General features: G+C 59.5%; 46 protein-coding genes and 3 pseudogenes (1 of these 49 only partly in view). 23 read left to right on the plus strand and 26 right to left on the minus strand.

The annotated features are described in order from the left end of the window. Together QZ613_RS11450 and QZ613_RS11455 are read right to left on the minus strand one after the other, a co-directional pair. Window positions 1-564, minus strand: the 5' portion of a protein-coding gene (locus QZ613_RS11450; RefSeq protein ID WP_291982514.1) for a HAMP domain-containing sensor histidine kinase. Its footprint begins 1,512 nt before the window's first position; only the first 564 of its 2,076 coding nucleotides appear in the window; it begins with the start codon at window positions 562-564; its stop codon lies off the left edge, out of view. Window positions 565-639: 75 nt separating this feature from the next. Further along, the gene (locus tag QZ613_RS11455) at window positions 640-1,359 is read right to left on the minus strand and encodes a response regulator (protein ID WP_291982516.1); all 720 of its coding nucleotides are present in this window, start codon (window positions 1,357-1,359) and stop codon (window positions 640-642) included. Between the two features lie 888 nt (window positions 1,360-2,247). Here QZ613_RS11455 and mobI point away from each other — a divergent pair. The 6 genes from mobI (at window position 2,248) to QZ613_RS11485 (ending at window position 8,750) form a co-directional block, all read left to right on the plus strand. After that, window positions 2,248-2,739: a conjugative transfer protein MobI(A/C) gene (mobI, locus tag QZ613_RS11460; protein ID WP_291982518.1), complete on the plus strand. Its 492-nt coding sequence runs from the start codon at window positions 2,248-2,250 to the stop codon at window positions 2,737-2,739. Continuing rightward, window positions 2,736-3,026 carry a hypothetical protein gene (locus QZ613_RS11465; protein ID WP_291982520.1) on the plus strand — a complete coding sequence of 97 codons (291 nt, stop codon included), beginning with the start codon at window positions 2,736-2,738 and terminating at the stop codon, window positions 3,024-3,026. Before mobI ends, QZ613_RS11465 begins: the two co-directional genes overlap by 4 nt. A gap of 281 nt (window positions 3,027-3,307) precedes the next feature. Further along, window positions 3,308-3,619 (plus strand): H-NS histone family protein, encoded by a 312-nt coding sequence (locus QZ613_RS11470; protein ID WP_291982523.1) that lies wholly within the window; start codon window positions 3,308-3,310, stop codon window positions 3,617-3,619. 616 nt (window positions 3,620-4,235) lie between these two features. Further along, window positions 4,236-5,456: a saccharopine dehydrogenase NADP-binding domain-containing protein gene (locus tag QZ613_RS11475; RefSeq protein WP_291982525.1), complete on the plus strand. Its 1,221-nt coding sequence runs from the start codon at window positions 4,236-4,238 to the stop codon at window positions 5,454-5,456. A gap of 713 nt (window positions 5,457-6,169) precedes the next feature. Then, window positions 6,170-6,481 (plus strand): integration host factor subunit beta, encoded by a 312-nt coding sequence (locus QZ613_RS11480; RefSeq protein WP_291982526.1) that lies wholly within the window; start codon window positions 6,170-6,172, stop codon window positions 6,479-6,481. A 91-nt stretch (window positions 6,482-6,572) separates the two neighbouring features. Beyond that, entirely contained in the window at window positions 6,573-8,750 is a 2,178-nt protein-coding gene (locus QZ613_RS11485) for an ATP-dependent RecD-like DNA helicase (protein ID WP_291982528.1), read from the plus strand. 302 nt (window positions 8,751-9,052) lie between these two features. Here QZ613_RS11485 and QZ613_RS11490 read toward each other — a convergent pair whose 3' ends face one another. The 6 genes and pseudogenes from QZ613_RS11490 to QZ613_RS11520 all read right to left on the minus strand — a co-directional run bounded on the left by QZ613_RS11490 (window position 9,053) and on the right by QZ613_RS11520 (window position 12,575). Then, complete coding sequence (locus QZ613_RS11490; protein ID WP_291982530.1) at window positions 9,053-9,232, minus strand: hypothetical protein; 180 nt, start codon at window positions 9,230-9,232, stop codon at window positions 9,053-9,055. A gap of 105 nt (window positions 9,233-9,337) precedes the next feature. Next, window positions 9,338-9,891, minus strand: a pseudogene (locus tag QZ613_RS11495) (terminase small subunit). Between the two features lie 208 nt (window positions 9,892-10,099). Then, window positions 10,100-10,366: a hypothetical protein gene (locus QZ613_RS11505; RefSeq protein ID WP_291982534.1), complete on the minus strand. Its 267-nt coding sequence runs from the start codon at window positions 10,364-10,366 to the stop codon at window positions 10,100-10,102. Further along, a complete protein-coding gene (locus QZ613_RS11510) occupies window positions 10,363-10,569 on the minus strand; it encodes a hypothetical protein (RefSeq protein WP_291982536.1) in 207 nt (68 codons plus the stop codon). The genes QZ613_RS11505 and QZ613_RS11510 overlap by 4 nt, the downstream gene beginning before the upstream one ends. Next, the gene (locus QZ613_RS11515; protein WP_291982537.1) at window positions 10,566-11,000 is read right to left on the minus strand and encodes a DUF5681 domain-containing protein; all 435 of its coding nucleotides are present in this window, start codon (window positions 10,998-11,000) and stop codon (window positions 10,566-10,568) included. The genes QZ613_RS11510 and QZ613_RS11515 overlap by 4 nt, the downstream gene beginning before the upstream one ends. Window positions 11,001-11,567: 567 nt before the next feature. Then, window positions 11,568-12,575 carry a DUF4365 domain-containing protein gene (locus QZ613_RS11520; RefSeq protein ID WP_291982539.1) on the minus strand — a complete coding sequence of 336 codons (1,008 nt, stop codon included), beginning with the start codon at window positions 12,573-12,575 and terminating at the stop codon, window positions 11,568-11,570. Window positions 12,576-12,917: 342 nt separating this feature from the next. Here QZ613_RS11520 and QZ613_RS11525 point away from each other — a divergent pair, with 342 nt between their 5' ends. The 9 genes from QZ613_RS11525 (at window position 12,918) to QZ613_RS11565 (ending at window position 29,948) form a co-directional block, all read left to right on the plus strand. Further along, complete coding sequence (locus QZ613_RS11525; protein WP_291982542.1) at window positions 12,918-13,727, plus strand: hypothetical protein; 810 nt, start codon at window positions 12,918-12,920, stop codon at window positions 13,725-13,727. 62 nt (window positions 13,728-13,789) lie between these two features. After that, entirely contained in the window at window positions 13,790-14,281 is a 492-nt protein-coding gene (locus QZ613_RS11530; protein WP_291982544.1) for a BREX protein BrxB domain-containing protein, read from the plus strand. Beyond that, window positions 14,278-17,715: a BREX system P-loop protein BrxC gene (gene brxC / locus QZ613_RS11535; RefSeq protein ID WP_291982546.1), complete on the plus strand. Its 3,438-nt coding sequence runs from the start codon at window positions 14,278-14,280 to the stop codon at window positions 17,713-17,715. Before QZ613_RS11530 ends, brxC begins: the two co-directional genes overlap by 4 nt. Next, window positions 17,712-21,122 (plus strand): SAM-dependent DNA methyltransferase, encoded by a 3,411-nt coding sequence (locus QZ613_RS11540; protein ID WP_291982548.1) that lies wholly within the window; start codon window positions 17,712-17,714, stop codon window positions 21,120-21,122. The genes brxC and QZ613_RS11540 overlap by 4 nt, the downstream gene beginning before the upstream one ends. 129 nt (window positions 21,123-21,251) lie before the next feature. After that, window positions 21,252-22,676, plus strand: coding sequence for a hypothetical protein (locus tag QZ613_RS11545; protein ID WP_291982550.1), 1,425 nt, complete (start codon window positions 21,252-21,254; stop codon window positions 22,674-22,676). Between the two features lie 45 nt (window positions 22,677-22,721). Then, window positions 22,722-24,401: a hypothetical protein gene (locus QZ613_RS11550; RefSeq protein WP_291982553.1), complete on the plus strand. Its 1,680-nt coding sequence runs from the start codon at window positions 22,722-22,724 to the stop codon at window positions 24,399-24,401. Between the two features lie 101 nt (window positions 24,402-24,502). Continuing rightward, window positions 24,503-26,836, plus strand: coding sequence for a BREX-1 system phosphatase PglZ type B (pglZ, locus tag QZ613_RS11555; RefSeq protein ID WP_291982555.1), 2,334 nt, complete (start codon window positions 24,503-24,505; stop codon window positions 26,834-26,836). Between the two features lie 4 nt (window positions 26,837-26,840). After that, window positions 26,841-28,892 carry a BREX system Lon protease-like protein BrxL gene (gene brxL, locus QZ613_RS11560; protein ID WP_291982557.1) on the plus strand — a complete coding sequence of 684 codons (2,052 nt, stop codon included), beginning with the start codon at window positions 26,841-26,843 and terminating at the stop codon, window positions 28,890-28,892. 60 nt (window positions 28,893-28,952) lie between these two features. Next, entirely contained in the window at window positions 28,953-29,948 is a 996-nt protein-coding gene (locus tag QZ613_RS11565; RefSeq protein ID WP_291982559.1) for an SIR2 family protein, read from the plus strand. A gap of 253 nt (window positions 29,949-30,201) precedes the next feature. Here QZ613_RS11565 and QZ613_RS11570 read toward each other — a convergent pair whose 3' ends face one another. The 10 genes from QZ613_RS11570 to QZ613_RS21155 all read right to left on the minus strand — a co-directional run bounded on the left by QZ613_RS11570 (window position 30,202) and on the right by QZ613_RS21155 (window position 38,527). Then, window positions 30,202-30,864 carry a hypothetical protein gene (locus QZ613_RS11570; protein WP_291982561.1) on the minus strand — a complete coding sequence of 221 codons (663 nt, stop codon included), beginning with the start codon at window positions 30,862-30,864 and terminating at the stop codon, window positions 30,202-30,204. Window positions 30,865-30,887: 23 nt separating this feature from the next. Next, entirely contained in the window at window positions 30,888-31,499 is a 612-nt protein-coding gene (locus QZ613_RS11575) for a hypothetical protein (RefSeq protein WP_291982563.1), read from the minus strand. Beyond that, the gene (locus QZ613_RS11580; protein WP_291982565.1) at window positions 31,496-34,024 is read right to left on the minus strand and encodes a DUF3987 domain-containing protein; all 2,529 of its coding nucleotides are present in this window, start codon (window positions 34,022-34,024) and stop codon (window positions 31,496-31,498) included. The genes QZ613_RS11575 and QZ613_RS11580 overlap by 4 nt, the downstream gene beginning before the upstream one ends. 142 nt (window positions 34,025-34,166) lie before the next feature. Next, on the minus strand, window positions 34,167-34,505 hold the full coding sequence (locus QZ613_RS11585; RefSeq protein WP_291982567.1) for a hypothetical protein: 339 nt from the start codon (window positions 34,503-34,505) through the stop codon (window positions 34,167-34,169). Window positions 34,506-34,667: 162 nt separating this feature from the next. Then, window positions 34,668-36,491, minus strand: a complete 1,824-nt coding sequence (locus QZ613_RS11590) for a hypothetical protein (protein ID WP_291982569.1) — start codon at window positions 36,489-36,491, stop codon at window positions 34,668-34,670. Between the two features lie 96 nt (window positions 36,492-36,587). Then, on the minus strand, window positions 36,588-36,905 hold the full coding sequence (locus tag QZ613_RS11595; RefSeq protein ID WP_169066655.1) for an addiction module antidote protein: 318 nt from the start codon (window positions 36,903-36,905) through the stop codon (window positions 36,588-36,590). Next, window positions 36,902-37,228 carry a type II toxin-antitoxin system RelE/ParE family toxin gene (locus tag QZ613_RS11600; RefSeq protein WP_169066656.1) on the minus strand — a complete coding sequence of 109 codons (327 nt, stop codon included), beginning with the start codon at window positions 37,226-37,228 and terminating at the stop codon, window positions 36,902-36,904. The genes QZ613_RS11595 and QZ613_RS11600 overlap by 4 nt, the downstream gene beginning before the upstream one ends. A 50-nt stretch (window positions 37,229-37,278) precedes the next feature. Next, window positions 37,279-37,563, minus strand: coding sequence for a HigA family addiction module antitoxin (locus QZ613_RS11605; protein ID WP_291982575.1), 285 nt, complete (start codon window positions 37,561-37,563; stop codon window positions 37,279-37,281). A 10-nt stretch (window positions 37,564-37,573) separates the two neighbouring features. Next, the gene (locus tag QZ613_RS11610) at window positions 37,574-37,852 is read right to left on the minus strand and encodes a type II toxin-antitoxin system RelE/ParE family toxin (protein WP_291982577.1); all 279 of its coding nucleotides are present in this window, start codon (window positions 37,850-37,852) and stop codon (window positions 37,574-37,576) included. Window positions 37,853-37,870: 18 nt separating this feature from the next. Continuing rightward, the gene (locus QZ613_RS21155) at window positions 37,871-38,527 is read right to left on the minus strand and encodes a site-specific integrase (protein ID WP_366144462.1); all 657 of its coding nucleotides are present in this window, start codon (window positions 38,525-38,527) and stop codon (window positions 37,871-37,873) included. Between QZ613_RS21155 and QZ613_RS21160 the strand changes: the two genes are divergently transcribed. Continuing rightward, window positions 38,528-39,007: a hypothetical protein gene (locus tag QZ613_RS21160; protein ID WP_366144463.1), complete on the plus strand. Its 480-nt coding sequence runs from the start codon at window positions 38,528-38,530 to the stop codon at window positions 39,005-39,007. It begins immediately after the preceding gene. Here QZ613_RS21160 and QZ613_RS21165 read toward each other — a convergent pair. Further along, a pseudogene (locus QZ613_RS21165) lies at window positions 38,990-39,217 on the minus strand (preprotein translocase); the annotation flags it as partial. The gene QZ613_RS21160 and the pseudogene QZ613_RS21165 sit on opposite strands and share 18 nt — an antisense overlap. A 630-nt stretch (window positions 39,218-39,847) precedes the next feature. On the opposite strand from QZ613_RS21165, the gene QZ613_RS11620 reads away from it, so the two are divergent. The 3 genes from QZ613_RS11620 to QZ613_RS11630 all read left to right on the plus strand — a co-directional run bounded on the left by QZ613_RS11620 (window position 39,848) and on the right by QZ613_RS11630 (window position 46,156). Continuing rightward, on the plus strand, window positions 39,848-40,447 hold the full coding sequence (locus QZ613_RS11620) for a hypothetical protein (protein ID WP_291982581.1): 600 nt from the start codon (window positions 39,848-39,850) through the stop codon (window positions 40,445-40,447). A 381-nt stretch (window positions 40,448-40,828) separates the two neighbouring features. Next, complete coding sequence (locus QZ613_RS11625; RefSeq protein ID WP_291982583.1) at window positions 40,829-45,283, plus strand: hypothetical protein; 4,455 nt, start codon at window positions 40,829-40,831, stop codon at window positions 45,281-45,283. 267 nt (window positions 45,284-45,550) lie between these two features. Continuing rightward, window positions 45,551-46,156: a hypothetical protein gene (locus QZ613_RS11630; protein WP_291982585.1), complete on the plus strand. Its 606-nt coding sequence runs from the start codon at window positions 45,551-45,553 to the stop codon at window positions 46,154-46,156. A gap of 261 nt (window positions 46,157-46,417) precedes the next feature. Here the strand turns inward: QZ613_RS11630 and QZ613_RS11635 are convergent, their stop codons facing one another. The 7 genes and pseudogenes from QZ613_RS11635 to QZ613_RS11660 form a co-directional block, all read right to left on the minus strand. Then, complete coding sequence (locus tag QZ613_RS11635; protein WP_291982586.1) at window positions 46,418-47,032, minus strand: hypothetical protein; 615 nt, start codon at window positions 47,030-47,032, stop codon at window positions 46,418-46,420. 276 nt (window positions 47,033-47,308) lie between these two features. Then, window positions 47,309-47,425: pseudogene (locus QZ613_RS11640) on the minus strand (transposase domain-containing protein); the annotation flags it as partial. Window positions 47,426-47,675: 250 nt separating this feature from the next. Beyond that, the gene (locus QZ613_RS11645; protein WP_291982588.1) at window positions 47,676-48,047 is read right to left on the minus strand and encodes a hypothetical protein; all 372 of its coding nucleotides are present in this window, start codon (window positions 48,045-48,047) and stop codon (window positions 47,676-47,678) included. A gap of 240 nt (window positions 48,048-48,287) precedes the next feature. Further along, window positions 48,288-49,031: a toll/interleukin-1 receptor domain-containing protein gene (locus QZ613_RS11650; RefSeq protein WP_291982590.1), complete on the minus strand. Its 744-nt coding sequence runs from the start codon at window positions 49,029-49,031 to the stop codon at window positions 48,288-48,290. 806 nt (window positions 49,032-49,837) lie between these two features. Beyond that, complete coding sequence (locus QZ613_RS11655) at window positions 49,838-50,083, minus strand: hypothetical protein (RefSeq protein WP_291982592.1); 246 nt, start codon at window positions 50,081-50,083, stop codon at window positions 49,838-49,840. 109 nt (window positions 50,084-50,192) lie between these two features. After that, window positions 50,193-50,645, minus strand: a complete 453-nt coding sequence (locus tag QZ613_RS21170; protein WP_366144458.1) for a sigma factor-like helix-turn-helix DNA-binding protein — start codon at window positions 50,643-50,645, stop codon at window positions 50,193-50,195. Window positions 50,646-50,954: 309 nt separating this feature from the next. Continuing rightward, window positions 50,955-51,842: a replication protein RepA gene (locus tag QZ613_RS11660; RefSeq protein ID WP_291982594.1), complete on the minus strand. Its 888-nt coding sequence runs from the start codon at window positions 51,840-51,842 to the stop codon at window positions 50,955-50,957. A gap of 1,012 nt (window positions 51,843-52,854) precedes the next feature. Here QZ613_RS11660 and QZ613_RS11665 point away from each other — a divergent pair. The 4 genes from QZ613_RS11665 to QZ613_RS11680 are packed head-to-tail and all read left to right on the plus strand — an operon-like array spanning window position 52,855 to window position 55,992. Beyond that, the gene (locus QZ613_RS11665; protein ID WP_291982596.1) at window positions 52,855-53,271 is read left to right on the plus strand and encodes a hypothetical protein; all 417 of its coding nucleotides are present in this window, start codon (window positions 52,855-52,857) and stop codon (window positions 53,269-53,271) included. 23 nt (window positions 53,272-53,294) lie between these two features. Next, window positions 53,295-53,561, plus strand: a complete 267-nt coding sequence (locus QZ613_RS11670; protein ID WP_291982599.1) for a hypothetical protein — start codon at window positions 53,295-53,297, stop codon at window positions 53,559-53,561. After that, window positions 53,558-55,378 carry a conjugative transfer system coupling protein TraD gene (gene traD, locus QZ613_RS11675; RefSeq protein ID WP_291982601.1) on the plus strand — a complete coding sequence of 607 codons (1,821 nt, stop codon included), beginning with the start codon at window positions 53,558-53,560 and terminating at the stop codon, window positions 55,376-55,378. The genes QZ613_RS11670 and traD overlap by 4 nt, the downstream gene beginning before the upstream one ends. 59 nt (window positions 55,379-55,437) lie before the next feature. After that, window positions 55,438-55,992, plus strand: a complete 555-nt coding sequence (locus QZ613_RS11680; protein WP_291982603.1) for a hypothetical protein — start codon at window positions 55,438-55,440, stop codon at window positions 55,990-55,992. The last annotated feature ends 1,005 nt before the right edge of the window (window positions 55,993-56,997 follow it).

Raw genomic sequence — 56,997 nt, forward strand, 5'->3', positions numbered from 1 at the left:
CGATCGCCGACGCTCGTGGCTCGGGACTTCGAAGGGCGCGATCCAGCGGTACGTGTCTCCGCGCAGGCTGACCACCACTCGCAGGCGGTGAGCGCCATCCAGGAACTCGTTGCCGATGCGGTGAGGCACCAGCTTGCTGCTGACGAAAGTGCCTGCCGCATAGATGAAGCCGCCGGCCCAGGGGTTGTTGGCAATCGCCACGCACAGGCTGCCGTAGTTCTTGTACTGGACCAGGCAACCGGCCATTTCTACAGCATGGCGGACCTTGCCCTGATCGTCGAAGTCGATGGCCGAGAAGGGCAGCATCACCGGGCGTAGCGGTGTCACGGGACCGTCGCCGCGCGGCGGGTTGAGCAGTGCCAACTGCCCAGCTGGGTGGCGCAGGCGGGCGACGATCTGTTCCTTGGTCTTGGCGAAGCTCGTTTGATAGTTGTCGTAACTGCGCTGCTTTTCCTCCTGCAAGACCGCAACCGCCATGGCCACTACGGCCAGCGCAAGCAGCAGGAAGGAAGTCCGAAAGAGGATGCGCAGCCGGAACGACGCCAGCCAGGCCAGCGGTTTCATTCCGGCGACCTCACCGAAGAGGCGTAGCGATGCGCCAGGTTGCTGCCGAAGAATATCCTGCTGTCCATCGCCCGCTTACCGGTCGCTTGCGCCGGTGGAGATCGGGTCGGACCATCGGAAGCCGCGCATGGGGATGTTCTCGATACGGTCGAACGCCTCGTCCAGTTCGCGGAAAGCCTCGCGGATGCTGCTGATGTGTTTACGGATGTTGTCCCGACTTCGGCCGCTCTTGACCACCTGAGACAGTTCTTCGTAAGAGACCACTTCGCCCCGTTTCTCGTAGAGCGCAGCGAGGATGCGCTGGGCGGTCAGTGGCAGGTTGATTCGTTGTCCCCGCCACAGGGGCGTGCTTTGCCGCAGGGGATCCATAGAGAGTTCGTCGCTGGCAGCCAAGGGCGGCTTGACGCTTTCACGCTGTCGGACCGCGCGCAGGATTTCCAGGAAGGTATCGATGAACTCGGCTTCCTCGAAGGTGGCCTTCTGCAAATAATCCCAGGCATCCAGTGCCTTCATGATGCCGCGGTAAATGGTGGCGGGCATCGCCGATACCACCAGCACTGGTGTACCGCTGGCGCGCTTGTTGATGGCGTTGATGATCGCAACACCCGCGTGACGATCCCGCCCCAGTTCGATATCCAGCACCACCAAGCCGTATAGCTCGCGGGCCAGGGCCGCTTCCGCATCGTCGCGGGTTAACCACTGCTCCACGGTGATGTCCGCGTGCGCGGAGAGAATCCATTCCCTGAGTTTATTACTGGTGGGAATGTCGTCTTCGATGACGGCCACTTTGAACATGGGGCGCTCCGATCCTGTTTTCCAGAAGTATCGCTATTTTTGATGGAGAAAGCACCGCCGTCGTGTGAAGGTTTCTTCACACGTGTGACGGTTTGTTCACGCGTCGGAAGAAACGCGAATGTTGCGGAAGAAACGGGTTGGGCTGACGACCGAAGTCGCCCGGTGGCGGCATGGAATCCTCCATCGCATGTCCGGCACCATGGGGGCCATGAGCAAACGGCGGGCAGCTGGATCATGGCGCCGCAAGAGGGTCAAGAACCCACGCCACGGAAACGCATGACAGGGAAGGGAGCCACCATGTCGGATCGTCTGAGGAATCTCGTCTTCATCCCGCTTTACATCCCGGCAACGCCGGCCGTTACCGAGTCTCTGACCGGCAGAGGGCCCCTATCGTTGATCAGCGCGTTCGGGATGGGGCAGGAAAACTTGGCAGTGGTACCGCAGGAACCCTGCAGCGATACGTCGGGGGTTTTGAGCATTTTTTACCACGATCTGTGCACCGCCAGAGCACCTGGCCGCATGCGAAGCGAGCGTGTTTACTGTCAGGTTCGAAATGCGACCGGGAAGGACGCATCTCGGCCGCAAGGGGAGGCGGCTGGTGCCTACGATTGCACCCACCATGCCCTATTACATAAGGATTGGTTGGGCTGCAGCCTTATGGAAGAAAAAGCCTGCTCACTGGCCTGGAATTATCCCTCGGGGGACGTCCTGAGAGGCCTGGAAGCCGGCCAAATAGGCGAAATGGCCGTCCTTGGTGACCGGGAAGGGCGCTTGGCTTCGGTCACAACGAGGATTTTGCGCTATCCGGGTGTCGGCGTTTTGGCCGATTTCTCATAAGGATTGGTGGGGTGACGAATCCTTATCTTTAAGAGGGGGCACGGACTACCGATGGAAGACCGGATCAGGGACGTACGAGCACTGCTGCAAGCTCAGCTGAAGGACGTGTTCGAGCAGGCCAGAGACCTGGGTAATCGCTACCTGCAGGAAGTCATGGAGGCGAACACCGGCAAGGACTGGAGTCAGAAGAACACGTTGCAGTTCCGGGTTCGGCAGCGGGGCAATGCGCTCTCCATCGAGTGGTACCTGGTCAATTGGTACGGCAGGAAGGCGCAAGGTCGCGAGGCACGCCGAACGTACATTCCGAAGCGCAACAGCAGTCGGCGTCGGGATGCACAAGTATTCGGCTACCGCCTGGAGGACCTGCTTCGACACACCTCGGGGTGGGACGATGACCTGGTCACTGCCGTAGAGAGCGAGGCCAGCGAGTATCGTCGTCAAGCGCATTACCTTGCCGACCTGCTCGTGACGCTGGGGCGCCTGGAGCGGTTTGCGAAGGTGCCGACGCAGTCGCAGGACGAGCGGAAGGAGTACGCGTCATGAACAAGCCCCCTCGCTATCTGGTGACCGACCAGTTCGATCTCGAGATGCTGGCCTCGCTGCCCGCGGACATCACGCTAACGGAGATTTCCCTCGCCGACGTTTGCCAACGCATCGAGGATGCCGAGCGCGAGCAAGGGCAGGGGCTTCATGGCGGATGGGCCGCTGCCGTGAAAAACAAGGAGGCGGTCACGCTGGTGCCCAACGGGCCGATCTTGCTGGTCGCCCGGTGCGTGGAAAGCGACCAGGGGCTGATCTTCAAATGGGTGCAGGTCGAAGTTGTCAACTGACTTTCTTGCGGTGCGGACGGCGATAGTGAGCGACCGGTTTGTGGTCCAGTGGCGCAATCAGCGCGAGGTGGGAGCGGCGAAGCCGGGCCAAGGTCGTCAATGCAATATCCTTGGGGGTGTGATCCATCGAATTTCGTCCGGGTCAATTCATTGAACTGACCTGGGCTATTTGGTTCAGATAGGTGTCTATCGTATCGAATCAGCCCGCACTCGATTAAAATCCTATAAGTGGCGCCTTCTCGGCGTTTTACTTCAACCAGCAAAACCTCTCAGGAGATTCCATGCCGAACTACCAGGAACTGATTGCCCAACGCGACGAACTTAATCAACGGATCGACGAAGCCCGTAGAACTGAAGTGGCAGAAGCGATTCATCGGGTGAAGGGCATTATCCAGGATTATGACTTGACTGCGGCCCAGTGTGGTTTTGGTGCAGGCGCTGCAGGGACCAAGAAAACTCGCACCCCCGTCAAAGCCAAATACATCACGCCCGACAGAACAGTGACCTGGAGCGGTCGCGGGAAGCTTCCGAATGTGTTCAAGGCGCTGGTTGAAGCAGGTCACCGGATGGAGCACTTTTTGCTGAATAAGTAGTTCAATGGATTCGTGTGATCGCTTCGTGGATAGCGTTTCGTCGTTTGCTGCGCAGAAGCCTCCATGGTGAGAATCCTCACTTTCGCGCAGCAGCCACGAACGGCTCGGTAGAACGTCGATCGTATTGCGTGGCATGGGGGGCAGCATTTCAACCGAACTGCCGGCGGTCGTCAATAAGTACAAAACCAAATCTCGACTTCTCAAGCGAACCAGGATCATCTGAGTAAGGCTCGGGGAGCATTTCTGACAGCACAGTAGCGAGACGCACTCGGCGAGAACGCTGACGATTTCGAAGACGTCATGGCACGGAAACGGACGAAGAACACCTCGCCGGAACGTAGGAAGCGTCCCGCTTGCCACCAAAGGCTCGCAATGCATCATCCTACTCGCTGGGAAGCCGAACGGCGGAGAGCCTTCGCTACCGGTGCTGTATCAGCATCGCATACCGGGCCCCCCGAGAATGCCGTGCTGAAGCGCGCCGGACTTGTCGTCGTGGCCCTGTTGGCGGCCTGAGCTTGTTCCCACTTGTCGCCGTTGCGCCCTCCCAAGCTGCCTGAACGACGGCTACGCAGCAGTTCCGGCAGTTGGCGGCGCAGGCTTTGTGCGAGGATACTGAATGGAACGAAGCTTCGATCTCATTGTTTTCGGCGCCACCGGCTTCACTGGGCACCTAGTGGCCGAGTATCTGCAAGCGACCTACGGTGCTGCAGGTGAGCTGCGTTGGGCCCTCGCCGGGCGAGATGCCGCCAAGCTCGCGAGGGTGCGCGATGCCATCGGGGCGCGCGCCACTCTGCCTCTGCTCACCGCGGATGCTTCGGATGTCGACGCGCTGGCCGCCCTGGCGGCGCGCACCCGTGTGATCCTGACCACCGTCGGCCCGTACCAACTCCATGGCGAAACGCTGGTGCTCGCTTGCGCGCGGGCTGGCACTGACTATGTCGACCTGTGTGGCGAGCCGGCCTGGATGGCGAAGATGATCCCCCGTCTGCAGCCGATGGCCGCTCAGAGCGGCGCCCGTATCGTCTTCTCCTGCGGCTTCGATTCGATCCCCTTCGATCTCGGTGTGCTGTTCCTGCAAGACGAGGCACTGCGCCGCTTCGGCCGTCCCCTGTCGCGCGTGCGAGGACGCGTGCGGGTGCTCAAGGGTGGGCCGTCAGGTGGCACCATCGCTAGCCTGCTTGCCACCATCGAGCAGATGCGACGTGACCCTTCTGTGGCGCGCACGATGGCCGACCCCTTTGCGCTGACGCCCGGGTTCAGCGGCCCGGCGCAGCCGGAAGGCGAATCGGCGAGCTACGACGAGCGCGCGCAATCCTGGACCGGACCCTTCGTGATGGCGCCGATCAACACCAAGAACGTGCACCGCACGAACGCATTGCTCGGCCATCCCTGGGGGCGCGACTTCGTGTACGACGAACGCATGCTGACCGGCGATGGCGCCAAGGGCGATGCGCGCGCCCGCCGCCTGGTGCGCCTGTCGCGGGTGCAGAACCTGCTGCTCGCGATGGCGCCGACCCGCGCCCTGCTGCGCCGCTTTGCGCTGCCCAAGCCTGGCGAAGGCCCAGATGCGCAGGCACGCGAGAACGGCCGCTACGAGATCCTCTTCATCGGCGAGACGACGGAAGGCGCCCTGTTGCGCGCCCACGTAATCGGCGACCGCGACCCCGGCTATGGTTCGACCTCGAAGATGATCAGCGAGAGTGCACTCTGCCTCGTGCAGGATGTCGACGGGGCGATGACGGGCGGTGGCGTCTGGACGTCCGGTGCGGCAATGGGCATGGCCCTCGTACGCCGCCTGCAGGCGAGCGCCGGGCTCCAGTTTACGATTGAGGACTGAGGGCGCATTGCGCGCGATGGTTGCACTGGTCGAGCTTCAGCATGTGCATGCCGTGCCGGGCAGCCGAGGCTGCCGGGTAACATGAACGCAATGCAGAAATCCCCACGCAATGCGCGATGGCATCGCAGCCTGATCAGCGATCGAGCCAGGTCGCCCGAGACCGCAACGAGCCCTAAACCCGCATCGCTTCCGTGAATAGGACGTGCAAGACGCCGAGACGATGGCTAGGTGGGGGCAGGGTGGTTGCTTCGGGCTTGAAGCCAGCTTGTGCGTCGAAGAGGCCGACCGCCAGAGCCTGGCACGGCTGCGATGGTCGTGTGCTCGCGCCGCCCTTGCCCTGCTGTGTTGGCGTGAAATCGATGCCGAACATCGGGTCGATAAGAGCGTCAAGCCGGGTCTGGACGGCAACGTCAGTTTGATGGTCACGGCTCTCGAACGGATTGCGCGTTTGAGCGGCGCGGATTCCGCCGCCGCGCTCCTGGCGCAGGTCGGCTTACCTGGGGTAAGTCGCCGAATGTGATCGGCAACCGTCTCCCGTGGCCGACAAGCGGACGATCAGGGCAAGGTGGTGAGTTGCCACCTGACCTCGAAATGCCGACCTTCACGACGCCGAGGACCGATCGAGTCGTGCGGTCGGTGCCGGAAGCGCTCGTCTCTCTGAACTCCCTCCGGCAATGGCAGCCAACGCAAGTCCAGACGGTAGAATGCCGACTATGACTCGCGCTGATCTGATCGCCGCCATCGCCTCCCGTTTTCCGACGCTGACGGTGAAGGATACCGACATCGCCGTAAAGGAAATCCTCGACGCCATCGGGCGCGCCCTCGCGCAAGGCGATCGTGTCGAAATCCGTGGTTTCGGAAGTTTTCGGCTGAACTACCATCCAGCGAGGGCGGGGCGCAATCCACGAACCGGAGTCGCGGTTCCGGTCCACGAAAAGTACGTGCCCCATTTTACTGCTGGCAAGGAACTGCGGGAGTGTGTCGAGGCGTCAGTCAAGGACGCACCGCTTCAGCAGGCCGCCTGATGCACGCCCTTGGCAGACTCGACGCAGCCGGCGCCAAGCCCGTTGGCAGTCGATTCGCGCGCCGCCTTGGGTAGCCTCACCGCACCCCACCATGCCTGACGCCGCCGGACTCGACCGCCTCGCCGGCCTCGTTGAACGCGTGACCTTCCACAACGAGCAGAACGGTTTCTGTGTTCTGCGCCTCAAGGTGAAGGGCGAGCGAGAACTGATCACCCTGATCGGCCACGCCCCCGTCGTCTCGCCCGGCGAATACGCCTCCGCTTCCGGCAACTGGGTGACCGATCGCGAGCACGGCCGGCAGTTTCGCGCCGTCTTCGTCAAAATCTACCCGCCGACCACCTTGACCGGCATCGAGCGCTACCTCGGTTCAGGCATGGTCAAGGGCATCGGCCCCGTCTATGCCGGCAAGCTGGTGAAGGCCTTCGGTGCGGCGGTGTTTGACGTCATCGAGCAGTCCCCGGAACGTCTTCGTGAAATTCCCGGCATCGGTGAAGTCCGCGCCAGAAAGATCACCTCCGGCTGGGCCGACCAGAAGGTGATTCGCAGCATCATGGTCTTCCTGCACGCGCATGGCGTCTCCACCTCCCGAGCCGTGCGCATCTTCAAGACCTACGGCCAGGGGGCCATCGAGATCGTTCAGGAAAACCCCTACCGACTCGCCCAGGATATTCGCGGCATCGGCTTTCTCTCGGCCGACACGATTGCCCAGAAGATCGGCATCGCCAAGGATTCTCCCCTGCGAGCCCAGGCCGGTATTTCCTACGCACTGACCGAGGCCTCGGGCCAGGGCCACTGCGGCTTGCCCTACGCCGAACTGGTGCCCTTGGCGGTGAAGCTGCTCGACATCGCGGAATCCATCATCGAAACAGCAATCGCTCAGGAAGTCGCCGACGAGGTGCTGCTGCCTGACAGCGTCGGAGGCCAAGCCTGCGTTTTCCTGGCGCCCCTGTACTACGCCGAGCAATCGATCGCCGCCCAGATCCAGCGCCTTGACGCGGGCGGGACGACCCTGCCTGCCTTCGAGGCCGACAAAGCGATTCCCTGGGTCGAGCAGAAACTCTCTATCCAGTTGGCCGACAGCCAAAAAGAGGCCATCCGCCTCGCACTGTCTTCCAAGCTGCTGGTGATCACCGGCGGACCCGGCGTCGGCAAGACCACCCTGGTGAATTCGATTCTGACCATCATGACCGTCAAGGGCGTCAAACCCCTCCTGTGTGCGCCGACGGGAAGGGCGGCCAAGCGTCTGTCCGAATCGACCGGTCTGGAAGCCAAGACGATCCATCGCTTGCTGGAGATCAATCCGATCAATGGCCAGTTCAAGCGCAACGCGGACAATCCTCTCGAATGCGATCTCCTGGTGGCCGACGAATGCTCGATGATCGACGTGCCGTTGGCAAACCAGTTGCTCAAGGCCGTGGCCACCCGCACGGCGGTGATTCTTGTCGGTGACGTGGATCAACTGCCCTCGGTGGGCCCCGGTCAGTTCCTCACCGATCTCATTGACTCGGGTGTCGTCCCCGTTATCCGGCTGACCGAAGTGTTTCGTCAGGCGGCCACCTCACGAATCGTGCGCAGTGCCCACCAGATCAACCGAGGCGTCTTTCCCAGCCTGCCCGAGAAAGGAGACGCATCGGACTTCTACCTCGTTGCAGCCGAGGAGCCGGAAGTCATTGCGCAAACCGTGGTGGACTTGGTGCAGACCCGCCTACCGAGAAAGTTCGAAGTCGATCCGATCCGCGACATTCAGGTGCTCTGCCCGATGAATCGGGGGATCACCGGCGCCCGCGGGATCAACCAGGCTTTGCAGGCGGTGCTCAATCCGCCTGGCGAGCACAGCGTCGACAAGTTCGGCAACCGCTTTAGCGTCGGCGACAAGGTGATGCAGATCGAGAACAACTACGACCGGGATGTGTTCAACGGCGACATCGGCTTCGTGACCGGCGTCGACCAGGACGAAGAGGAGCTCGCCGTGGCCTTCGATGGCCGGGTGGTCAGTTATCCGTTTGGCGAACTCGATGAGCTGGTGCTCTGTTACGCGACGACGATCCACAAGTCTCAGGGTTCCGAGTACCCGGTGGTGGTCATTCCGATCTCGACCCAGCACTACATGATGCTCAAGCGCAATCTGATCTACACGGGCATTACACGTGGCAAGAGGCTGGTGGTGCTGGTCGGGCAGAAGAGGGCACTGGCCATGGCGGTCAAGGGTAAGCAGGTGGAGCGGCGCTGGTCGAAACTGAAAGAACGGCTGGTGGCGACGAAACGGTAGTGGCTTGGTCACTTCTCGTCCGGGCGCAACAGATGCAGGGCCATCGCTACTGTGGGCTATGTCGCCTGCCGATCCTGAGCGGTCTGATGCGCATAGCTTTCCAAGTGGCCGGTCCACGCGATTAAGCTGCCGTCCTGTTAATCCGTAGGTCCCTGGTTCGAGCCCAGGTCGGGGAGCCAGAAAATTCAAGCACTTAGCCAATCCTTCGGGGTTGGCTTTTTGCTTTCTGGCCTTCTGGTAAGCGTGTGGTAAGCAGATTCGAGCAATCCGAATCAGTCCCGCACGAGAAGCCAGTGCGTGCGCTACTCGCTCGGCTTCTTGCCTGTCGGTATCGGAGAGGGTTTGCTGTTCGGGGCTGAATTCTTCGCCTGATGGCGCCGTATCGCTTTCGCCAGCATCGTTTCTGCTACCAGTTGGCGAATCTCCTCGTCCGTCGCCGACTTCTTCGAGCCAGTCTGGTTCTTTGCTTGCGGCTTCTCCATACAGTTCCTGCTGCTCCTTGTCGTGTCCTGCTCGTAGGTTGTCGAGTAGCGCGAGACTTTGCGCTTCGCAAGGGCCGTATCTTCGGATTTGCGAAGATAAGAGGGTCATCTCATCCTGTGGCAACGATATGCCCGCGACGGAGACAAACTCCCAAGACGCGCTACACGCTTCGGCCGCTGCCTATCCCGTTGCCCGCTCAGCGATCTGTGCAGCGTTGGCACTGACCAGAGACACAACCACGGACGGTTCTTGCACGGCCTTGCCTGCAATGCGCTGTCGGATGGCGTCGGCGATGCTGACTTCGCCCGTGCCGGCCGGCCGATCCTTCCACATCCCAAGATGCCGCCTTGCAGTTCCAGAGCCCGCAGCGCCGCCGCATGACTGGCCATCAAGACATTGCCGTGCTTGCCAATCGTCTTGCTCATGGCGCTCTGCTTGACCGCTTCAAGATCAAACAGCACCTTGTCCTGCGTGATCCCGGTACGTGGCGCCCTGGCGTTCATGCGCTTGCAGATTGCTTCCTGAACTGTAGTTTTCTGCAGCAGCTGATAGCCGATCTCTGACGCTCGCCGGGGACTGTCACCGCGCGAATTGCTGCTTTGGTCGCGACCAAGTCACAGAGATACTCGTCAACGAAACGACTTTGCCTTGGCGTCATTGCATCTCCCTTCTCACGGTCGCAACACTACCGCCGCTCGCTCGGTCTTGCGCCACCAGCCAGTCACGGTAGGCCCGCAAACTACCGAACTCGGTCATCACCGCCGCACGAGTCGTTCCTGCCCTTTCAAACGCCCGGTCGAGTTCCCAGCCAACGTCATTGCTTTGCCGGTATTGCTCCAGCTTCGTCACGCGACGTTTTAACGGGCTCACAAGTCAGCATCCTGTTCGGACAGCAGAACCACTCGGCTTGGTCGTCGGTGAGTGCCGGCCAAGGCTTCGACTTTTGACCGTGCGATGAAATCGTCTTCGGATTCGTCTGGTTGGCGGTCCACAACCTTGTCGCCGATGATCGCTCGGACAACCTCGCCCGAGTCTGCCCGGATAATTCGCCGCAAGATGACTGCGACGCCGTTTGCCTCGGGGTTTGCCGCTGCTTCCAGCTTGGTCATGCGACGTTTCAGGGTGGCGCTCATTCCGCCGCTTCACGTTCAGCGATACGCGCTTCCACCGCCTTGCCGTCCTCGTCTATTCTCACAACGCCACCGCCAGAAATCAGCCGAACGCGAGACGCTACCCGCATTGTGCCCGGCTCTATCATGTGAATGACGAAGTCGAGATCTTCGTAAGCGCAAATCGAACGTTCCAGCTTTCTGACCCGTTTCTGCAATGCGTTCATTTGGCTGTTTCAAGTGCGGCGATACGTGCTTCAAACTCTTGAGTCTCAAGCGCCTTGCGGCGCGCCTCTACGATACCGGCCAAGGTCGCGGCCTCTCCCGGCAGAATGTCGCCGGCCGCTACGGCTTGTAGGATGGCGGCCTGAGCCTGAGCGACACCGTCAGCAGAGCACGTATCCGGTAGGCTCAGGAAGATCGGGCGCTCCTTTGCCGGTGGCACCAGCCGTTCGAGTACCAGTCTGGCGGCACTCATGTCGCCCTGTTTGGCCATTTCGACAATCTTCTTTGCGATGGCGTCGGCGCCTTCTTCCATGGCGGCCAATGCCACGAGGGTTACGCGGTTCCGGCTTCCTGGTGGTCTGCCTTTGGGGTTGCCGGATTGACCGGGTTTCCAGCCAGGGCGCAGGTTTTCGGTTTTCGTCTTGTCGCTCATTCGTTGTACCCCGACGGTGTTTTTTCAGTGCGCCGCTTGTCTTTTGTGACACTCACGAAACCATATCGCCGCCCAATCTCGGCCCAAGCTCGCTCTGCAGATCGCCTTGCCGGCTCTGACGTTTCGACCCGCCCCAGCATCGCTAGTAGTGCCCGCAGCGGTGCGCTCTGCTCATTGCCGATGGCCTCGATCGTTGCTCGGGCGTCACGAATTCGTTGCCGGCGTTTTCGCTCGGCAGGGCTCATTGGCTGTTCGCCCTTGGGCGGCCTACCTCGTTTCGTGACTGTCACAGTTCTGTCCGGCATTGCCCCTTCTTTCGTTTGGTGACTGTCACAATAATATCAGATACAACGAGGTTTGGCAGCTCCATCGCAAGGGGCGTTGGGCGGTTGACGACTACCAGGAAGGGGGCTCACGGCGATGTTGGTGTTTCGAGATGGCGCGGTTTCGAACCGTCAAAACAGCGGCCAGAGCGCGTTGACGGCGAGAGAGGTAGGGTGGCTCCCGGCCAGCAGTGGTCGTCGGCCACAACAACGTAAGGCGCGATTCTTGTCGATTCCTTTGTCTTTATTGCGCCGGGTTCGGACCAATCTCGTCGACCGCATCCTGAAAAGCTCTGATGCGCGGAAATCGCCGAAAGTAGGACTCCGGAACCATAGCGAGGAATCCTTCCTGGGCTACATGCAGACCAGCTCCTTCTGGCAATTTTCCCTCAACAACAAGTCTGGCCTCTTCCGTGTGGATAAGCGATACCAAAGCCCGACCACGCGAGGTGAGTGGGGCGACGAAGTGCGGCTGCATCTGTCGGTCCACCCAGTCGATCAGGCAGTCAGCATAGTCAATCTGAGCGAGCCCTTGTGCGAGCATGAATTTAACAAAGTCAAAAGCAAAGCGATGTTCCGTGTCGCCCATCCCCATGCCGTAGGGCGCGCCCGCGGCATGAAGGTTATATTCGACGGCATTGCACACTATATCCATACCGTAGCAGATGCTGCGGCAGATGTTCGTAAGGCCATGCGTGAAAAGGTCGAAGTGGCTGAGCGGGAAGCTTGCCTCCTTTGAGCGGGTGGTCAGGAGCTTGGCAAGCACACCGTCGAGATCTTCGATGAAGGGCTGGTCCTGTGCGCCAGCGGTCTCGAAGAGCGCAACAGCCTCGGTGTTCTCTAGGATGTTGTGCGCGGAAACTTCGATGAACGCCTTTTCGGCGCTGCCCGGGGACCGCAATACCTGCCGAACATCGGCCCAGTAGGAGATATTCGAGTTCGGATCGTGTAGGACGAGCAAAACAGGAAGAGGGAACGACTCCCAGTAGCTCCGATGCTTCGCCTCAGGGTAGAACTTCCAGCCACGGTCGGACGGATTCGCGAAATACGAAGGCCCTGATTTGACCTGGACGGCCACGATTCGACTTGTCGCGAAGCCTTCCGGGTTTACGAACTCAAGGTTGCCATCGACACCTACATCGCCGGTGCCGGTCTCGCGCCAAATTTGCTGCCGGCGGGCGGCGTAGGTCTGCACCGCCGCGATTCCTAGACGTTCCTGAACATAAGTTGCGCCGACTTTCGGAAGATGCATAGCTTCTCTCTCTGCAGTTCGAAACCATCGAACATACGACACATGCTGTCTCTTGCTCAACGTGCGAGCACAAGGTGATGCGGTGCAAGCCTGCCAAACGCGAAATTAGCAGCACTGGTTACCCAAGCCTGCAACCTGCGCTCGCCGTTTTCACCGGCCGTTGCACTCCTAGCCCCGCATGCCCGTTGTCGTTACGTCGCAGTTGCCATGTCGTATCCATTGCGCTGTAGCAGTTCATTTCCTGTCAAGTGTGAACGCCAGATTGTGCAATTCGGGATAGTTGGTGACGGGTGATCCTCCGGTTCTGTATCCGTCGGCATCTGTCCTCGCTAGAATGGCGGCATGATTCGTACCGAACTCGGCTCCTCCTCAATCGCTTTTCCTGCGACCACCCCTGTCCTGGAGGACTTCGGCCTCAAGTTCTCTTGCGGCGGCGCACATATCAGCCGAACGATGATGTTGGCTGAGCTGGATGCCGTCCTGGCTGCCGTACCCTGTGGTTCCGATGCTGCTGATTACCGACAGGCCATTGTGCAGCGAAACGTGCTGGGCAAGACCACGGACAGTACCCGGCAGAAATCGCTGCGTCACTTACGCGAGCTGTATGCGCTTGGCGAAGGCGCGCCGATTTTTGGGCTCCTGCGCAAGCTACACGCGATCGACGCGGCGAGCCTGCCATCTCTGGCCTTCCAGGTAGCCTGGGCGCGCGATCCGCTTCTTCGCGCTACGACTCCGGCCGTACTCGACGCGTCAGAAGGCGAGCAAGTTGAAACCGCTAGCCTGGCGCAGGCGTTTGAAGCAGCTTTTCCGAACCATTATTCGCCAGCGAGCCTCAGCACGGCGACGCGCAACGCCGCTTCGTCGTGGACCCAGTCCGGACACCTCTCCGGGCATGCGAACAAGACGCGCCAGCTTCTCAAGCCGACCGTGGTAGCCGTCACCATGGGTTTGTTCCTCGGCAACATCTCCGGGTACCACGGTGCGGCGGTCTTTTCCAATCCCTGGTGCGTCCTTCTTGACCTGACCGCCGACCGTGCCCGAGCCATGGGCCAGGAAGCGCATCGGGCCGGGCTGCTCGACCTGCGTGCGGTCGGTGAAGTGGTTGAACTGAGCTTCCCGCTACTCGCCGCCTTCCAGATCGAGCCATCATGAACGCCATCGACCGCCTTCTCTCCAACTACGCCCGTCAGGTGCGCCTGCCCTGGTCGACCAACATGTCGGGCAAGCAGCGTGTCTGGTTCGCGGTGTATCCGCCAGCAGAAGAACGTCGTGTGCGCGCACGCCTGCCGCAGTTCGAAGCGCTCACGCTTGAAGCGAACCACGGATGGATCGTTGTTGATCTTACGGACCTGCTTCCGAATTGGCTTTCGGCGCATGAATACCGCGATGCCATCTTTGCCGAGCCAGAGTATTTCAGCGCCAACAGCGAACTCGAGGACCTGGCCGTCGAACGAGTGCGGCAGGCGTGCGCCGGCGAAGAGGCCAATGCCGCCAGTGTCGTTGCTGTTACCGGCTTGGCGACGCTGTTCGACTTCATGCGCGTTTCCAGCCTGATCGAGCGTGTTGAAGACAGCGTCTCGGGGCGCCTGCTGATCCTGTTTCCGGGCGAATACGCGGGCAACGTTTATCGTTTCATGGATGCGCGCGACGGCTTCAACTACATGGCCGTTCCGATCACCTCAGCCGAAAGCTTTATCACCCCATGACGAACCGTGACCTCTACTTCCGTGATCCCGCCACCCTTGAGCTGCTCAACAATGGCGTTTCGAAGGTTTCCGAAATCGGGCGTGACGCGGGCCAGATCAAGACGCTTCGTTTCGAGCTGCAGACCTTTGTCTGCGATGGAGAATACGCGCGCGGGATGGAACGGATTCTCAAGGCCTACCTCGATGGCCTGGGGCGCGAAGAGCAGAAGGCTGTCTGGGTCAGCGGCTTCTTCGGGAGTGGCAAGTCGCATCTTGTCAAAGTGCTGCGTTACCTCTGGGAGGACTACCATTTTGCCGACGGCGCCACCGCACGCTCGCTGGTAACGCTGCCAGCGGAAATCAGCGATCTGCTCACCGAGCTGAGCAATCGCAGTAAGCCGCTCGGTGGCTTGCGCGCCGCTGCCGGGACCCTCGGCGCGGGCTCCATGGACAACGTCCGCCTCGCGTTCATCCAGCTGGTGCTGCGCGCCGCTGGCTTGCCGGAGAACCTCGCGCAGGCAAAATTCATCCTCTGGCTGCGCTCGTCCGGGCTGGAAGCCAAGGTCGAGGCAGCCCTTCAGCCGCAGAATCGCCAGCTTGGCGCGGAGGTTCGCAGCTTGAAGCTCTCCGTCGCCCTCGCCGAGGCATTGGTCAGTGCCGAACCGAAATACGGCACCGCCGCAAATGCCCAGGCGGCCATACGGGACCAGTTCAAGGACAACAACTCGCCAACGATCGACGACGCGCTTGACGTGCTGAAGCAGCTTCTCGGCGGTGGCGGACAGCTTCCCTGCACGCTGCTCGTCGTCGACGAGATCCAGCAGTTCATAGGCGAGAAAATTCAACGGGCGAACGATGTCCAAGAAATCGCCGAGCACTGCTGCACCGATCTCGGTAGCCGTCTGCTTATCGTCGGCACTGGCCAGTCTGCGTTGCACAGCGCGACACCCGCCCTGCAACGCCTGCAGGCCCGCTTCGCAGTGAAAGTGCAGCTGTCCGACACCGATGTCGAAAGCGTCATTCGCAAGACCGTTCTGCGCAAGAAGCCTGAGCAGGAATCAAGCATCACGCGCTGCATGGAAGCGAACCAGGGTGAACTGGCTCGCCATTTGCAGAATACCCGGCTTGCTACTACTCACAACGACGAGCGCTTCTTCGTAGCCGATTACCCGCTGCTAGCCACTCGCCGCCGGTTCTGGGAAAAAGTGCTGCGCAACACCGATCATTCAGGTACCAAGGCGCAGTTGCGCTCGCAGTTGCAGATCGTCTTCGAAGCGACGCGACAGACCGCAGCGGCAGTGATCGGAACGGTAGTGCCGGGGGACTTCATCTACGACCAGATTTCCCCCGACCTGATCAATTCCGGCGAGTTGGAGCGTGAATACGACGAGATCATCCGCAAGCAGCGCGACGGCACGCCCGACGGCGATATACGTTCCAGCTTGTGCGCGCTGATTTTCCTGATCGGCAAACTGCCACGTACGCCGGGTGCGGACGATGGCGTGCGCGCCAACGCCGAAACGTTGGTGGACCTGCTCGTCAGTGACCTGAAGAACGACCGAGCGAAGCTGGAGCAGCAAGTCCCCGGCATGCTCAAGCAGCTGGTCGATGCTGGTCAGCTGATGGCGGTGGAAAGCGAGTACCGGCTGCAGACCCGCGAGGGCGCCGTCTGGACGCACGACTTCAACCGTCGCCGCACCTCAGCGCTGAATGACGATCAGCGCATCAATCCCAGGCGCGCCGAGCTGCTCCGTGATGGCAGCAGGCAGGCGCTCAGGCCCGTATCGCTGCAGCAGGGCAGCTCCCGCCAGTCGCGCAAGCTTGCCTTCGAGTTGTCTTCCAGCCGGCCGAGCACGAGCAGCGACGAAGTGACGCTGTGGATGCGAGATGGCTGGAGTGATGACGAAAAATCAGTGCTCAACGACGCGCGTGCGGCCGGTGTCGACAGCCCGTTGCTCTTCGGCTACCTGCCGCGTCTGCACCACGAAGAATTGAAACAGGCCATAGCCTCGCAGCTCGCCGCTCAGGAAACACTGGACGCCCACGGCCCTGCCGGCACGCCGGAAGCGATCGAGGCTCGCAAAGCCGTCGAGACGCATCTGGCGGTTGCGCAGCACCGTATCCAGGACTTGCTCGGTCACATCATCGGCGGCGCCAAGGTGTTTCTCGGCGGCGGCCAGGAAGCGAACGGCATTGAGCTCGCCGACAAGGTGCAGGATTCAGCCGACAGCGCGCTGGTGCGGCTGTTTCCGCAGTTTTCCGAGGCCGACCACGCCAACTGGGGCCAGGTCGTTAATCGCGCCCGTGGTGGCGATGTCGGTGCGCTCGCGCAGGTAGGCTATCCCGGCAATCCCACCCAGCACCCGGTCTGCCGCCGTGTGCTCGATGAAATCGGCGCCGGCAAGAAGGGCCGGGATATCCGCGAGCACTTCAAGGCCGCCCCGTATGGCTGGCCACAGGACGCCATCGACGGCGCACTGTTCGTCATGCTGGTCGCCGGTAACCTGCGCGCCACCAACAATGGCCAGCCGGTTCAGGCGTCGCTGCCGCAGAACCAGGTGGGCGTCGCCAGCTTCTACGTCGACGTGCCTCCGCTCAATGTGCAGCAACGCCTCGACCTCAAGGCGCTGTTCCAGAAAGCCGGCATCAGCACCCAGAACGGCAAGGAATCCGAAGCGGCCGCCGAGTCCCTGAAGAAGCTCCTCGCCCTGGCGGAATCCGCTGGCGGCGCGGCCCCACGACCGGCGAAACCGGATACCCAGGGCGTGCGCGACCTGCAAATGCTCAGCGGCAACGCGCAACTACTCAAGCTCCACGAGCAAAAAGACGAGCTTGCCGCCAAACTCGGCACGTGGAAGAAAAGCGCCGATGCAATCAACAAACGCTGGCCAGCCTGGGAACGCCTGCTCGATTACCAGCGATTTGCCGCCGGCCTGCCGGAAGCCGAGGCGTGCGCCAAATCGATCGCCGCGATCACGGAAGGTCGCAGCCTGCTGGCGGACCCCGATCCCGTTCCCGAACTGACCAGACAGCTCATCACCGCACTGCGCACCGCGCTTGGCAAGTTGCAGGACGACCTTGCCGGCGCCTTCGATGCCGGCGACGCCCGGCTAGCTGCTTCGCCGGTCTGGAACGGCCTGGCGGACGAAGAGCGCAGCACGATTGCCACCGCCTGCCAGCTCACGCCACCGCCTAAAGCGGCGATCGGCACCGCCGACGAAATTCTCGCTGCCCTGCGTGCCCGCACTCTGGCCGATCGCCGCAACCTGCTCGATGCCGTACCACAGCGCTTTTCACACGCGCTTGAAGAGGCGGGCAAGCTGGCCACCCCCGAGGCCGTGCGCATTGCACTCCCCGGCGCGATCATCACCAGCACGGCCGACCTCGACCTGTGGCTGGCCGGCGTGCGCGAGCAGGTGGAAGAACAACTGCAGAGCGGTCCGGTCATTCTATGAGCAGCCTGCCCACCCCACTGCGCCGCCAGCTGGAAAGCGCGATCAAGCAAGCACACAAGATTGCCGAGAGCGGCGCGCGCCATGCCCTGGAAGCGCTCGCCGTCCATGAGCCCGACCCTTACCGGCACATGAACGAGGCGCAGCGCGGCCTGCGACGCCAGTTGCGCGCGCAAGCCAAGCAGCTCGGCGATGGCGAAAGCCAGACGCGGCGCGGCGTCTACGAGATCAAGCACCTCGCCGAGAAGCTCGCCTACGACCAGTGGCATCGGCTGCTCTTCGCCCGCTACCTGCTGGAGAACGATCTCCTCATTTCGCCCGACCACGGCGTCTCGGTGTCGCTGAACGATTGCGAGGAACTAGGCCCCTCGCTGGGGCTCAAGGATGCCTGGGCGGTGGCCGCGCGTTTTGCGGCGAAGGAACTACCCGAAATCTTCCGTGCCGACGACCCGGCGGGAGCGGTCGATCTGTCAGTCAACGACCGCAAGCCGCTCATCGAACTGGTCACGGGCCTCGCCGTCGAGGTATTTACCGCCGGCGACAGCCTTGGCTGGTGCTACCAGTTCTGGCAGGTCGAGCGCAAGGAAGAGGTCAATGCCTCCGGCAACAAGATCGGCGCCGACGAATTACCGGCCGTCACGCAGTTGTTCACCGAGGACTACATGGTGGACTTCCTGCTCGACAACACACTCGGCGCCTGGTACGCGTGCAAGGTTCTGGCGGCAAATCCAACATTGGCCAACACCGCACAGAGCGAAGACGAACTCCGAAACGCCATGGCACTGCCCGGCTGCCCCTGGAAATATCTGCGCTTCGTCCGTAGCAACATTCCCTCTCCGAGCGCGGGAGAGAGTCGGGGAGAGGGGGAAAGCTGGACGCCAGCCGCCGGCATCTTCGACGGTTGGCCGAAGACGGCGCAGGAACTTCGGTGTCTCGACCCGTGCATGGGCAGCGGGCATTTCGTGGTGGCGATGTTCGAGCGACTGGTGGCCTTGCGCCTGGCGGAGGAAAAGCTGGACGAAGCGGCGGCGGTGGCGGCGGTCATCCGCGACAACGTGTTCGGCTTGGAGATTGACCCGCGCTGCACGCAGATTGGCGCGTTCAACCTGGCGCTGGCCGCGTGGCGGCGCGTGGGCCACTGCAAGCTGCCGGCGATGAACCTGGCCTGCTCCGGCCTCGCGCCGAACACCCGCGAAGCCGACTGGCTGGCGATTGCCGGCGACAACCAGAAGCTCCAGCGCGGCATGGAGCGGCTTTACCGGCTGTTCCAAAAGGCGGCGGTGCTGGGCAGCCTCATCAACCCGCGCGCCGGCGAGGGCGATTTGCTGGTGGCCACGTTCCATGAACTCCAGCCGCTGCTGGAGAAGGCGCTGGCGCAGGAGACCAAGGACGACACCGCGCATGAAATGGCCGTGACCGCGCGCGGCCTAGCCAAGGCGGCGGAAATTCTCGCCGGCCAGTTCACGCTCGTCGCCACCAACGTGCCCTACCTGTCTGTAAGCAAGCATGAGGATTTCCTGCGCGAGCATGGGCAAACTTGTTATCCAGAGTCCCGTCACGACCTGGCCACCATGTTTGTCGAGCGGTTCTTACCGTTGGCGATCACCAATGCGCTTGTCACTCCGCAGAATTGGTTGTTCATGCCCCGCTACAAGAAGCTTCGTCAGCGTTACCTGAAGGACTCATCGTGGCACTTTGCTTGCAAGCTCGGTCCTGGTGCGTTCGAGACGATTAGTGGTGAAGTCGTGAAAGCAGCACTCATAGGCATCTCTCAGCTCAAGGTTGGACCTAACGCTGTCCTCTTCGGTGTTGATGCTTCCGAGTCGTCCACTCCAGCCGAGAAAGCCTCTCGGCTCATGAAGGGGCAGGTTGCTGAACGTATTCAGTCCGAACAATTGCTGAATCCAGATGCGCGCATTGTGATGGAGGATATTGATTCCGGACGTCTGCTCATGGCGCTTGCAGATAGCCGCCACGGACTGCGAACAGCAGATGGCTTCCGCTTCCTTCGTTTCTTTTGGGAGTTGCCGACTTTGGGTAATAGCTGGTCGCCCGAGCAGGGCACTGTCGAGCGGACTATTGATTTCAGCGGCCGGGAACAAATTGTTCTGTGGGAAGGCGGGCAGGGTGCGCTGCGTGAATTTGCGGATGTTGGTCTGGCAAGTCTTCAAGGCGGCGACGCTTGGGGAAAACAAGGAGTAACGGTGAGCCTTATGGGGGCTCTTCCCGTTACGCGCTATGCTGGTGATTTCTTTGACAACAATTGCGCCGCGTTGTGGCCGAAGAGTCCCAAAGACCTAGCAGCCGTATGGGCGTTTTGCTCTTCGTCAGAGTTCTCGGAACAGGTCCGTGTCATTGACCAGCAGTTAAAGGTGACCAGCGCAACGCTGTTGAAAGTCCCTTTCGACCTGGCGCACTGGCAGAAGGTGGCGGCGGAGAAATACCCGCACGGATTGCCGAAGCCGTTTTCCAGCGACCCGACGCAATGGCTGTTCAACGGCCACCCTGCCGGTGCAGACCAGCCCTTGCACGTGGCCGTGGCGCGGTTGCTCGGCTACCAGTGGCCGCGCCAGACCGGTTCAAGCTTCCCCGATTGCCCGGCACTCGACCCGGATGGTCTGGAAAAACTCGCGGATGAAGACGGTATCGTCTGTTTCTCCGCCACCAAGGGAGAAGCGCCCGCCGCCGAGCGTTTGCGCGGATTGCTGGTGCACGCCCTGGGCAGCTTCGACCTGGGTGAGCTGTTGGCTGGCGCCGGTCCGAAGGGCAGCAAATCTGGGACATTGGAAGAATGGCTGCGCGACGAATTCTTCGAACAGCATTGCGCGTTCTTCCACCATCGCCCGTTCATTTGGCACGTCTGGGACGGCCACAAAAGCGGTTTCGGCGCATTGCTGAACTACCACCAGCTCACCCACACCAATCTGGAAAAGCTCACCTACGCCTACCTCGGTGACTGGATTCGTCGCCAACAAGCCGCCGTGGACGCCGGCGAGGCCGGCAGCGATGCGCGCCTTCAAGCGGCCAGGAATCTGCAAGTGCGCCTCAAGTTGATCCTCGAGGGCGAACCGCCTTACGACGTTTTCGTCCGCTGGAGGCCACTCTCCGAGCAAGCCATCGGCTGTCACCCCGACATCAACGACGGTGTGCGCATGAACATCCGCCCCTTTCTCGCCCAGGATATTCCCGGTGGCAAGAAAGGTGCTGGCATCCTGCGTACGAAGCCAAACATCAAGTGGGAAAAGGATCGCGGCAAGGAACCCGTGCGCGACAAGGCCGAGTATCCGTGGTTCTGGGGCTGGGACGGGGAGAGGCAGGACTTCACCGGCCTTGGCAAAGCGCCAGACGGCAATCGCTGGAACGCTTGCCATTACAGCAATGAGTTCAAACGCAAGGCAAGGGGACGCTGATCCATGGTCCCAAACGCTCGGACGATTGTGTTCGATATTCGACCTCTACATCTGATCTGAGAGAGCACACCGATGACCGACACCTCACCCCTCGCGTCAGAACCTGTCAAGGTTACATCTGAGACCGCCATGGCGATCTTCGCGGCGGCAGACACGCCGCCGGAAACGCGCCGCGCCGCACTGACTGCGTTGATTACCGCGAAGCTGCTGCCCAAACAGGCCGACGACGCCGCAGTGAAAGCCGGCCGCGCGCACTTGCTTGATCAAGTGGCGAATGCCGAGCGCCCTTTTTACCGGCTCTTGGCCATCGCCGAAAGCATCCGGTTAGGCCAGGTCGTAAAGCGCTGGGCAGGAGATATCGCCGAGCAGTTGCGGCCTGCTTTCGTCGAGCAACTGCCGTCGATGCAGCTCCTGAGCGATGCTGACGACCGCCTTAATCTTGCCCGCGCGTGCTCGCTCGTGTCGGCCGGCTGGCTTCACGATTACTTGGCCAACTCGATCGCCGAGGAGGAAACCGGTGAGAAGGCGCGTAGTGAGATGCTCTCGGCACTGCTAGCAGGTGCCGGCAGTTTAGCCGAGGCATTGCGGCGGCTCGCAGATGCCTTCGAACGGTTGCGCCCTGGCACAGAGTCTCCCGGAGACACGGTGGCACGGCGGTTGACTCGAACGCTCTCTGCCCTGCGTGGCATCTTGATGGAAAGTGAACTTGAGGCCGGTGACGATCTTGGCAGAATCTTGTACGTGTTGGTCGCCGCACCATTGGTGGCCGTCGGACGCCCACAGGCGGAGAAGGTGCAGGTGGACCTGTCGGTTGAGGTGCTATTGACCGTGCACGACATCGTGCGTACACGCATTTCGGTAGTGTCAGACCCAGAGATGTATCGAGTGGTCGAGTATTGTCGAAAACTGTGCGGCTCAAGCGTGTGGCCGGTTGACCTGAAAAAGCCATTGCAGCGGTTAACTACCGACGTGACTGAAGCTTTGCTACTCCTAGGCCGGCAGGGTCAATGTGACCAGGCGCTCTTAGGTCAACTGAACATCCTGTGCAACCACCCCGAGCGGGCCCGGGGATTGGCACGCGAGCTGGCCGCCAAGCATCCCGAGCTGCCAGAAGACGTGCGCGATTGGCTAGCGCGCGGCAGTATGCGCGCAGTGCGTCCAGCCAGCGATGCCGCCATCGAAATTGTGGTGAGCAATGCCGACGAAAGCATTGGCCTTGCTCTACAAGCAGCGAGAGAAGCGCGGGCACTGCGCGACAGTTTGCGTGAGCCCTTGGCGTCGAACCTTGAAATTTTCGATCCGGGACTTGGATCAGCAACTCAAGATCTGCTGGACCGAATACAGGTTCTTGCAGTTCAGGTTGAGCAAGCAGCCATCTTGCGCGGGCTGGACCTGTACGGCACGACCGGCGACGAAATTGAAATGTCGTCGAAGTTTTTCAACGTTGTTGGCAAAGCGCCTAGACAGCGAATGACCGTCAGGCAGCCAGCCGTTGTCCGCAAGCGCGTCGACGGAACCATCGGTGCGGTCGTGATAAAAGGGATCGTCGATTGACGAACGCATCAGTAAAAAAATAGCAACCAAACTGGGGAGTACGAAGTGGACAAGAAAATCGCCGCCGTATTGCTGGCAAGTCTGATGGAGCGTGTAGAGCGCGACCAACCCATTGGTACCATGTCGTCGTTGGAGCGCCAGGCGTTGCAATTAGCCATTCAGGCGCTGGGCGACGGCTCCGATCTGCCGGCGCTTCCAGGCACTTCCAGGCCGCCGATTGTCGAAACCTTGCCAACGCTGCAGAAAGTAACGCTTGTGCTCGACGCTGTCGAGCGCGAGACACCCAGTGATCCGGCTGTATTGTTGTGCCTCGATTTCGGGACAGCGATGTCCAAGGCCTTTGCTTCTGTAGTCCCGGATGGATATCTCGACCTGGAGTTAGGCGCTGCCGCTGGTCGCAACGGATATACCTTGCCGTCTTCCGTTTTTATCAGTGATGACGGTCGGGCCTATTTCGGCTTTGAAGCAATTGACCGCAGCCAGGACCTGGTTGACTCCGGTCGCGAGCGCCTTGATTCGATCAAGGGGTGGCTCAGCCTTCGCAGAGAAGGCGATCTGGATGGCGAGGCGTGCCTGCTGCTGCCAACGCTTAACCCGACGGGCTACAAGCTAACCCAGGGAGACATGATCCGCATTTTTCTGGCCTACCTGACAGATATGGCCGTTACAACACTGGGCCAGTATGAAGTAGACGGGAAGGTTGTTGGCCGCTACGCTAAGAGACGATTTGCTCGCCCATGCTGGCCAGATGCCGCGCAGGCGAAATGGGCAGATAAACTCATGCGCTCTTTACTCGCGGAGTCACAAATCCTCGCTGACACGTTCAGTGGCCGCTGGGCCGGTGGTATTGACATCTCCGAATTGAAAGCGGCGGTCGAACAGATCAAGGTGCTAGACAAGCGTCCCGACTATCTGATTGATATTGGCGTTCCTGAGCCAGTTGCTGTTGCTGCCGGGGTCATCGCAGACAGTGTGAACCTGCGCGACGCTTTCATGGTTGTGGATGTTGGCGCAGGCACGACCGACTTCGGGTTGTTCGTAGCAACTCGAATGTCCAACAATGAAGACGATGCGCCGCGCGTCTTTCAGATTCCGGCCTCAATACAGGGCTTGATGCAAGCAGGCGACAAGGTCGACGGCATGTTGCGCGCATTTATCGCGCGCAAAGAGTCCGTTGAGACAAACGACAACTCAGGGCGAATGATTCAGGCCGACTTGGGCCGCCGTATTCGAGGCTTGAAGGAAGTTCTTTTCAAGACTGGAATGCTTGAGTATGCATTGGCCGACAGCACAGTAGGGCACGTCACGCTTGACGAGTTTCTGGCGGATGAAACAGTGAAGCGATTTGGTCTGGCAATCGACGTGGGATTTAAGAAAGCCCTAGAGGCGGTGGACGCGACTTGGCTACGCTGGCTTGCCATGGACGGTGTTCGCTTGCATGTAGTGCTTACCGGGGGCAGTTCAGGAATTCCGATGATGAAGGCCTTGGGCCAAGGGATGATTGAGGTCAACGGTTTCCGCATTCTGCGCGAGCAGGTTGACCCCAAGCCTGTGTGGATGGATGGGGTGTCCGGCGAACTCTCGATTGTCTACCCACAATTGGCGGTGGCAATTGGCGGAGCGGCAGAGAGCATGCCCGAGACTTTGACTGCGCCACCCGTTTTCGGCGGTGCGGGCGGTCGTAGTAGCTACGTCGCTGGTAGTCTTCAAATTTCGGGGACCTGAAGCATGAGGGGGAAACGTTGGCGTGACACGGCGCTCGCCGTTCAAGCGGGTGACCTCGGGCTGCGGCGGTCATTGCCATTCGTGCAGCGCGGGAAGGCCGAATGAGCCAGACTCTTGGGCAACGTGTGATTGCTGCCTTAAGAACGACGACTCAGTCTTACGCTGCCGGCGATCAGGTCGCACCCTGCGCGGTGCTATGGACCGACCCCGAGCGCCTGTGGGAAGGTGTCATGCCGGTGCTGCAGGGGATGCTGCCGGAGTTGTTCGTGCTCGGCGCTTATGTTCCGGAAAAGCGCACAGGGCCGGCGCTGTGGTTGCGCTGCATCGAGGCGCGTGTCGTTGATGGTGCTCCGCCGGCGGGAACGGCGCCGGTCCTTTACCTGCCAGGAATCAGCCGCGATCAGTTGCGTGCCGCAGAGGATTGCCCACAGGAACTCGCTGCCCTGATCGAGTTGCAGTATCGCGGTGCGATGTGGCTGCATGTCAACGGTAAGGAGTGGACGCCCTACGGCTTCCTGGTTTCCCGGCACGGTGGCCTCGATCTCGATGTGGCCAGGGACCAGACGACGCTCGATGCGCTGGCCGGAGCACTACCGTCGCTGGTGGCCGAGCCCATTCCGCAGTTGCAGGGACGGCGGCTGGATTCGGAGTATTTCAACGGGTTGCTGGCACCGGATGCGATCGGTCTGCTGTTGCGCTGGCTGAGCGATCCGGAGGCGTTCAAGCAGGGTCGCTCAAACGCTGAGTGGAAAGCCTTCTGCCAGCAGTGCAAGGGTGATGCGGGTTTCGATCCGGTCAAGGACGGTCCGCTGAAAGCTGCGGGCCTGCTCGCGGCGCGCATGAATCACTGGGGCAAGGTCTGGAGACGCTTTTCCGAGGCGCCGGCGAATTATCAAGGCATCGTGGAATGGCTGCGGCGAGCCGCACCGAAAGCACCGAGCTTTTTTGATAGCGCCGAGGTCTGGCCGAATATCAACGAAAACGAAGAACAAAAATTGCATCAGGCGTTGGAGTCGTTGGTCGATCGGCCGCAGGATGAGGTGATCCGCCGGGTCGCCGAACTAGCAGCGCAGCATGCGGAGCGACGCGATCACCCATGGCAGAAGCTGGGGCTCAGCCCGCTGGCAACGGCCTTGTCACCGCTGGCACAATTGGCGCGGCTGTGCCAGAGAGCACCAGGAGCGCCGACGCCGGATGCGTATGCGGCGTTCTATGCCACTGAAGGTTGGCGCGTCGATGCCGCCGCCCTGGCGACCATGGCCGCTTGCGACTCGCCTGAGCGGCACGCTGCAGTCCTGGGGACCCTGCGAGCCGTCTATCTGCCGTGGCTCGAAAATACCGCTCGCCACCTGCAACAACTCGTTCACGACACTGGGCAGTCGGTTCCCAGGCGCAGCAAGCCAATCGAATCGGTGGCGGGGCGCATGGTGCTGTTTGCCGATGGATTGCGGATGGACGTTGCCCAGCAGTTGGCGGAGAAACTGGCAGCCGCAGGAATTGAATCCACGCGGGACTGGGAGTGGTCGGCGATCCCGTCGGTAACAGCCACCGCCAAGCCCGCCGCGTCTCCGATCGCCGACGCTTTTAACGGTGGCGACCCTGGGGACGAGTTTGCGACGCGACTGGCGTCCACCGGCCAAATCCTGACGCAGGATCGTTTTGTGAGCGCCCTAAAGGAGCGCGGATGGCAGGTCCTCGGACCAGATGAAACCGGAGATCCCACCGGTTCGGCCTGGACAGAAGCCGGCACACTCGACAAGCGCGGCCACACCGAAGGCTGGAAGCTGGCGCGCAGCGTCGAAAACGAGGTCCGCGATCTCGCCAGCCGGATTGGCGCACTGCTCAAGGCTGGCTGGACCGAGGTGGTGGTCGTCACGGATCACGGCTGGCTGCTGGTGCCCTATGGCCTCCCGAAGGTTGATCTGAAGGTGTTTCTGACGGAAACCCGCTGGAGCCGTTGCGCCGCATTGAAAGCTGATGCCCAGACTGATGCGCTGGCCTTCAAGTGGCATTGGAACCCGGCAGTCATGATGGCCAGCCCACCGGGTGCCGGCAGCTTCCGCGCCGGCGTCGATTATTCCCACGGCGGTGTGTCGCTGCAGGAAATGGTGATTCCGATGCTGCGTGTGAATGCCTCCCATGCGACCAGCGGCACGGCTGGCTCAGCTCGTTTGCTGGAAGCCAAATGGACCGGCGCGAGATGCCGCGTGCTGGTCGGCGGCAATTTCGCCGGCGTACGTGTCGATGTCCGCAGCAGCCAGGGCGACGCAAATACGTCACTGCTGACGGACAAGCAGGCGCGCGAAATCACGCCCGACGGCAAGGTGACGGCATTCCTCGAAGACGATGCCGACATCGGCAAGAATGCCGAAGTCGTTTTGCTGGATGCTTCGGGGCAGGTGATTCACGCACTGCCGACCAAACTTGGAAACTAAGCTCATGAACCAACAGCTGGACCCCATCGATACCATTGCCACCAAGGCATTTGAGGGTTACGTGGTGCGCAAGGACCTCGTGCGCAAATTCAAGGGGCAGTATCCGGTGCCTACCTATGTTGCTGAATTTCTTCTCGGGCGCTATTGCGCCTCGGTGGATGAGGAGGAAATCGCCGAAGGCCTGAAGATTGTCGAACGTCAGCTTGGAGAAAAGACTATTCGTGCCGGTGAGCACGAGCTGTTCAAGGCGCGCGCCAAGGAAAAAGGACACGTCAAGCTGATCGACATCATCACCGCGCGACTGGATGCCGGATCAGACTCTTTCGTTGCCACCTTGCCAAGCCTTCAACTGAAGGACGTGCGCATCGGGGAAGCGATGGTCCACGCCAATGAACGGATGCTTACGGGCGGGTTCTATGCCGAGGTCGAACTTTCCTACGACCCGACGATCGCTCAGGAGAAGAACGGCCGTCCGTTCGGCATCGATTCGCTGCGCGAGATCCAACTGTCCAAGCGCGAAGTGCTGTCGGCGCTCTACGAGGGCCGCGAAGCCTTTGCCACCGAGGAATGGAAGGACTTCCTGATCCGTAGCGTCGGCATGGAACCCGAGCAGCTCACCCCACGCGCCCGCGACATGATGCTCCTGCGCATGGTCCCGTTCGTGGAGCGCAACTACAACATGGTCGAGTTGGGCCCGCGCGGCACCGGCAAGAGTCACCTGTTCCAGCAAGTCTCGCCCTATGCGCACCTGATCTCGGGAGGGAAAGCGACGGTCGCGCGCATGTTTGTCAACAACGCCAATGGGCAGCGCGGGTTGGTTTGCCAGTATGACGTGGTCTGCTTCGATGAAATCTCGGGCGTCTCCTTCGACCAGAAGGATGGCGTGAACATCATGAAGGGCTACATGGAGTCCGGTGAGTTCAGTCGCGGCAAGGAGAGCATTCGCGCCGATGGTGGTGTGGTGATGGTCGGCAACTTCGACGTGGACGTGCAGCATCAACAGCGGGTAGGTCATCTCTTCGGACCGCTGCCACCGGAGATGCGCGACGACACCGCATTCATGGACCGCATCCACGCCTACCTGCCTGGCTGGGACTTGCCAAAAGTTAACCGCGATCTGCTGACCAACCATTTCGGACTGGTCAGTGACTTTCTCTCCGAATGCTGGAACCAGTTACGGCGCCAGAGCCGGCAGAATGTCGTCCAGGGGCGCATTCACCTGGGTGGCGCCCTGAGCGGTCGCGACACAACAGGCGTCCAGAAAACCGTCAGCGGCCTGATCAAGCTGGTATCGCCGAACCCAGAGGTTCCTGTTTCCGAGGAGGTGCTCGAATGGGCCTTGCGCTTGGCGCTGGAGTGCCGGCGGCGGGTCAAGGAGCAGCAGAAACGCATCGGTTCGGCCGAGTTTCGCAACACCCAGTTCAGTTACTCGATGGGCGAAGACGGCGTCGAGAAGTTCGTCGCCACGCCCGAACTCTACAGCGAGAACAGCATCGGCAGCGATCCTCTGCCGCCAGGCCAGGTGTGGGCGATCTCGGCCGGTGGCGGCGACGAGAACCCCGGTTTGTACCAAATCGATATTGCAGAAGGTCCCGGTAGCGGGGTGAAAATCCTGAACCAGCCAGCGCCACCGCCGTTCCGGGAAAGCGTCAGGTGCGCCGAGCAGAACCTCTATGCGCGCGCGAAGGAACTGGTTGGTGACCGAGAGCCTCGCCAGCACGAGTTCTCGGTTCAACTGCGGGCCTTCGATAGTGCCAAGAGCGGCTCGGCGGTTGGCGTCGGCGTACTTCTGGCGCTTTGCTCCTCTCTCCTTCAGAAGAGTATCCGGGGCGGTTTTGCCGTCACTGGTGGTCTGAATCTGGGCGGCTCGATCGAGACCATCTTCAATCCGGTCGCCGTCGTTGAAACAGCCATCGAGAAAGGTGCGGCCAGCATCCTGATGCCGATCCACAGCCGCAGGCAACTGAACGACTTGCCGGACGATCTGGCGGCCAAGATCACCATCCACTACTACCTGGATGCGCGGGACGCCTTGCTGAAGGCGTTGGCGATTTGAATAGCATTCATTGGTAACGGTTTTGACGACAATTCCAATGCGCCCGTCGGGAGATTAGAAATGGCAGACCTCCTACTTTTGGGGGCGGGGTTTAGCCGCAATTGGGGCGGGTGGCTCGCGACAGAGGCGTTCGAATACTTGCTGGGTTGCCCAGAGGTGACCAGCAATCCACGCCTTGGCGAACTTCTCTGGCGACATCAACCACAAGGCGGTTTCGAAGCGGCGCTCGCCGAACTGCAAGGTGAGTATTCCCGCAATCCCAGATCGTGCGAAGCGGCTCTGATGGGCTTGCAGGCAGCGGTCTCAGGCATGTTCGCAGACATGAACGGCGCTTTCATGGAAAGCACTCAGCAGACGTTCCAGAACTGCGTCGAGCACACGGTCGGAACCTTTCTAACCCGATTTGATGCGATCTTCACCCTGAACCAGGACGTGTTGCTTGAGCACTTCTACGGCAATGACAACATCACGCTAACCGGCAAGAAGCAATGGGCGGGCGCCCAATTGCCAGGGATGCAGAGAGTCCCCGCGCAGGAGCCGATGCACCACGACTCCTGGGCCCGATCGACATGGAACCCGCTGCCCCAAGAGGCCTTCAAGGTTGACCCAGGATGTCAGCCCATTTTCAAGCTCCACGGGTCGTCAAACTGGGCTCGTGCCGACGGTAGCCGCTTGCTCATCATGGGCGGACAAAAGGCGCGAGAAATCGGGCAGACGCCAATCCTGAATTGGTATGCGGACGAGTTTGAGAAGAGCTTGTCAGCGCAACCATCAAGACTCATGGTGATCGGCTACGGGTTTCGGGACGACCACATCAACGCAGTGATCGGTAGGGCCTCCGAGCAGGGTTTGAAGCTGTTCGTCATTTGTCCGGAAGGCGCTGACGTTGCCAGGCGACTCAATTCAACAAGAGAACGCGGGGCGATTTCCGCTTCGACTCCTCTCGAAGGAATCCTGGAGCGGAGCTTGATTGGTGCGTCACGGCGACAGCTTCGCGACATCTTCGGAGGCGATACCGCCGAGCACAACAAGGTCATGCGATTCTTTGAGGCTTAGCCTTCGTTGTTTGCGAGGTGCAAGTTCGTTTCGTGCTCACTGATCGGGATGGCGACGATGGCGAGAAGCTCATTCTGCTCCAGCATTTGTCGGCCACTGACTTCCTGTTTGCGCCGTGGCAATAGGTCCCCCAGAACCCTACGGGGTGCGGCTGCAACGCTCCAACGTTTCGGCCTGCTCGCGCAGCACGCGCGCCACTTCCCGCAGCATGGCCCGGTGGCCGCCCTTGAAACCGCGCATCGCGGACCGCGCCTTACCGTCTTCGGACTTTGGCCCGGTCGAGTTCTCCCAAGGCTTCCAGCGCCGGATCAACGCCGCGCGCAACGCTCGATGTTCGGGTGTCCGAAAGTAGCTCATGGCTTCCTCCTGATAGTTGGGTTGGCTTGGTTTTCTTTCCGCGCGCCCGCGAGGGTGCCGCCGCGGCGTTGTTGATCTGCTGCGGCCCGGTCGTCACGTTGGCCTGCTTGGCGTAGACAATCGGCGGGTTCTTGATCGCAACCAGCGTTTCCAGCGTCGCCCGACACTGACTCTGCGCTTTTAGTGCCAGGCGCATGGCTGTTTCTTGTTGCGGCAACATCCCGGCTTTCATGCTCGACTCTACCAGCCGTGCGAACAGCGTTTGCAGCGCCGTGGCCTGATTCATCAGCATCGATTCCGTTCGCGACAGATCACCGCAATGCACAGCTGCTGCCTCGCCGCGCAATTGCTCCAGTATCGTCGGCACGTCGATATTGTCGCCAATGGCTGTAGTTGCTTCGGCGGCACCAATCACGCGGTACGCAGCCAACTCGGCTGAGGTAGTCAAATGCGCCATGTTGCGCTTGACTTGGTCACCGGTTGAACCGGCTTCGCATGGAGTGCTCTCGTGCGGTGCGCCTTCTGCCTTGGAGGTCGCCTGCCTCTTCGTCTTGTTCATCGTCGTGCTTTCCGTTGTTTGGTTCACGTCGGCCTCGTCAGGCAATTGCTGTTCGGCGAATAGCCGGCGCAGCGATGCAGCATGTCAGGTACTGGTCGGTAACCTCGGGGCGCCGATACCGCGCCACCGGGCTTGGCGACGCTGCACACGCCAGACCGAAGGTTTTCGCACTGCGTACAGAATCGCCGGTCGTCAAGGTCGTCTCCGACAGCGCCACGCGCACGGGCAAGGTAGTACGCCCGCGCCTCGCTGTCTTGCTTGCATCTACTCAGGACGTCGGTAGTGATCGCATGATCGGTTTCGCCGATTTCGGCCAGCCACGGGACAACTTCGGCTTCTTGGTCGGCGGTGATCGGCGCCGCCCCTTCCTCAATACCTGCCACGAATGGTTCAGCCGCCAGCGCGTCGGGATAGCGGGCGAGAACTTCGGCATGGCTCGCAGCGGGCGATACAGACACTTCCAACGGGCCGCGGTCCATGAGGTGGACCAGCCAGCGCGACGAGGTGATCTCTGAAGAAATGGGGCTTTTGAGCGCTATGGGCGAACTGCATAAACTGCGTAAAGTACTTTTTGCAGTTTGTGCAGTTGCCCGCGCTGGCGTTTTCTGCCTGAGAAGTGCGAGGTAGTCGGTCATGTCTTCACCGCCGGAGACGCGGCGTAGACCGGATCACCAGGCCTGCCACCGTTCGACACGCCACCTTCCTGTATCTCGATCAGCCAGCCAAACTCGAACAGCAGGCGGCACGCTTTCTTGACTGCTTCGCGGTCGGCCAGCCCATGCCATCCCTTGCGCGATATTTCCCAAGCCTTGAAGGTGTCGGGCAATTCGCCGCGCCGCATCCGTGCGAGCAGCAGGTCGGCCGCTCCCGTTTCCGGGTGCTGCGCCGCGTGATAGACGCGCTGCGCGTGAGGCGTCAGGTAGTCGATCCACGCCAACGCCTTGAGAATGGTTCGCTCGGATACCTCCGTACCAGCAGGGTCATCGGCAACATGTATGATCAGCGCCAGTTTTCCGACAAGCCCAGGGTATTTCCCGAAGTGTGCCGATACTGGCCCGCTCTCATCGGCCGACGCCTCGATAGATCGGCGGTTCTGCATGAAGGTGATGTACCACTCGTTGAAATGCCCTTGCGCCTTGTCGGACAGGCGAACAAATGGCGGGTCGTTGCCGAAGCCGTCTGTCTGCCCCATGGCGATCGGGTCAAAGCTATCTGCCCGCTCAAACAGGGCGTCGACCGCGGTTCGTGCGTCGCGACTCGGGATTCGATCGACAAGCGCAAACGGTTCAGAATCCGGCCAGACGATCAGTTGGAATCGCTGCAGCAGGCCATCCGCCCGTTCGCCTGAATATGCGCTGCGCACGTAGCGCGATAGCGGCCCAGGCTGCATTCCGCCGACAACGGAAAGCGCGAACTTTGGCAGCGCCGTCGTGCCCCTGCTGATGGAGTCGAATCGGTATCCCTCGTTGCCGGACCACCCCGACAGATACAGGCCCCGCAACGTCGCGTTACGATCGTCTTCCAACTTGACCAGCAGAGACGATAGCTCGTCGCGCTCAACCAATAGTCCAGGCGGATTCTCGGCCAGCATCACGCCAAGCTTTTCGGCCGTTGGTTCGCTTGTCCAGTAGGCACGCGCAACAGGCGCGGCAGGCAGTTCCTCATCACCCAGATCGACTGCGGCGCCGGAGTCCTTCGCCAACGCTTCGACGACTTTCTTCCGTTTTGCATCCTTGCGCAACTTGAATGCTTCCGCCTTAAGGTCGTGTTCGGCCCGTTGTTGCCGGTGCAGATCGTCAGCCGCGACTTGCAACTTCTTGAACGGTCGCATGGCTGCACGTTCCGCAGGCGACTTCAGCGCAGACGGCGGACCAATCATTGCAGCCCAGACGTTGGCGTACTCCGTCCAGTCGTCGTACCGCTTCAGGCGAATACCGATCTTTCTGCCGATGACGCTGCCAAGAGCGGCCATGCTCGCCACCGCGGCGAAGTCCGGCCGAAATCGTGCTCGTTCCGATGCGTCTCGAACGTAATCCACCAGATCATCTGGCAGCAAATCCAGCGGGAAATCTGGCACTTTCGGAAGTCTTGGCAGCGGTTGCGGTGCAGGCCATACAGGGTTTTCAGAATCGCCCGCAGGCCTGCTTTCTCCTCCCTCCTGGCCGTCTTCCCCTGCCGGTGCCGCTGCGCCGGATATGGCGCCCTTGACGGCTTCCAATCCGCATAGCTGCGCCATGTCGTTGAAGTCTTTGGCGTCGTCTGGTCGGTCAGTGCCGAATTCGGGGATTGCCAGCCTGCCGCCGACGGATCGCGCCGCCTCTATCGCGTGAGGATCAGGCTCGCCGGTCGCTTTTACGAGATCAGCACCAATGACCAGCGGCCTCGTCGGGTAGCGTTCGCGCATGATTGTCGCCATCGCGATTAGGTTGCCGGACGAGAGCGCGGCAACACTCAGGTCGCCATTCGCCTCCTTTCCGGACAGCGTTGTCGCTACCCCCTCGAATATTTGCAGCGGCTCCGGCCCGTCGGTTTCTGGCAATGACTGTGCCGCCCAATAGCCGCCTATCTTCGCGCCACCGTAGAGGGCCGACTTGCGCCCGTCGCTGTCGATCAGCTCTAGCGTCGACAGGGCAGCACCGACTATGACAGGCGCGACCAGCAAACGCCCGGTCAGCGGCGCGCCCTTCGATTTCGGCGAGTAGCCCAGGATCGCGGCGGCCTCAGCGACATCGATTTCGCGCAGGGTCGCTACTGGTGCCACACCTTTGCGTTTCAGATATGGATTGGCGGCGGTTGCCGGTGTCGCGGCCCTCCAGATCGCGGTCGAATTCTTGGTGGCTTCGGTCTGTCGCCGCGCTTCGTCGGTTTCGCGTTCGCGTCGCGTGGCTTCGACCTTTGCTCGGTGCGTGGTTTCTTCTGCGGGCGTCAGTGGGCGGCCAATGTCAGCCCGCCAGGATTGCGTCAGGCCTGTGCGCCAGTCGCCGAAGCTGCCGCATGGTATGCCGTCGCCGTGCAACAAATACCAGCCGGCATCGTCATTGCGCCGGCCGTTACTGGCGAAACGCCGAAGTTTGCCGTCTGCCTCAATGCTGTCCGGCGGCGTCAGGCCCGATGCCTGGATCGCATCGCGGAATTGCTCGATAGGATTGTCCATCACCATGCTGGCACCTCGCTATCAAGGAAGCCAGGCGCCGACCATTCCGGTGTGAACCTCGTGTACAGCGATTCGGGGAAGGGGGCTTGCAGGGTATAATTGCGCTTGCTTGGGGCGCTCTCGAATGCTGTTTGGTTCGGGGGCGTTTTCATTTCGCCACCGCGCCGGCAATCAAGCACTTTGCGGCGACCTTGCGGGCAATGTGCTCGGGGAGTTTTGCAGGATTCGCAGCCTTCCGCGCGAAGTGCTCATCGATGGCGGCTGTGTCCGCCTGAACCGCCTCGCCGGCGAGTAGCGCCTCGACTTCGCCAGCGTCCCAGAGAAGGCGGCCACTTGGAAGTTTTGTCGGAACCATGCCGAGATAATGGCCGGCTCGGCAATATGCGGCGCGCGCGGTTTGCGGCCGATTCCTCAGACGATCCGCTAATTCTTCAGTGCTGAGTTTTGTAGTCAAGCGGTTGCTTGACGCGACTTGAGCATTAGCCATTGAGTCATTCCTTTCTGTAACAATAGATTGAAAGGAATGACTCTCGGCCGGAAAAAAACAAAAGCGAACCTCTGAAGAACTGCCTATTTTCAGTCACTTGCAGCCGGAAAACTTTTTCCTGTTCGAGTTTTCCGGATTTTCCGGATTTTCCGGATTTTCCGGTTAGTCAGGTTGTGGCGGACTCCACCCTTTTAGGGCCACCCTCAAGATATTGTCGGCGGTGATGGTTATGCCTCGCGCTGTCACCATCTTGTCGTCGCGTTTCAGTCGGGCGGCAACCTCACTTGCTATCTTCTCTTTGCTCGGTCGCCTGTTGGCGGCCAACTCGCGCAGCCAAATATCATCAAAGTATTCGCGGGCGCGCGTTATCCATGGTTGGGTTTTCTTCTGATTTTTCTCGTCGCCCGTTACCTTTGGTGCGGCCTTCTCTGCCGCTCCAGAAAGGGGCGTGTCGCCCTGTCCCTGCGGCGTGGTATTTGTCTTCTGCGCCATCGCGGCTACTGCCCGTCGAAAAGCATCCGGTACGCTGAACGCATTAACACCTGCGCGCAGGGTGTCGACGAACAGCAAGAGCTGACAGGGAGTACAAGGGAAAAGAAGGGGAGACGTATCGTTGTCACGGAGCATGGGAAGTTGCCACCCTCTGGGCGCAGAAATGAGTGCTTGCTCATCCCATTTCACAAAACGGGCACCGGATTCCTCTATGACATAGTGCGAATACTTGCCAAATCCAACACCGGTAAGCTCGATCCAATCCGCTACTTGCAGACAAGGAGCGCCCGCTAGTTCGATGCACCTTTCGTCCGACACTTTGATACCACGCTTCCCTCGCGGGTACAAGGAAGCAAGAACTGCCGGTCCCATCTGCTCGTGATAGCTGGCGGGCTCCAATTCATCCCATGCGGAAACATCGTTTTCCTCGTACATCCTCGTCTCTGGTTTTTCGCCAACAACGGGGGGAGTAATAGCGGCCAGTGGGAGCCCCTCGAAGCCCTCCATAATTATCTCTCGCGTTTCTGGCGGGGCGATTAAAGGCGAAAATTTTAGTGTCAGGTCGCCGGGACGCGCGTGAAGCACGGTAAAGCGCGTAGGCGAATAGCATCGGCGGAATTCCCGCTCGAATTCATCGCGCCAGAGGAAAACTCCGACATGCAGCAGCCTTGTCGACTCGGCCAGCCAAATCGGGCGAGTTAGCTTTTTGTCATCGCTCATAGCATTTAGTCTACTGGCGAGCCCTTCCAACTGGTCGTCAACAACATCCCACTCGCTAGGCAAGACTTGAGAATATCCCCCGTCCGCCAGCAGTTGATAGGCATATACTCCCTCAAAGCGGTTCATTGAATCAGCGTGTGCGAGCGATTTTGCAACCACATCGGGCGACATCCACCTACCGGTCACGAGCGGAATAGCGCGCACCGGAATAGCTTCACGGCCACAAATGAAAACTACAACGCTGGTATTTATCGCTCCAAAATGAACGGGCTTGGGCCGAGTTTTACTTTCACCCGATACGGTCAGTACGGAGTCTGTGGTCGGTCGATTCTCAGTCGCCACATCATTGGGTTCAATCCATCCGCGCTCGTCAATCCAGCCAACGCGAGATATTGAAAACTCGTCACCTCGCTCACGAGCCCATTTGTTCAGACTGCTGAGCGTCGTATAGATGCACAGTGCGTGCGTCATATTCAGGTCGACGTCGGTTGAACTAGGGCCGCTCAAGACCTCGCTATATGTGCCATCGTCATTGGCTCGCTGGATAACGGCGTCGAACGTCCCTGGCCTACCGTCTTGGTCCGTGACTACTAGTTTTCCCTCTCGCGCGTCGCCTACGACCCACTCCAGTAGCTTGCGGAATTTCCCTTTATAGGTGGGCTTGTGAAATGGGGTGTCTCCAGCAGTCGCGGCCGCCCGAGCTACTGCATCGGCGATGGCTACGAGCGGCAACACGTCAAGATTCGGGGCGGATAGTCTCAGCTCGTACTGCATTTCGCGTTCCTTCTTTGCGCTCCTCCATATAGGGTGCCGCGCCAGCCGGGGAAGGTGCCGGTTTTCTCCCCGTCGGGATAGGCGCGGCAAACTCGGTCAGGCTGGGTGTTCTTCCCGTCGAGCCACGGCCAGACGCAGACCCGCCGCGGACAGGACGGCCAGCAGCGTTTCAAGTGTCGGGTTCCCCTTGGGAGACAGCGCGCGGTAAAGGCTTTCACGGCGCAGGCCGGCGCGTTCTGCTACCTCCTCCATGCCTTGCGCTTGGGCGACATGGCGCAGGGCGCGCAGCAGGCATTGGCGCCCGCCGGGTTCATCGGCCTCTTCCAGCGCAGCAGCCAGGTATTCATCGGCAAAAGCCGGATCTTCGCGGAGCAGTTCCACCATTGCGTCATCGTGGGGGCGGGCGGCTTTCATTGTGCGTTCCTCATTTTCCAGTCTTGCCAGTAGCGGACAGCGGTTGCGATGTCGGCTTGCTGCCGGCGCTTGTCGCCACCGATCAGCAGTAACAGCACTCGGCGGCCGGCCTGAGCGTAATACACCCGGTAGCCGGGGCCGTGGTCTATCTTCAGTTCCCATACTCCATCGCTCAGCGGCTTGTGGTCGCCGAAGTTGCCAGCGGCCATGCGCTGCACCCGGACGGCCACCCTTGCGCGTGCCTGCCTGTCTGCTAGGTCTGCGAGCCATTCTTTGAACGGGTCGCGGCCGTCTGCCATCTGGTAGTCGAGAAGGTCGAACATAAGTGTGTAACGTAGATGTTACACAAGTTTCGCAGGCGTCACAAACCCCGTCAAGCCGCGATTCGTGCCACCGGCGCGCGTTCCTTGGCGCGCTCGCCAGCAGTCCATAAGTCGCGTTGCGCCTGCAGCCGTAGCCAGTAGCCGGGCGAGGTACCCAAGGCTTCGTGCAAGCGCAGGTCCATGTCGGCGGTAATGGCGGCGTGGCCGTGCAGGATGCGAGACAGCATGACGCGGCTGATGCCCACGTGTGCAGCGAACGCAGTCACGCTCATGTCGAGGTCGTCCAGCCAGCCGGCGAGCAGGTCGCCGGGGGGCGCGGGGTTGTGCATGTCCATGTGTCGGGCCTCAGTGATAGTCGAGATAGTCGAGCAGCTCCACGTCCGTTCCGTCGAACCGGAAAACCAGCCGCCAATTCGCCTGAACCGTCATCGCATGAAAGCCGGCGAGCTTGCCGGACAGGCCATGCAGACGCCAGGAAGGGCGGGCCAGGTCGTCAGGCGCGGCGGCGGCGTGCAGGGCGGCCAGCATTTCCCGTAGGCCCTTGGCGTGAATCGGCTGTATGCCGGCTTGCGTGCCAGAGCGGAAGAACGCTTCCAGCCCTTTGTGGCGGAACGAAGTAATCATAGTCTGTATATCGCTGCTTTACAATTTGTTCCGCACGACACGCAAACCCGCGTCGGATTCGCCGGGCTGCTCGATACCCGCTTCAGTCAGAATCCAGGCCTCGATCTTCGTGTGCCACATGCGCAGCAGGTCGAGCGGGCGAACGCGGTAATGCTTCTCGGCAGTCGCGCTCGGCGCGTGTCCCATGATTTGCGCCGAGACGCCGGCGGGGCATTCTACCCATTCCGCCAGCGTACCGAACGAGCGGCGCAGGCCGTGAATGGTGACGTTTGGGAGGCCCGCGGCAATCAGTGCTTTGTTGTGCTGGATGCGCGGCTCTTGCAGCCTGCCAGACGCTGCGGCAGGGCTTGAGAATACCCATTCATTGCGGCGGGGTAGGGCGGCCAGCAGCGAAGCGACAAAGGGCGTCAGCGGAATCGTGCGATTGCCTTGCACCTTGTCGCCGATGGTCAGGGATTTCCACTGGAAATCGACATCTTGCCACCGGATGCCGGCCACTTCCTCCCGGCGCGCTCCCGTCAGCAACGCCGTTTGCAGATAGGCGGCAATGACAGGGTTCTGTATCTGGCGCACCGTGGCGAACCACGACGGCAACTGCTCGCGCTGCAAGCAATCATCCTTGGCAATCTTCTTCGGCAGCTCGTTTTTCGCCATACGACTGCCGCAGGCGTCCACGTGCGCCTGATCGCGGTACTCGGGGCGATCGCTGCACCAGTTCAGGAAGGCACGCAGCAGACGGAAAGCAAGCGCAGCTTGTGTCGGTCGTTTGGCTGCCTCGTCTTTCAGCCAGGCGCGCACGCAGTCGGCGGTTATCTGTTCCAGGGGGCGATCCAGCAGGGCCAGAAGTGCGCCGGGCATCGTCGTGTCGCCCTCGCCGGGCCGGCGGCCTCGGGTCTTGGGTTTCCCGCCGGGATCAACAAGGCGCTGATGATCAAGCAAGGTGCGCTCACCCCACTTCGGCGCACGTGCCACGAGGTATGCTTGCCAGCCTTCAAAGGCAGGTGCCTCGATTCGCTGCGCCTCGACTCGTTTGGCTTCGTCCTCGGCGCGCTTGGCGTCAGCGGCCGCGATTCGGTCGGCCTTCTCTTGGCGCGGGTCTATTCCCTGGTCGATCAGCGTTTGCAGTCGGCGGGCTTCGTCGCGGGCGGCGGCTAGCGTCCACGTCCTCGGGTCGCCAATCGTCAGCCGGACGGTGGCACCAGACTCAAGCCGGCTTTGCAGAACGTAGCGTTTTGAACCTCCGGCAGACGCCTTCAGGCCAAGTCCGCTTGCGCTGGCGTCCCACAGAAACGCGGCCGGCTTACTTTCCTCGCAGCGGAAAGCCGCGACTCTGCCAGCAGTGAAGTTCACCTTGTTGTCGTTCATGTCTGCCCCCGTTGTCAGCCTGCCAGTTGATTCTGGTAAGCACACAGTAAGCAGATTATAGGCATGTGCTTCAACGTCGTGCAACGTCTAATTTCGCCAACGTGTTGAAACAACGCGTATTTAGCAGTGTTCGGGCACTCGGTTCAACGTAGAAAAACGCTATTTTTTGCGAACTGTTAATCCGTAGGTCCCTGGTTCGAGCCCAGGTCGGGGAGCCAGAAAATTCAAGCACTTAGCCCATTCTTCGGAGTGGGCTTTTTGCGTTCTGGGAGGGCTTCCGGGCCTATACCGACCTGGGGGTGGGTCGGCGGTGTGGGGCAGGGGGGTTGCGCAAGGGAAGGGCTCGGGGGCGGTGGGGCTATGTGCGTGTGCTGCTGGGTGGGTCCGTGGTGGCACCTCTCGGCTGGTCGGCGTTCTGGCGGCGCCGTTGCCGGTTGATGAGCATCGATCTGCCGTCGAGTGTGACCTCATGCCAATCGATTGACTTCGGGCAGCTCGGCCCTACAATCTCGATTGCGACCGTCATCCCAGCGTTTCAATCCAACAAGGTCTATCTGCCACCAACCGCCAGCGGTCGAGCCGGCGTCTTCGGGATGGCAGATAGACGCTCTTCGTTAGCAATTCTAAACCATGATCCGTGACGATCTTAGTAACAAGCTCATCCATTTCACAAGAGGGCCGACCCGAGAAGCTGCGGCACAAATTTTCATGAAGATAGTAAAGGAGGGTAAGCTGCGCGGTGGTACCGGATGCATTAGAGACGGTTGGCGCTGCGTCTGCTTTACGGAAGCTCCAATAGCAAAGCTATCGGCCATTCTTGCAAGCCCTGGCGCGCACGGCAGCAGATATGAGCCATACGGTGTCATGGTGGATAAGACTTGGTTATTTCAGCAAGGCGGACGCCCTGTGATTTACCAGGCTCACGACGAATACGATCTGCTCCCAGAAGAACTTAAATATCGCCATGTGCGTTACGAGCCTCACGAACGTGTTGACTTCAGCTGGGAGCGTGAATGGCGGATTAGGGCCAACGAACTGATTCTCGACCCAAATGAAGTTACGCTAGTTGTTCCACAGCGGGTGATCAAAGACGTCCTAATTGATAGCAGGTACTCGGATATCGCCAACCAGCACGCAGCCAGCGGCTCAATGCCTGAAATTGCCTTGAGCCCATATCCATGGCACTTCATAGTCCTCAGTGACTTGGGGGTGCCCATTGAGTCTCTATAGGGAACCAACCTGTCGTTCAGCACGCGGGTAGAGTAGAGAACAGGTGTACGCCTGCCCTCCCTCATCAAACCGTGCATGCAGTTGTTCCCGCACCCGGTTTTCCGATGCGCTTCACGCCACGACATGCGCTAAGTTCCAACCCGTCCAAGTAGGACATTGTACCGCCCGTGACCCCGGTAAAGATGAGCACCGGGAAACAGCCGAAAGCGAGTTCCTCGGTTCTTCACCTTATGGCGCGTCATAAAGTGGGTTCGAAACCGGTCTTCGGCCAAGCAAAAGATGCCATCGAGATTTATAATTTTGGAACTCTGGCGGGATCGCAGCAATGCACTCTAAACTCGAAATCTGGCTGGCCTCCTGAGAAGCCGCTACTCCTCAATCATGTCGAGAGATGATTTTTCTAAGCCCACGATTGAGCGGCTGCGGCAGCGCGTGGCGTGGAAGTGTTCGAACCCCTCCTGCCAAGCGTCGACGGTTGCCTCCGGGAGCGGGGATGAAAAGGTCGTCATACTTGGTGTTGCCGCACACATTCACGCTGCTGCACCGGGTGGGCCGCGGTATGTGCCAGAGATGCTGCCGGTCGAGCGGAAAGCTATTACCAACGGTATCTGGCTTTGTCAGAACTGCTCTCGGCTAATAGATGTCGACGTTGAAAACTACCCGCCAGAACTGCTGCGCACTTGGCGGGCAGAGGCAGAGAGGCGTAGCTATGCTGCACTTGGGAAGCCGCTGGATGGCTTAGTCGAATGCACCACCTCGCCCACAGAAAATGAGGTTGGAAAAGTCCTGGTAATGGCCGCCCAACTGCTTGAGATCGGAAGAAAGGTTTGGCGAGCCCCGTCCTTGGTAGCCCGATTGAGTCTCGAAGAACTTGTGGGAGAGGAAAGTAAATCGAAACCATTTGGAATGCGAGAGCTTACTGCGAGCTTAGATGAAGGTGAAACGCTACTTCTAATGGGGGCGGGGGGACTTGGCAAGACAACGCTGGCCCTAGAAGCTGCTGGTCTTTGTCTCGATCGCGGTAGGCGTATTCCTGTGTTTGTCGATACACCGCTGTGGGCCGACTCGGGGGTAACTCTTTTCAGGTATCTGGCGTCGCTTCCCGCCGCTGAAGCGTTGGAAATTTCGGTCAAAGAGCTCTCGCGACTCGCCGAAGCGGGCCGATTGGTTCTCTTCTTGAACGGTTGGAATGAGATTGAAGTATCTAGAAAAAGGGCATGTTTGAATTTTCTGATGCAGCAGATATTGGCAACCGAACAACTGTCTTTTGTGATTACGTCGCGTTTTTCTGTGGCTTCCGGCAACTTGTTGCCAAGTATGAAGTGTATTCACGTATCCGGCCTAACTTGGGATGGTCAGGTATCAGTTGTTCGGGCCGAGTTGGAAAGCAACCAGGCGGAGAGCTTAATTCATCGAATGGCAAGGGATTCGACTCTACGCTATTCCGCTCGGAGTCCATTAATCCTGCAAGGTGTCATCGCCCAGACAAAGCTTGGTACTGCTGAGCTTTCCAGCGACTTCGATCTGCTCGGAGCCTGCGTGCAGTGGATTGAAGACGATGGACGAAGCAAGGTTGCTTTATCCGCATTGCCCGTTGAAGGCCACCAGTTGGTCTACCTAGAGCAAATCGCATGTGAGATGACACGCAGGGTGGCGACGCGCTGCTCACGAGCGGTTGCCTTGGCCGCTGTTCATGCTGCCGCAATTCAGCTTCAAGAAAAGCACTTGATTGGCTCGGTGCCGTCACCTCAGGCTGTTCTTGAGGTATTGAGCAATTATCATCTCTTACATGTTGACTCAGGCGTCTATCGTTTTGCGCACCAGCGATTCCAGGAGTATTACGCGGCCACGCGTTTGTTACGTGAATGTCTTGACGAACGCAGTGGGGCGCACACTTTGTGTGAGGCTGATAACCTGCCTGCTTGGGAGCCTTCGTTAAAGCTAGTGGCCGCTTCATTAAGAGGGGCGCATGTTCTACCGGCAGCCCGCGTCAAGCTTGTCTCGACAGCGGCACACGTGGATTTAGGTTTAGCATGCGACTTTGCCGGCGAGTGTGGGTTCAGTGCGCGGGACAACGCCGATTTGTACGCGGAACTTGTCCGCCGGGTGAGCGAATTCTTTTCATCGGAATTCGATAGCGTCAAAAACCTTGGAGTTGCTTACCAGAAGGCAACCAGATTTCAAGTATTCGCAAAGTTTTTGTGGCCTCTCATAGAGAGCGAGGATGCTCAGGTTCGGCTTCGCACCTATCGTCTGGACGGTCGCTGTATCTCGCTCTGTCAGCTCGGTGAAGGTGCCCGGCAAAGACTAAAGGCATGGCCCTTAGAGCGACGGGTCGAGTTCGTATTTGAGTCCTCGAATAATCCAGATAATTTCGATTTATTGATCGACTTGGCGCAGCAGGAATCAGAGCCAACTGTCCGAGCGGCCGCAATTTGCTCACTTCTCTGGGATTTCCCTGCCTTTGAGGGTTCTCAGCTTGCTTGGCTAAATTCCCCGAAGAATGTTCAGACAGACCCTCAACTGTTGAGTCATATCGTCGGTTTTGTTGAGGACGGATACGCCGACTGTGCAGTCCGGGAACGGCTTGTGGACCTCGCAAATAGCGGTTGCTTGGCTGACGGTTCGAAAGCACGACTTGCGATAGCGTGTCCGGAAGAATTTGGCCCTATCGGGCTTGATGCGGTTTTCAAGACCTTGGAGGCTAGCGGTGGATCTTATGACGAGTCAATGCGCCTTGATCTTGCGCGAGCTTTAGCGCCCGTTCGACTGCTGGAGGTTGCCAGCGATCGGGCTATGGATAAAGCTTGGGTTCCCGATTGGGTAGGCAATGAATTGCAAAGGGCTGATAACGAATGGAAATCAGAAGTCTTCGAACGAGCGTGGGATGTAATTGTCAAGCAGCGGTTGACCCACCTTAATCCGCAAACGCTTGGTCCTCTGGCGAACGAATGGCAGATGAAGCGAGGATTGGAAAAATGGCTGAAAGATAGTGAACGGCAGCAAACGAACTATGAAAAATGCAGTTACGAAGCACACCTCCTGGTCGAGCGGTTGTTACTGAATGGACGAAATGAGATTCTTATGGACATCATCTCCAAGCGAGTGGAAGGCGCTTCGGCTGAACAGCGTGTTCTCTTGCTGAAGCTGGTGCTCGGTGCAATTGAACGCGATGACCAGAAAACGCGTTCCAGAAACGGTTGGGTACCGTCGCGCGAAAGTTTCGACTGCTTGGTTTCCGTGCTTTCTGAAAAGTCACCTTCGTCAGCTGAAGTACATTCCGAAGTTCTTGTATTCCTAGCGTCTATTGCCAGCTACGTTGCTCCGGAAGAGTTCGACGATCTAGTGCATTCGGCTTGGACATCCGCTCTTGATGTCTGGGTTGCGTATCGAGCCCAGATGGATGACTGGGCCAAACGAGGGAGAGCGCATTCACCTAGACCAAAAAGCCCGCAGACGAGCCACATTCTGACAGCAGCGGCAGTGAGGCGCGGGGTTCATGGACTACGAGGATTGTTCCGACTTTTGACGCACCCAGCTGCGGAGGAACATGTACTGGATGCGATCTGCCGTGTGTCCTCTGAATCTTGGCCGGGCGACCGAGAAAAGCTCTCTTTTGACCGCTTGGACTGCATCGTCGAGGGAGAGTTACGCCGTCAGAAGGGGTGTGTTTTTCGACGGTTCGATCAGTCAGTTCAGCCACTCATCGACGAGGCAGCTAGCTTGGTAGGGGAGATTCTCAGTAACCGAGTGGATACATGTTTTCAGCAGAGCATTGGTGGAGAAACGTTTAATGCTGAAGACGCCGCCTATCGAATTGGCCAACTGTCACAGAGTGTAGTTAAGATCCCGAGTGAGTATATTATTGAACCAATATGCAAAGCAATTCGAAGCGGTCTGCTAAATTCTTTCGGACTGATAAACTTGCTAGAAGGGTTGCTTCGATACGGATACAGAATTGAGGATGGCCTATTGGTTGCCTCGCTCGAAACGCAATATGGGAAAATTGCAGCCTCTCCGTGGCTAGACAAATCAAAGTGCCACACTCTAGCAGGGTTGTGTAGATATTTTTTGCTAGCAGTACCTCCCAACGTTCTTGGGCGATCTGTCGACGATTGCCTCGCTCAATGGCGTAGATGGATGCCTCCGACGAATATAGCTGCCTCACTCGGAAGTGCGCGTTCCGTTGCTGCGTGGGAGGTGCTGGTGACGGCTGAGGAATTTTTTACAGACGAAGATGGCGCCAGTAACGAGGCCTATTTTTTGGCTCTGATCGATACACTCTCGGTAAGTAAGCTGAAGGATTTCTGCGAGCGAATTAGAAATGGATGGCTTTTCAAATGGAATGGTTATCCGTGGATGTGGGTCGATAAGCGACGAGCATCATCAATCGCTTCTATTTTGATACAGCAAGCTGGTGCAGTCGAGGATTTTGTTGATGCCTGTTGGCAGGCGGCGATGTCTGAAGCCGACGAGCTTGCAGGGTACGTTCTTCTTCACGTCGATGGAGCGGAAAAAGTACGCGAAGCCTATCTACGCAAGGCCCTAAGAATTGGTCGCCCCGCATTTCCCATGCTGAAGGAGCTTTTTACCTTAAGGACACCACTTGGGGATTCGCAATTTGAGGTTTCTCCACAAGCAAACAACGATTTGCGCCTCGATCTTTATGTGGTCGCACGCGATGATTCGCCAATCGCCAAGCAGTGTAAAGATATGTTGGCTGAACTGGAGTGCGATCGGCGGGAGGATGGTCGCCCGGACGACGAAATACGCCATCCGAATCTAAGAGACGGAGTGCCGTGGACTAGTGTCTTGACGACAATCGCGCCTTCCTAAATAATTGCCTCGGCAGACATTAGGCGTAGCAACATCCCAGGGACGGAATGCTGTTTCCCTATCCTTAGCACCAGCGAGTAGCGTTGGCAGCTGACGTCTCTTGATCTCACTCCCCTGACCCCGTCAGTCGAAAGGCGCGCGGGGTTTTCTGCGTCTGGACTACGAAAAACTGACGTCTGCATGTTCCGCCAAAGCCACAATGCCATAAATCCCATCCAGCAGTGATCCAATCCCAATCCCAATCAATCCCCAACCCAGGAGCCGCCCATGAATCGAGCCCGAACCGCAATCACCATCACCGCATCACTCGCCATACTCGCCGCCGCCGCGACCCACCAATACCGCCAATCCTCCGCCGCCGAGCATCACCAAACCGATCTCCAATCCAAGCTGCACACGGTCGAGCAAACCCTGTCGGCGACCAAGCAGGACCTCCTCGGCTACACCACTTTCACGCAATACCTGCAGATCACCAAGAAAGCGATCTCAGGCCGGGCAAAATTCCTCGCGGCCACAATCGATCGCAGCTACGTCCATGTCGAGCACATCAATCGGTCGGCGCTGGGGATCAACTCGGATGCCACCATCATCCTGAACTACGCGGTTGAGTACTCCGTCGGCTACGACCTAAGCCCAGAGAGTTTCGCTGTCGCTGCGGACGCCACCGGCATCACCGTGACCTTGAAGAAGCCGGAGCTCGTGTCGTTGCCGGCCATCGGTGCTATTTCGCATGAGATCCCCGGCAAGGGGCTGCTGATTGATGAGAAAGAGCAAGTGATCGCCCTGTGCGAGCGCAAGCTCGGCGAGTTCCTGCGCGACTTCCTGGCAAAGCAGCCGAATGTTCGTGCCGCCCCGATGATCACGTTCGCGTAGGGTTTGGAGCGGCCAGGCGGACCAGTAAATCCTGAGCCCGAGCGCCAACGGCCGGATCGTATTGAGAGCAGCCACTCAGATTTTTCAGGCCACTGGCAGCGATCGACCCAAAGGCGACGGTCGTCTTGGATCGGAGCGGACGTTCACGTTCAACGTCTGAATTCACTGGTGCTGCGCTCGTTTATCGCGCCGCGTCCGCCGGTGGAGTGATGGGATACCTGGTACGTTCCAAGCAAATGTCTTTTCACTGGAGCACTACGGCTACATTAGTTCGAACGGGGAAAGGACTCCAGCGAGTACGCCCCGACGCTCCTCAACCAACCATAGTGTTTGACTGTTCGGAAGGTCCACGGCTGCTAGAACGCTTTCGACATCTTCATTCCATCCGACGACCTTTGCATCTACCAGCGTTAGCCCCTCTTGAGAAGCAATTGCAATGGAGGTGCCGAGTAGTTTCTTCCATTGCTGACCGGAATTCAGATACTTTACCATAGAAATCTCGGACAAGAGTTTCCACCTTTCCTGATAAATGGGCAGAAATGAAAACGAGTGCATAAGCATCAACTGACGAGCATGCGCTACAGGCTGCCAAAGTTCCACTGAAACAGGAGATTTGACCATAAAGTCAGCTACTTTTCTTCTTGGCACTTCTTGCTCCTTCATGAGCGCTTCCTCAATTCCGATTGCGAGTTCAATTGCCGCCAAGGTTGCGTGGCGCGCATAAACGCCTGTATGCATCGCGTCGTTTCTTGCTCTCCTTACGGTCGCGTACAGTGCGTCGAAGCGAGTGAAGCTAACGGGAAAATCATTCGATAGATCGTTCAGTACGACCGAATTAATTGCGAGCTCACGCAGTTTGGGCTCGTATCTTCCCATGTCCTCCTTATTTCCTAGCAGCCGAAGCCCAATTGCCTCAATTGCGAAGCAGATTGCGCCGAAACCTTCTGCGTCGGCGAGCGCTAGGTAGCGCGCCGCTCGTAGTTGATCGCGGTAGTGCAAGCGCTCATGTCTTTGGAGTGTTGGATGGTCTGGCATCGAGGTCAAATCGGTATCAATGCGTCTAAGTGTAACCGATAACCCCCCCTGCGTTCTTGCCTAAGCTCGAAGGCTATGCAAAGGCGATCGCAGCGGATTGCCGGTGACGATTTGCTTTCACGGCCGCGGCGTGAGCTCTTGGAGCCGGCTGGCCGGGTGCTAGACGGCCCGCTACAGCACATCGACCAGATAGTCGTAGGGTTCGATGTCGTCCAGGCGGCAGGTGCCGATCAGACGGAAATCGCGGAAATCGGCGACAGACCGCGGTTACCGTACACATGGTTGCCATCGCAATGGCCGCTTCGGTCGTTTGCCAACTGGTGCTATCGACCCGGAGCGGAAGCTGGCAATATCGGAAAGCGGTCACTCAGGAACGTTTGAATTATCCGGCTGGCGCGGCTATATCGGGCAGCTACCAGCCGCATGACGAATTGAGCGACATAGTGCTTACGGCGGGTCTCGTCGCAAATTATTTGAAGCGTAGTTATTCTGAGGTGTCTTGATAGGGAAAAGAAATAGGCACCTCAAATTGGATACGGCTGAGCGAAGTCTGCGAATTCGTTGACTCGCCTTGCGATCCGATCCCGACGGCGCCCATGAATATACCAATACCACCCTTGGTTTCTGTACCCCGTTCAAGGGTTATAGCAACATCAAACTTTACAAGGTGTATAGATTGCTTCTGGGCTGAAAGTACACAGCCATTTGGAACAGATAGGGCGCCGCCGCCAGTCCCTTGTAGCAACAAAAGTGGGTTTACCTGGCCTTCCCTAGAAGCATTGGCTACAAGTTGCGCATCTTTGACACCGCTAATTATTTCGGTGAGAGCCGTCGTGACAAATGTTCTGAGTTGCATGATAAGAGATCTCAGTAATGTTTTCTTGGTGACTTGGTCAAATACAAAGCCTGCCGCAGCACCCCAGTGTCGGCTATTGAGAAGAGACCTGAATGGCTAGTCTTGGTCGATAGTTCTGCTTCATGACAAATGGAATCAAATAGTCCTTTCACGACCCGATGCGAAGAATTGAGGATTTGGAGAAGCGGACGCCCAAACAAACGGATCAGATCGTGGCTTTTCACAACTTATCTTTATTTGTTATGCATCGATGATTCCATGATTTACCAAATACGTGAATCCATCATCTGTGACTATATATTTTCCAATGCTATTGATCGAGACCAACCCTTCTGACTTTGCTTGACTCAGGTAGCGCTCCAGTTTAAGGCGGTGCATGTCAGTGAAGTTCAATATCTGCGAAACACTCAATGCAGGGTAATGACTCTTCTCAAATGCTTGCGCGACAGTTGTCATTGCAGCTTTAAGTCCGTCCGCTGTCCTATCTGGCTTTGCACCATGTAACGGCTTGAACGGGCTTGACCCAATTGCAGGTTTTTCGAATAGAGGAGCATTAAGGAGTGTCCTCAAGAGTTCATCAAGCGAATACTCCACTTCAGAATCATTAGAAAAATTTACATATAGCTTAGATTTAAGAAATGTGGGGAGAACCGGCCCTGATGATTGCCTCACTACTGGGATAATCTTGTTGCCGTCAATTCTCTCAAGAAGTGAAGCGGTTACGATCATCTTTTCGTACCCAACCCCGCCCTTGCCAGCGTTAGCTTTGGTCACATAAGTTTCTGAGCAAACAATTATGGCATAGTCGCACCTTGCCAGTTCAGTTTCCATGAAGTGAGGAAGATCATCACCCGGCTTTAAGTCCCACTGATCAAGAACTGCGTCTACCCCCCGATTCCGGAGTGTCGTGGCAAATTCTAACACCCAGCCTTTATGTTCTGCGGAGTCGTGTGAATATGATATAAATACTCTAGGTGGCGTCATTTCGAAACAGTCCTAATTGCGATCGCGCTATATTGCATAAGGAATAGTGAGTATCTGCTGCCGCAGAAGCGCCCTGCTCAATCTCTGGCGGTTCGCGGCAGAAAAACCTCGCCTGACTAAAGTGCCCCGACAACCGCCCGATGGGGAATAAACAAAGGCATATGCGATTTTGATATAACGCGAAACCAGGGAGGCATTGTGCATGCCTTGAGAAGTATTTCACCGCGACGAGCAGGAGTCACCTGGCAACACACGCGCTCGGCCGGTTGGTCCGCGGCCTTTGATAATAAGCACCAGCGCGTAGCGATTTAGCTCAAATGCGTTGGCTAAAGATAATTTAGCGGCATAACTCTGGCGTCTGCTCCCAAACTCGTCGTGGCTCGGAATCCTGCAAGCGTTACCGTACCTAGCATTGCGCCGTATCCATAGGGATTATATATAGTGTTAAAAAATTGTGAAAACCCGCACTTCCCGGTGCTAGGTGGATAGCATACACCCAGAGCGGTTCAATGACTGCTTTCCGCCGACTTCCCCACCGTCTCTTCCTGGCCGGCTGCCGACCGACGCCATCCTGCGCCCACCGGCTGCTTCGCGCCACGTAGCGGCCGGTCAGACAAGAAAGTCAGATGCGCCGCCGAATGACTGCTTATGGCTGATCGCTCCAATTCAATGTCGGCTTCTAAGAGAAATCGCGACCGTGTGCTCCTGGCCGTAACCCGATCCGTGCCGATCAGCTTTGAGGGTGCTATTGCTATTCTCTCCGCCCAAAATCCACACGGTGGCGCAACCCCGATGGCTGACAGCTCTCACGCGGTTGACGACAGCACCATCTTGATACGTTTCAAGCCACCGTCGACGGTTTCCGCTAACTTGGCCACGCTTGGATCGTCGAAGGGCCGTTCTACCGTCCATTCGCAGAAAGAAGCCATGAGCGCTGCCCGTTCGACGGAGAGTCGTGAGTCGGCCAGACCAGATTCGATAATGGGGATGAGCGCTGCGGCGGCCCTGAGGCGGTTGATTTCCGGGGTTGAGGGCGGTGGCTTTTTGGACATTTCATCATTTTAGCGAGGAGCAACGCCCTCGGCTACGGTGTGCCCATCATCAACCATCACACTCGTTTCCGTCATCGCTCCGCCGAACGAGGTTCTTGGGCTACCCGGCTCAGAGCCCTTCGTCGGGCGCGCTCGGGTTGCGGCTGAGGCTACGCCTGCGCGTCAAGGCAAGGATTTCCAGGAGACATGCTTCAACCGCATCCCGATTTCTCGAAGCCCGACACTTCCGGCGTGCGCGTTCTTCCAGCTGCCTGACGCGCTCCCTCGTGACGCCAAGTTCATCGCCAACTTCCTGCAACGTGGCTACGTTGCCATCCAGCCCGAGGCGGCGGGACAGGACAAGGAAGTCGCGGTTTCCAGTCCGGAGGCCCTGAAAGCAGGTGCTCACCGCGTCGACCACTCCGTCGCACGCTTCAGCGACGGCGTGTTCCCGGAAGTGTCCGATCTCCTCTGCGCTCGCACCGAGTCGTTCGAGCACGACGCTGAGTCGAGTGTCCTCTCCATACACCGCGGCCAACAAACCGTTCACCGCGGTCACTCGCTGCCGTAGATTGGCCGCCATCGCCCTTGGGTCCTTGTCACCTTGGTTGTGCAACGCATGGCGTTGATCAGCCGCACTGGAATCACCCCGTCTATCGGTTCGTTTTTGTGCTCGCCGCAGACCGCATCGAATGCCGGCGCGGAGTGGGTGCCACGCATGACGATTGTAGTGGGCGACAGAGCGTCGTCAAGACGTGTTGCTCCGTGAGGCTGGAGCCCTGCCAGGTCCTCCCATCGCCAACCTTTCCGATTGCCCGGTCGACTGGAACGACTCGCAGCAGCGCGCGGCGAAGAAGGGTGTTTCGATCGACAGGGTGCCGGATACTCAGGCCTACAGCGAAGACAACCGAGCACCGCCGGTATGACGAATATGCAAGCGGCTGGCCGCCACCAGGAGCCCCGGTTTCTCGGCCGTGGCGGCGGCCTCCGGGTAGAACAGTAAGGTTTCCTCCAGCCGCTGGAGAAAGCGCTTCTTGAAGTCCAGCAAGCCGCGTGGGGTATCGCTGTAGTCGGCGCCGAATTGCCGCTTCAACGACTGCCAGGGGATGAGGGCACTGGAGTGACGGGTGACGCGCAGGACAAAGATGCGGTAGACCAGCCAGGAGTAGATGTCCATCGCCAGCGGCGACTGGGAGAGCGCGTGCAGCACACGCATGTCGATTGGCACCGGCGACTCGGTGATGTTGCGAAAGAACGCCCCCGATAGCTTGAGGGTGCTCTTCCAGCGCCTCTGGTCGTCAGGCCGTTCGGGATCCCAGAAGAAAAAAGCCTCGTCGGCGATCGCCATGCTTTGCAGACAAAACCGCCCCTGTTTTTGAAAGACGATCGATAGCACCGAAGAAAACAGCTTCATGGACTGCTCGCGGAGCCGCTGCCCATCGCGGCCATCGGTTCGCATGCCGAGTTTGTGCAGGAACTCTTTCTGGCTTCTTCCGAGGTCCAGCCGCGGGCACTTCGTCTTCACGGCTTCGGTGCAGATCCATGCCAGAACAAGCCGGGGAACCGTGCCGAAGGGCAGGCCGATTTTCGGGTCGGCGATAATCGAAAGAGACACGGCACCGCTCGTCCGCTCGAAGGATGACACGCCGGGGTCGGTGTGCGGCAAGGTGGTCTGAACCAGCGCCTGGCCCATGAACGCGAGCGACTCGGCATCGACCTCGACATCGCTAATCTCGGAAGCGATGGACATCAGCTTGTCGGCGCGCGCGACCCTGGTCACGGGAATGCCGCATCCCGGGATGCCGGACGGAACGTAAGGCCGCCGGGATGGAATCGCGAGAAGGGGGGATTGGGGGCTGGTTCGCATGCCGTCACTGTTGCACCCTGCCGCTCCTCGGTGCAGGCGAAAAGCGTCCAGAAAAGTGGCTTTTCGGACGCAAGGAGCGGGAAGACGTCAGGTCGCGAAGGGCTATGGGCCGCGGAGCTACGGTGCGCGGCAGCCTGTATCGCCGTGGAATCGGACGATTCGAAATCCACAGTCGAGATCCCGGGTGGTGACGGTGCGTTTGGTGGTCGCTGACGCTGATCGTTTGCCGCTCGTGGGTCCTACGCGCAGCGAGACGTCTTGCGCGGTGGTGGCGTGAAGGCTTCTCAGGCAGCACGCTGCACGGTGACCGTTTCACACCCTGCAAAACCCTGTCGCGGTGAGGTACCGATCTGGCTATCCCCGCCTGATTGCCACGACCGTGGTTTTTCTCCTGGTAGGCCGCTTTTCGCTTTTGTTGCCCTTTTCGACCTCGATTCCGCTGCACGTCACTCGGCGCGTGGGTTCTTCTGCGGCTCGAACGGCGCGGCGCCACGTAGTTATCCACAGGCGCGACCGCCCTTTACTTGTAAATTACTTTAATTTACTTGTTAACTACTTGTAGACCCCCCTCAAAGCCTTGCCACGCAAGGCCTGTAGCCGAGGTCGTGAGACAGGTTTCACGTCGTTATGAGACAGGTTTCACGTTAACTGAGACAGGTTTCACGTGGATAACTTTTCCCCTCCTCTGGAAGCCCCTTGTAGCCTGGGTTTGCGGCGAATGGCGTTTGAGACAGGTTTCACGTGGATAACTTCTCCGAAGGGCGATTTCTGTGGATAACTTTTTCCGAAAAGCGGTCCGAAAGGACGCTTTTCGGGGACTTGCATTTTTTCAGCCATCCGTAGAATCGTTCTGGATAGCGTCTCGATCGGCGCCGCTCGCGGTGGAGCGGGACGTTGCAGGGCGCTCATTACGGAGGAGAAGAACATGCGCAACGAACAAACCGGACTGATCACATCACTGGCGTCGCATTGCTGGCGCCTCTTGAGTCTTCGTGGCGACTGGAAATCCATGCCGGACTCGGCAGGCTTTGTCTGGCTGGCTATGGGCGCGACACTTCTTGGCGGCCTGACGGAACAGCTCGTCAGGGGCCGGTCGCTGGACGTAGCCGTCCTCAGCGCCGTGGTCTGGCTGGGATTCATTCTCGCCGTGTCCAGACACGGCAGGATTTTCAATCGTCGGTTTGCCGGCGCTCTCGCCCTGCTGTCGATTGGAATCGAGGGCCTGCTGGTGCTCACGATCTGGATTCCAGCGGCCGAATGGCCGGTAGCGATCTGGGCCGGCGTTGCCGTCATGCACCTGCTTTTCCAGGCGAACGATGCGGGCGCGGCGGCAGGGCGCTGACGCCGGTTAGCATCGAGCGCCGCTTGCCTTCGATGAAAACGCCGGTCATCGACCTCAGTGCAATGATGCGCACAGGATCGGGCGGCCAGTTCCCTGAGCCGCGGCTTGTCAGGGATGACTGCGACGCCGATCGCCGGCCCGACCTGGATCAGTCCATCGCCTTCGCCGCGCCGACGATCCAGCCCGACCAGACGATCGATCCTGCGAAGCGGGTCACGGCACACGCCCAAACGCGCGACAGAAGAAAGCGTGCCGGCCATCCGTCGGCGCCATCGTGGAGGCGCGCATGATGGTCGTCTCCTCGCCCTACGACTTCGAGGTCCCGTGGCGCCCCAATTTTGAAGCCAAAATGGCGCTTGTCTGGGCGCTCGCGTCGGCCCTGATCATCGCCTTCTCCCGGGCGGTTCCGTTGTTCTCCCAGTTCTCGGCGCTGCTTGCCGTCGGATGTGCCCTGGCCGCGGCCTGCCGCGGTTACCAGGCCTACCAGCGGCTGCTCGATGCCTCGCGTCTGCGCTCGTTCGGCAAGGCGTTCATTGATCTCGGGGAACTCGAAAAGAAGGCCCTTCAGGCCGCTCAACGGCAGGCGCTCTGGCTGGGAACAGGGTTTCCCTGGACCGACATCGAGGCAAGCAAGCTGCATACCCTCATTTCACTCGGCGTCGTCAGGACGCTCGGAAAAGCGGCCCAACAGACCGAAGGCGCGTACTGGGTCCATGGCCTTGCTCCCGAAGACGATCTCTATTCGGAACTCGCCCACCTGGTCGGGCACACCCTGATCGTCGGCACGACCCGTGTCGGCAAGACACGCCTGTTCGATCTGCTCATCGCCCAGGCGATCTTCCGGGGCGAGACAGTGATCATCATCGATCCGAAGGGCGATCACGCGCTGGCCAGGAATGCCCGCGCCGCGTGTGACGCCAGCGGGGCAGGGGAGCGCTTCGTGTATTTTCATCCGGCGCATCCCGACCGGTCGGCGTGCATCGATCCCTTGCGCAACTGGAACCGCAAGACCGAGCTGGCCAGCCGCGTGGCGGCGTTGATCCCCTCGGAAACCGGCGCCGACCCGTTCACGGCCTTCGGCTGGAAAGTGCTCAACGACATCACCAACGGCATGATCGCCACCGGCCATCGGCCCAATCTGGTGCAGCTGCGACGGTATGTCGAAGGCGGACCCGAGAGCCTCTTGCAGCGGGCGTTGAAAGTTCACTTCACCCGCCAGGTGAAGGACTGGGAAAGCCGGGCCGCGTCCCATATCCGGCGCTACAAGGATCGGCTGCTGGAAGCCTACATCGCCTTCTACCGGGAGATCGCCATCCATGAAGCGCAGTCCGTGGATCTCGATGGCTTGATCTCGACCTACGAGCACAATCGCGAGCACTTCCAGAAAATGGTGGCGTCCCTGATCCCGATTCTCTCGATGCTCACCAGTGAGCCCCTGCAGGCGCTTCTGTCACCGGACTTCGAGCCGGGCCACGAGCGGCTGGTGACCGACATGTCGAAGATCATCCACGGCAACAAGGTGGTCTACATCGGTCTGGATTCGCTGGCCGACTCGACGGTGGGCAGCGCCATCGGCTCCATCCTGCTGGCCGATCTCGCCGCTGTGGCGGGCGACCGCTACAACTACGGGATTGATTCGCTGACGCCGGTCAATCTCTTCATCGACGAAGCCGCCGAGGTCCTCAACCAGCCGGCCATTCAACTCATGAACAAGGGCGGCGGCGCGGATTTCCGGGTGACCATCGCCACGCAGACCTTTGCCGACTTTGCCAGCCGACTTGGCGACGAAAACAAGGCACGCCAGGTGCTCGCCAACACCAACAACAAGATCGCCCTGCGCGTTCTGGATTCCGAAACGCAGAAATACCTGGCCGAAGGCATGCCGCAGATCAAGGTGCGTTCGATGGCCCTGCGCTACGGACACAATGTCGATAGCCACGTGCAGGACAACTACACCGCGTCTTATCAGGAACAGATCATGGAGGCGGAGGCAGAATTTTTTCCGGCGGCGATGCTGGGTGAACTGCCACCACTGCATTTCATCGCTCGGCTTTCTGGCGGCCGGACGCTCAAGGGACGGTTTCCCATCCTCCTGACGCAGCCATGAGGCCTGCGCGCACCGACAACGCCTGGAGTACCTTCGTCGCCGTCGCACTGTTTCTGCTCATGGCGGCCACCTGGGCGTTCATTCCGCCGACGGCGATCCGCAATGCCTGGATCGCCGAACGGGCGGAGGTCTACGCGATTGCTGGCAAGGGTGAGAGCGATGTCTACGGTCGTACCCTGGACGATATGGAAAAATCGCTGGCGTCGGATTTTCGCAAGCTTCATCATCGACGCTCAATCGACAGGGCAGGGACCCTTTGGGAGTTCCGACCTCAGCGCTTGGGCGCAGGGCCGGATCGTCGCGACCTGGTTGTGGATCGGCCTGGTCGCCTACCGCTACAAGTGTTGATGGGATGGCTGGTACCAGGCATTCCCTTGGTGATGGCGGCCTACAGCGACGGCCAGCTCGTGCGGGAAATCCGGAAGTATTCCTTCGTGGCCCAGAGCCCGATCCGACACAGCCTCGGGGTGCGCGTGCTCTGGGCCGTTCTGGTGGGGCTTGCCGTCTGGATGATCGTGCCGTTGCCGATGCCCTCGTTGCTGCCACCCTTGTTGATCGTCTCGATCTCGTACGCGCTGTGGCTGTGGGTGAGTAATTTGCAGAAGCGGCTTTGAGGCGATTGCCTGCGGGACAGGTCAGCTTCGTCAGGGGCGGTACGGCTCGCACAAGGGGCGTGCGTGACGGTTCCTCGTGACCCAGCAAGACGTTTCGGCGCAGCGCCAAATGTCCTATGCTTCTCACTTGATGAGAAAAGAACAGCAACTACCCACTGGCGCCGCCACCATTCGGCGCAACCTCTGCCAGGAGGGCCTGCCGAGCTCGGCCATACGGTGGCCGCCCACACCTCTCGGCACCGTCGGTTTCGCTCCGACTGCCTCCACAAGATGTCGGCAGGCGTCTGCAACATGAACAACAGCGCAGATGCCACGTAATTCGCTTACGGCGTGCAGGCCAAGCCGGCGACTTCGCGGTCTCGCCGGCGCTTGATATGAACGGCAGCGATTTGCCCCGTTCATGGCTATTGCCACCCGTGGTGGACGCCACCGCTGCTGGAAATGATGAACATGGTCTTACCCGGACGATCCGCGCCGCGCGCCGGCAGAGAAGGGATGCCGCCAGCTTTCAGAGTCCCGCGCCTACTGCGCGCGATCAACTGCGCCTGTTCTTAAAGCGACAAAAACAGACATCAACGCGACGGCGAAATGCGTCGGGGAAGCCTTGCTCAGACAGAGACACGTTCTGTCTTTATTGCGCAATTTTGGCCTCGGTCCACGAGTTCTATGGCGCGCGCAACGTCGACCCGTACGACGCCTGCCGGTGGTGACCCTCGCCGGGAAGTCGACAACCACAGCAGCGGAGCATCAGCGGCGGTTGAACAGTCTTTGCCCGTGGTGGGTATCCAGAGACCCAGAGAGGGACAAACGGGGCCGCGCCCCACGGCCATTCGTCCGGCAGACCGAGGATGGGCAATCGCTGGCTGCTGTAATGGTCACGCAAAGGGCATGTTCGGCATCCACTTCCTCGGCTTCAATTCGGGCGTGCTCAAGGGAATGGGAACTGATCGTGCGGCGGGCAAGCGACGTCGACGCTGGTGTGGTCATCGACAGGAGGATCCATTC

Source organism: Candidatus Accumulibacter sp. ACC005, from assembly GCF_907163215.1.
Lineage (GTDB): Bacteria > Pseudomonadota > Gammaproteobacteria > Burkholderiales > Rhodocyclaceae > Accumulibacter > Accumulibacter regalis.

Coding starts and splice junctions, on each gene's coding strand:
- QZ613_RS11455 (WP_291982516.1), bottom strand. CDS start 1,359: ATGTTCAAAGTGGCCGTCATCGAAGACGACATTCCCACCAGTAATAAA.
- mobI (WP_291982518.1), top strand. CDS start 2,248: ATGGAAGACCGGATCAGGGACGTACGAGCACTGCTGCAAGCTCAGCTG.
- QZ613_RS11465 (WP_291982520.1), top strand. CDS start 2,736: ATGAACAAGCCCCCTCGCTATCTGGTGACCGACCAGTTCGATCTCGAG.
- QZ613_RS11470 (WP_291982523.1), top strand. CDS start 3,308: ATGCCGAACTACCAGGAACTGATTGCCCAACGCGACGAACTTAATCAA.
- QZ613_RS11475 (WP_291982525.1), top strand. CDS start 4,236: ATGGAACGAAGCTTCGATCTCATTGTTTTCGGCGCCACCGGCTTCACT.
- QZ613_RS11480 (WP_291982526.1), top strand. CDS start 6,170: ATGACTCGCGCTGATCTGATCGCCGCCATCGCCTCCCGTTTTCCGACG.
- QZ613_RS11485 (WP_291982528.1), top strand. CDS start 6,573: ATGCCTGACGCCGCCGGACTCGACCGCCTCGCCGGCCTCGTTGAACGC.
- QZ613_RS11490 (WP_291982530.1), bottom strand. CDS start 9,232: ATGGAGAAGCCGCAAGCAAAGAACCAGACTGGCTCGAAGAAGTCGGCG.
- QZ613_RS11505 (WP_291982534.1), bottom strand. CDS start 10,366: ATGAGCGCCACCCTGAAACGTCGCATGACCAAGCTGGAAGCAGCGGCA.
- QZ613_RS11510 (WP_291982536.1), bottom strand. CDS start 10,569: ATGAACGCATTGCAGAAACGGGTCAGAAAGCTGGAACGTTCGATTTGC.
- QZ613_RS11515 (WP_291982537.1), bottom strand. CDS start 11,000: ATGAGCGACAAGACGAAAACCGAAAACCTGCGCCCTGGCTGGAAACCC.
- QZ613_RS11520 (WP_291982539.1), bottom strand. CDS start 12,575: ATGCATCTTCCGAAAGTCGGCGCAACTTATGTTCAGGAACGTCTAGGA.
- QZ613_RS11525 (WP_291982542.1), top strand. CDS start 12,918: ATGATTCGTACCGAACTCGGCTCCTCCTCAATCGCTTTTCCTGCGACC.
- QZ613_RS11530 (WP_291982544.1), top strand. CDS start 13,790: ATGTCGGGCAAGCAGCGTGTCTGGTTCGCGGTGTATCCGCCAGCAGAA.
- brxC (WP_291982546.1), top strand. CDS start 14,278: ATGACGAACCGTGACCTCTACTTCCGTGATCCCGCCACCCTTGAGCTG.
- QZ613_RS11540 (WP_291982548.1), top strand. CDS start 17,712: ATGAGCAGCCTGCCCACCCCACTGCGCCGCCAGCTGGAAAGCGCGATC.
- QZ613_RS11545 (WP_291982550.1), top strand. CDS start 21,252: ATGGCGATCTTCGCGGCGGCAGACACGCCGCCGGAAACGCGCCGCGCC.
- pglZ (WP_291982555.1), top strand. CDS start 24,503: ATGAGCCAGACTCTTGGGCAACGTGTGATTGCTGCCTTAAGAACGACG.
- brxL (WP_291982557.1), top strand. CDS start 26,841: ATGAACCAACAGCTGGACCCCATCGATACCATTGCCACCAAGGCATTT.
- QZ613_RS11565 (WP_291982559.1), top strand. CDS start 28,953: ATGGCAGACCTCCTACTTTTGGGGGCGGGGTTTAGCCGCAATTGGGGC.
- QZ613_RS11570 (WP_291982561.1), bottom strand. CDS start 30,864: ATGAACAAGACGAAGAGGCAGGCGACCTCCAAGGCAGAAGGCGCACCG.
- QZ613_RS11575 (WP_291982563.1), bottom strand. CDS start 31,499: ATGACCGACTACCTCGCACTTCTCAGGCAGAAAACGCCAGCGCGGGCA.
- QZ613_RS11580 (WP_291982565.1), bottom strand. CDS start 34,024: ATGGTGATGGACAATCCTATCGAGCAATTCCGCGATGCGATCCAGGCA.
- QZ613_RS11585 (WP_291982567.1), bottom strand. CDS start 34,505: ATGGCTAATGCTCAAGTCGCGTCAAGCAACCGCTTGACTACAAAACTC.
- QZ613_RS11590 (WP_291982569.1), bottom strand. CDS start 36,491: ATGCAGTACGAGCTGAGACTATCCGCCCCGAATCTTGACGTGTTGCCG.
- QZ613_RS11595 (WP_169066655.1), bottom strand. CDS start 36,905: ATGAAAGCCGCCCGCCCCCACGATGACGCAATGGTGGAACTGCTCCGC.
- QZ613_RS11600 (WP_169066656.1), bottom strand. CDS start 37,228: ATGTTCGACCTTCTCGACTACCAGATGGCAGACGGCCGCGACCCGTTC.
- QZ613_RS11605 (WP_291982575.1), bottom strand. CDS start 37,563: ATGGACATGCACAACCCCGCGCCCCCCGGCGACCTGCTCGCCGGCTGG.
- QZ613_RS11610 (WP_291982577.1), bottom strand. CDS start 37,852: ATGATTACTTCGTTCCGCCACAAAGGGCTGGAAGCGTTCTTCCGCTCT.
- QZ613_RS11620 (WP_291982581.1), top strand. CDS start 39,848: ATGATCCGTGACGATCTTAGTAACAAGCTCATCCATTTCACAAGAGGG.
- QZ613_RS11625 (WP_291982583.1), top strand. CDS start 40,829: ATGTCGAGAGATGATTTTTCTAAGCCCACGATTGAGCGGCTGCGGCAG.
- QZ613_RS11630 (WP_291982585.1), top strand. CDS start 45,551: ATGAATCGAGCCCGAACCGCAATCACCATCACCGCATCACTCGCCATA.
- QZ613_RS11635 (WP_291982586.1), bottom strand. CDS start 47,032: ATGGGAAGATACGAGCCCAAACTGCGTGAGCTCGCAATTAATTCGGTC.
- QZ613_RS11645 (WP_291982588.1), bottom strand. CDS start 48,047: ATGCAACTCAGAACATTTGTCACGACGGCTCTCACCGAAATAATTAGC.
- QZ613_RS11650 (WP_291982590.1), bottom strand. CDS start 49,031: ATGACGCCACCTAGAGTATTTATATCATATTCACACGACTCCGCAGAA.
- QZ613_RS11655 (WP_291982592.1), bottom strand. CDS start 50,083: ATGTCCAAAAAGCCACCGCCCTCAACCCCGGAAATCAACCGCCTCAGG.
- QZ613_RS21170 (WP_366144458.1), bottom strand. CDS start 50,645: ATGGCGGCCAATCTACGGCAGCGAGTGACCGCGGTGAACGGTTTGTTG.
- QZ613_RS11665 (WP_291982596.1), top strand. CDS start 52,855: ATGCGCAACGAACAAACCGGACTGATCACATCACTGGCGTCGCATTGC.
- traD (WP_291982601.1), top strand. CDS start 53,558: ATGATGGTCGTCTCCTCGCCCTACGACTTCGAGGTCCCGTGGCGCCCC.
- QZ613_RS11680 (WP_291982603.1), top strand. CDS start 55,438: ATGGCGGCCACCTGGGCGTTCATTCCGCCGACGGCGATCCGCAATGCC.